The organism is Gimesia sp. (genome assembly GCF_040219335.1).
Lineage (GTDB): Bacteria > Planctomycetota > Planctomycetia > Planctomycetales > Planctomycetaceae > Gimesia.
The window spans coordinates 115,343-173,013 of sequence record NZ_JAVJSQ010000012.1 but is presented as its reverse complement, the minus strand read 5'-3'; the positions used below and the strand labels follow the sequence as shown (position 1 = coordinate 173,013).

Below are 57,671 nucleotides of genomic sequence, written 5' to 3'. Positions count from 1 at the left end.
CAACAGTTCGCTCCGCTGATCGCAGAAGCAGGTAAGAAACAGGCTGACCTGATCTGTCTTCCGGAGTGTCTCACCATGTGCGGCACAGGCCTGGATTACGCAGATGTGGCTGAACCGGTCCCCGGCCCTTCAACCGAATATTTCGGCAAACTCGCGAAGGAATTTAATCTGTATATTGTGGCAGGCCTGCTGGAACAATCGGGAGACCTCGTTTATAACACAGCAGCTTTGATCGGCCCTGATGGGAAGCTGGTGGGTAAATATCGGAAAGTCTGTCTTCCCCGTGAAGAAATTGAGCACGGTATCTCGCCGGGGAAAGAATATCCAGTCTTTGACACCCGCTTCGGGAAACTGGGAATGATGATCTGCTGGGATGTTCATTTTCCTGAAGTGGCCCGAAACCTGGCCAACAATGGGGCTGAAGTCATTGCCATGCCGATCTGGGGCGGGAACCCGACACTCGCCAAGGCACGTGCCATCGAAAATCAGGTCTTTCTCGTCACCAGCACCTATACAGATCCCGACCGAGACTGGATGAAAACAACGATCATCAACAAGGAAGGCAAGATGCTTTCGATCGGCAAAGACTGGGGGACACTGGTGATGGCAGAGGTGAACCTGTCCCAGCCGAAGCTCTGGCGTTTCCTGGGGAACTTCCGCGAGCGGATCTATCGGGAGCGTCCCGTGGAAGGTTTTGTTGAACCGACGGAAACACGCTAGTTAAAACCTTTAGTCAACGGGTATTTCCCGGACCACTCTGAATGCACCGCGCGAAGGTGTCTCTGGTGGTCCATGACCGCGGATATAAGAAGTCATTTGACCGGCGGGCTGTTGAAAGCCGCCCCCACGACGTACCCGTTCGGTGCCTTCTGCGGGACCGGTCGGGTTTTCGGAGGGAGAGTTACGGTAATAGTCGGCGGCGTAGAAGTCCTGGCACCATTCCCACTCATTACCATAGATGTCATAGAGTCCGAATGCGTTAGGCTGCTTCTGTTTCGCAGGATATACCTTGCCTTCGGCATTCCCCTGGAACCACGCATACTGTGCCATATCCTCGGGGCTATCTCCAAAAAACCAGGGGTATTGCGTTCCAGCCCGGCAGGCATACTCCCATTCCGCCTCAGTGGGAAGCCGATAAATAGCCCCCGTCTTTCGAGTGAGCCATTCACAAAACGCGACAGCATCATTCCAGCTGATATTGACGGCCGGCGCAGTTTTCTGCACAGGTAGCTCACCGAGATTATTCCAGTAATAATTTCCCGACCGATTCCAGCTACCACCAGTCATTCCGTACCCGCCAGCCCGTTCTGCATCGGTGCGATAGCTGGTTTCATCAACGAAACTCTGGAACAACTGATTCGACACTTCAGTCGTCCCGATATAAAACGGGCGTGTCAGTTTCACAGGATGTGTTGGCGCGTCATAGGCAACGGGATCTGTCTCTTCCGTCCCCATGACGAACTCGCCGGGAGGAATTAAAGTCAGGTTGAGCATCACCGGCTCAGGACCATCAGAGATTCTCTCACTGGTCTTCGCAGGCATTTGAACCTGCTTTGCATACTCTGCCTGTATTGTTCCGGCATCGAGTTGACCGGACTGACCTGGAGTCGTCTCCAGAGCACCAGCAGTCGAATCTTCTGTCAACTGACGTTGCGGATTCCTGAACAGGAACATAAGCAGTACCGCTGCTGCGACCGCAGCGCCCCCCCAGATCAATCCACGCCGTCTGACTGCAGGAGGGGCCTGGTGTTGCACAGTGGTTCCAGCCATCACCGTATAATCGGATACCGCGGGCTGCTCCCTGGTCGTCTGACTGGCCCAGAATTCTGCTGCATTCGTTGCCTCTGTCTGGAAATCAGTAGTCTCAGAAGCACGGTGCATTGCTGTCTGCTCTGCATCGTAGCTGCGATTGAAATTTTGCAGATCCTGCAATAAATCGCTCACGCCCGAATACCGTTCGTCAGGTTCCTTGGCCAGCATCTTTGAAAAAATCGTGTCAAAGTCAGTTGGGACCTGGTTGCAGACGCTCGACAGACGAGGTATCGGCTGTTCCTTGTGAGCGAGTATCCGCTCGACTGTGGTCTCCCCGGAGTAGACAGGTTTCCCTGTCAGCAGGAAATAGAATGTGCAACCCAGGCTGTAAATATCAGAGCGATGGTCGGCTAATCTGGTATTCCGTGCCTGTTCCGGGGCCATGTAATCGATGGTCCCCATGAAAATCTGGCTGGAGGTGAGTTCGGTCTGCTCTCCGTTGGTGAGAATGTCCGCTGATGATTCCTGCAGGCGGGCCAGCCCCATATCCAGGATTTTCAGGTCTCCCTGATCATCGACTAAAATATTCGCCGGCTTTATATCCCGATGAATCACCCCCTGGGAATGGGCATAATCCAAGCCTTCCGCGATCTGTTGCAGACAATGCAACGCGTCTGCAAAATCAAGTGGTCCCGAATCCCGTACCAGTTGAGTAAGACTTTCACCATCGATGTATTCGCAGATCAGATAATGGATTCCCTGTGATTCCCCGGCATCGTAAGCGGTTACAATATGGGGATGAGAGAGGCGAGCGGCGGTCTGCACTTCTCGCTCGAATCGCTTCAGCCGTTCCGGATTCTGATCCAGGTCGGCGCGAATGACTTTCAGGGCTACAAGCCGTTTCATCCGCCGATGAATGGCTTTATAAACCGTCCCCATGCCCCCTGAGCCGATCGGTTCCTGGATCAAATATTCGCCAATCAGCAACGGACGGCATTCCGGTTCGAGCAGCATCTGACTCTGATATGTCGTAAGTCGACCGGACTGGGTCAGCAACTCTGCCATTTCATCTGCAGACGAAAGTGATTCAGCCGTTTCGAGAATTTCAGTGAGTTCAGAGGCTGCCAGGACCCCGGACTGAATAATCCGCTCCCTGTAGGACTCTATGGAATTTCCCTGAGAGCCTGATGACAGATCGTTCGCTTTTGCAGGTTTCAGTTCAGCTCTGGCCGTTCCAATCGTTTCCAATAACCAGTCCTGGTCCAGCAGGGGAAACGGCTGCAGATAGTCGCTGACCTGCGGAATGTCACCAGTCTGAATCCGGTGCTCGATTTCCAGCGGTATCAGTTCTTTTAGAATTACTTCGCGATATTCGACGGCAACATGATCCAGCCAATCTGTAATTGACGGTAGATCTCCCTGCCTGAGCTCTGTTTCAAACTGATCACACAACTGATTGATTTTGAGCATCAGATCTGAAGGGAGCTGTTCGAAATCTGTTCCATTTCGCGACTTCACAAATTGCAATCCTCTTGCCAAAGACGGGTAATCAGCTGAAGCTTCCGTTCAATCGTACGACGGGCACAACCCAGCTGTTCGGCAATTTCAGTTGTAGTTTCCCCTTCCATTTTGGCTAACGCAACCTGTCTTAATGTCGAATCGCCGGTTTTGTCCAATAAATCGAGCAGGCGTTCCAGTTCCTCGGCCAGTTGGACAGTGAATTCAGGGGAAGGTTGACTCTGAATAATCTGCTCAAAATCAACGGGAGAACTTTGTTTGTTGCGTTCTGATTCAGTGCCGCTGGAACCACTGCCTCCCCGTTTTTTCCGATTCTCATGGCGTATCAGGTCAACGGACTTATGCGAGGTAATTGCCACCAGGAGCGGCCACAGGTTTTCTCGATCGGTGACTTGTGAAAAGCGGCCATTCTGCGCTCCCAGACAAAAACTTTTAAAAGCACTGAGCGCGACATCTTCTTCATCAGCTACAGCGCGAGGTGCCCCCTGCAGCTTTCTGCGGGCCACTTCCACCATTTCCAGAAAGTAGGATTCCCACAGCCGTTGCGCAGCGCGCGCATCGCCCGTTTTTAACTGATCAATCCACTGTGTGACAGTCTCTTCGATTAAAGACATTCGCGACTGTTTTCCTGAAAAACGAAACTCTGTCCTGGGACACTGAATTATATCGTATGCTGAGACGGTGCAACAGCTTAGACCGCTTTTCCGTGAAACAGAAGTATTTTCACAAATTTTGTCGCAACTTCATATTTGCTGTCGAATCTCCTGCAGAGACTTGAACGACAAAGCGAGAACAAAGGGATGTTTTCTGCGTCGGTATATCGTGTCCCCTTAGCTAGAGAGAATGAACATGCGAAAATCGCAAACTGGAAATGCCCGCCCGCTTTACTGGATGCTCATCCTCCTCCTGATGGTAACGAATTTCATTGCCAACACTCGGGCCCAGTCCCGAAACAACACTAAAGCTGATCTGCAGTCGCTCAGCGATGACTTTGATGATCCTTCCACACTCAAAGACTGGATGCGCATCTTTGAAACCGAACAGACAAACGCCGATCAACTGGAACGGTTCGATATTTCGCAAACCTGTAAGGGCTGGATGGTCATGATGCCTTACAGTAGCACCTGGTATATGGATTACCGGGGAATCCTGGTCTACAAACAGATCAAGGGAGACTTTGTCGTCACATCTCAGATTCGCGTCGCCCGGCGGGGAGGAGATGGTGCACCGCGCAGCAATTATTCGCTGGCAGGACTCATGATCCGGACCCCGCGACAGGTCACTCCGCAAACCTGGAAACCGGGTGGGGAAAACTACATCTTTCTTTCTTTAGGTGCAGCCAATCGTCCAGGAAGCTATCAGTTCGAAGTCAAGACGACCGTCAACAGTCGCTCGAAACTCGCTGTTACGAACGCAGGCACACCGATGGCTCAGATTCAGATTGCCCGGATCGGCGATGATTTCATACTGCTGAAAAAGACTCCTGATGGAAACTGGAATATCCATCAGCGGTATCGTCGAACTGACATGCCCGCAGAACTACAGGTGGGACTGACTGTCTACACCGATTACAGTACCGCTTCCCGCTTACAGCCATTACAGCAAAATACACAGGTCATTAAGAACGGGCGCCCCGATCTGGTCGCGGGTTTTGACTATGTTCAGTTTCGACGTCCTCAAATTCCTGTAGAACTCAGCGGAAAAATACTCAGCGATCCCCGCGCTGTTTCTGATGCAGAACTCCTGCAGTTTCTAGGAGAACACGCCCTTAATAAATAAGGTTATGTAACATTCTGGCACCTAAATTCGCTATACTGTCGGTTTGCAATTGATTCCGTCTGGGACTTATAATCTGCTTTGGTCTATCAATTTACGGAGTTAGTCCGTTCACATAGCTCTGAGTATGCCCTCAGTGAATTTACGACAGGAGTCAGGCAGTATGCGCTTATTACCTCAATCACTTCTGGTCCTTACTGGTTTAGCAATCACATTGCTGCCCGCCATCGGTCGTGCCGAAACGAAACCCACCAATGGCGTGCTGGTAGAAGCCGAAAGTTTTAATCAGCATGGCGGCTGGAAACTCGACACGCAATTCATTCACATCATGGGGTCCCCTTATCTGCTCGCTCACGGGTTAGGACAGCCCGTTGCTGATGCAGAAACCACGGTGAAATTTCCGGAAACGGGAACCTATCGGGTTCTGGTCAGAACCAAAGACTGGGTCGCTCCCTGGAAAGCGACTGGATCTCCCGGCCGATTCCAGTTGAAAATTGATGGACAGCCACTCAAAGAAACTTTCGGTACGAAAGGCGCCAAATGGTTCTGGCATGACGGTGGTACCGTTGAGATCACGAAACCGGAAGTCAAACTCACCTTACATGATCTAACCGGTTTTGAGGGACGCTGCGATGCGATTCTGTTCACAGGAGATCTGAATTACCAGCCCCCCAATGATCTTTCTCCCATGGATCAGTGGCGTAAAAGCATGCTGGGACTGCCTGCGGAACCTGAAGTGACAGAGCCTTATGATCTGGTTGTCGTCGGTGGGGGATACTCTGGCATGGGCGCTGCGATCTCAGCCGCGCGCATGGGATGTAAAGTAGCCTTGATTCAGAATCGTCCGGTTCTGGGCGGCAATGGAAGCTCAGAAGTACGAGTCTGGGCACAGGGACTGGTGCGTCGTGGTAAATATCCGCATATCGGTGAAATCATCGCCGAATTCGCTGATTCCGCCGCCGCTTCTCCAGGGACCTATGAAGAGTATGGAGACAAGAAAAAAGAAGCCATCGTGCGGGCTGAGAAAAATATTGACCTCTTCCTGAACACGCATGCCTTCGCAGTTAAAAAAGAGGGAGACGCGATCCAGAGCGTCACTGCTTTCAATACCAAAACCAGTAAGCGAACTGAGTTCCGCGGCAAACTGTTCGCTGACTGCACCGGTCATGCGGAAATCGGTTATCTCGCGGGCGCTGATTATTACACACACGAAAAAGGCCACATGGGAATGAGTAACATGTGGACCTGGAAAGAAGCAGAACAGCCCCAGTCCTTCCCTGACCTGGAATGGGCACTCAATCTGAATATGGACGATTTCCCCTACCCCAAACGCTTTCATGGCGAGTGGTTCTGGGAAAGTGGTTTTGACAAAGACCCCATTCAGGATCTGGAATCAATGCGGGACTGGAATTTCCGTGCCGTCTATGGTGCCTGGAACGCGATGAAGAATAAAGGGGGCAAGGACAAGCATGAGAACGCCGTGATGACCTGGATGGCCTATATTGGTGGTCCCCGTGAATCCCGTATGCTTCGGGGAGATGTTATTCTGCGTCGGAAAGATATCGTCGCAAAAGTTGATTTTCCCGATGGATGCGTTCCCAGCACCTGGTCTATCGATCTGCATTACCCCAAGAAGCAGTACATGCAGAAGTATCCAGAAGATCCTTTCATCTCACAGGCCGTCTTCGATCGCAGCGTCGATCGTAAGCGAGGCTATCCGATTCCTTACCGCTGTTTCTACTCACGGAACGTACCGAACCTGTTCATGGCGGGACGCTGCATCAGCGTAACGCATGAAGCGTTGGGAACGGTTCGTGTGATGAAGACCGGTGGTATGATGGGGGAAGTCGTCGGGAAAGCAGCTGCAGTCTGTGTTGAGAAAGACTGCCAACCGCGTGCTGTTTACACCGACCATTACAAAGACCTGGAAAAACTGATGGCCCGCAAGGGTATCGAACGGCGTGACACAGTCGACGGTAAGTATTACACACCTGAAAACTCTCAGGAATTACCACCGGTCATTGATCCCTACATTGATCCGGCAACCCTCCCCGGGATGGTTATCGACGATGAAAACGAAAACGTTCAGTTCGTAGGCAAGTGGACCAAGGGGGAAGGCCTCAAGGGTTATATCGGCAACCACTATGTTTATCATGGTAAGGGTAAAAAAGCGGAAATCCACTTCAAATTTGAGGTCGCTAAAACCGGAAAATACGAAGTCCGCCTCGCTTATGGTCACCATGAAAACCGGGCGACGAACACGCCTGTGACAGTTCGCTCAGCCGATGAAACCAAGACCGTGAAGATTAACCAGCGGGTCAAGCCACCCCTGCCTCATGGTTTTATCTCTCTGGGTACCTTCGAGTTAAAACAGGGGCAACCTGTTGAAGTCATCATGTCGAATACGGGTGTCGATGGTAATGTGCACGCTGATGCGATTCAGGTCCTGCCAGTAGACTGATTCACTCTGACTTTGCACAATCTGGCTCCACAGAAGCCGCTTTACGCAACATCAACAGAGAAATGAATCCCACCAGTGTCTGACTGGTGGGATTCTAAGAGAGAAGGATGACCGAGTTACCGCTAGTCTCTCAGCCTGCGCCAGGCCCCCGGCCAGCCAGTCGTCTCAGATCTTTCTCGTTGAAACTCTATCGTCTTACGGTTCTGATTCTGATTGTCTGGCTGATTCGCGATTACTACATCCGGATTCGTGTTCAAGGTAAGGCTCCCGTAGAACTGCATGAAGTGAAAGCTATCCTGCCCCGGGCAGAATCGCTGAGTGTCGATCATTCAGACCGCATGGGGCTCTTTGTCCTGGATGAAAATAACCAAACCATCGGCTACGCCATCCGCACTTCACCTGTTTCTGATGAGATCATTGGTTATTGTGGGCCCTCCGATACCCTGGTCGTCTTTGAACAGAAAACGGGGAAAGTAGCAGGGCTGGTGATTCGCTCAAGTGGTGATACGACCTCGCATGTCAATGATGTTCGCGCAAACCAGTACTTCATGGACCGCTGGAAAGAATATGCCTGGGACCAGATCGCGGGGCTCGATCTGGAACGAGGTGAAATTGAAGGGGTATCTGGAGCAACGATGACCAGCATGGGACTGGCATATGCCATCCGAAATCGCATCCGATACTCGAAGCAGCAGGAGCAGTCTGTCACTCCCTTTCGTTTTGCAGCGAAAGACGCATTTCTCATCTCATTTACTGTAGGGGCCTGCCTGCTGACGTTCACACGACTGAAGCGATTTCACTGGCTGCGAAAACTGTTCAAAATTGCTGCGTTCATTTACCTGGGATTCGTCACAGGAGATCTGCTGGCGGAATCTCTATTCGCCGGCTGGGCTAAATATTCGGTACCATGGCGGCAACTTTCTGGTCTGGTCTTACTGGCCGGAGCTGCGATCCTGGTCCCCTGGAGTTCCCGGCGGAATATTTACTGCCAGACTTTATGCCCACATGGCACAGCCCAGGAATTCCTGGGAAAAATTATCCCTCATCAAAAGAAGTTAAAAATCAGACCTGATGTGAAACGGGCCTTGCGCTGGATTCCTGGTTTGCTGCTTGGCCTGATCCTGGTCATCATCTTTCTCAAACTCCCCGTCGATCTGGCAGAACTGGAGGCTTTCGACGCTTATCTGCTGACGTCCGCGGGAATCGCATCGATTCTCATCGCTATATCTGGACTGGTGGCGGCGATCTTTGTTCCACAGGCCTACTGCCATTATGGATGTCCCACGGGAACAATTTTTGAATTTGTCCGCTCACATGGCCGCGCCGATCATTTCGGAAAGAGTGATTTCGTAGCAGGCCTCTTTTTGATGCTGGCGCTGACCCTCAACCAGTATGCCGAACAGATCCAGCAACTGTTACTGCAATAGACTCAGTCACTAATACTTTCCGGTGGCATCATCTTTAATCTGATGTCGCAGAAGCGCTTTACTCACGATATTGACCAGTTTCTGAGGCTTGTACGGCTTCTTGAGGAAATGCACGATCTCGGAGCCTTCCATCTGGTCAGAGATGTCGTTCTCACTGAGACCACTCGTCAGGATGACGGGAATATTGATCTGGAGTTCCTGGAGCTGCCTGAGAGTTTCGACGCCACTCATTCCGGGCATGGTCATATCCAGCAGGACCACGCTGATGGAGTCACGATTGCGTCCATAAACCTCAAGCCCCTGTGCGCCTGAGTTGGCAAGCAGTACGGAAAACCCAAAGCGTTTGAGCACGTTTGTCACCACATTACAGACCGCTTTATCATCGTCAATCACCAGGACATAACCCACATCGGCAGGCACTACAGGGTCGATCGTGCTATCCGAGTTAACTTCCTCTTCCGCTTCAGTCGAAACAGGAAGAATCACTCTGAAACAGGAACCACTCTCGACTGCAGATTGAACAAACAGTCCCCCATGGTGACCGCGAATGATTCCGGATACCCCCGCCAGACCGAGCCCCCTGCCGGTGAATTTGGTAGTGAAAAAAGGATCGAACATTTTCGACTGACAGTCCGCATCCATTCCACTTCCATTATCCTCGATTTCGAAGAAGACGAATCGTCCGGGGATCACATTCTCGCAGAAATAGTAGTCAGCAAAGTCATCCTGCCCCAGTTCGAGTAATCCCGTCCGAACGTTGATTTTCCCGGCATCTTTCTGATTCTGAATGGCTTCGGAAGCATTGGTTAGCAGGTTTAAAACGACCTGTTCTATCTGACCGGTATCACCGTGAATCAACAGAGACTCTTTTGACAGGTTCAGATCGATATGAGCATTGGGAGAAATGATTGTTTTCAGAATCTCTACCGTTTCCCGAATGATCTGATTCAGGTTAAATGTTGTCGTTACAAATGTACGACGGCCAGAATATGCCAGCAGCCGTTCGCAGATTTTGGTTGCATGTCGGGCTGCGATTTCAATGTTCTTCACATTCTGGCTGATGGGAGAAGTCTCCTGCAGTTCCATGAGCGCGAGATTGGTATTCCCGAGAATCGCCAGCAGCAGATTATTGAAATCATGTGCCATCCCTCCCGCAAGGACCCCCAGGCTTTCCAGTTTTTGTGCATGCAGCATCTGGGCATGCAACTGGTCTTTCTCTTCTTCCATCTGAATCCGATCAGTGATATCACGAATCACCTGAATATATCCGGTGATTTGATTATCTGAGCGGCGCAGGGGAGTGATGATTGTCTCCCCCTGGAATGAAGTGTCATCGGTCCTCAGGTATTCCAGAATAAAAGGTTTCAGCACGTGTGAATTGGGATAAGAAACCCGGTTGAACTGAGCCTGGTAGTCGGCCTCTGACTTGACGAGTTCCCTGATCGGTCTTCCCAGCAGATCCGCCTCTTTGCACCGAAAATGCAGCTGAATTGATTCATTGCACATGACGATATTATGACTGCGGTCAGTGACAATCATCACATCGGTCACTGAGTGAAAAATCGTCTGCAGCAGAATCCGTTGTCGATTTAACTGCTCGATCGTCTTCTTGCGGACGGTAACATCAATCGCCAGCCCGATACAGCCAATGATGTCTTCATGGGAGTTTCGTAATGGCTCGATATGAATATCCAGAATCGTGTTCTGCAACTTTTGTTCAAAACGAACGGACTCTCCTTTCAGAGTTCGCTCATGCATGGCCGTCATGTAATGGGATACTTCTTCCGATTCATGAAATTCATAAATCGGTTTTCCGACCGCTTCATCCGGCTGCAGCCCTAACTGAGTCAATCCTGCACCGACAATTGAGGTATAGTGATTCTCCTTATCCGTGGTCCACAGAATTGCCGGGATCTGCTCCATGATGATCCGCAGACGTGCTTCATTCTGCAAACGAATCTGCTGGGAACGTTTCAAGTCATCGATATCAATATGGGTTCCAATGACCTGAACCGGCTTCTGATGAGGGCTGTAAGCTGCAATTTTTCCGCGGGTCAGAATCCATTTCCAAGCTCCCGCTTTCGTCTTCATGCGAATTTCTGCTTCGTAGCAAGGGCTCTTTCCATCCAGATAATCTTTCAGTGACCGAAGGGTTGGTGGTAGATCCTCCGGATGTACCAGGGATTGCCAGGCAGCAAAGCTGGCAGCAAATTCCCCTGGTGTGTATCCCAGCATGGTAAACCATTTATCATCAAACCGGGCCTGCTTTGTGATCACATCATAGTCCCAGAGGCCAATTTCCGAGCCACGGGCTGCCATGGTGATTCTCAGCTCACTCTCTTTCAGTTTGCGCTCTGCATACTCACGACTCAGTTCTGCTGCAGCACGATAGGTATAACTTTTTATGGCAGGGACTTCACAGAGATCTTCATAGACAGGCCGGTCTCCCAACATCACAAGATGCCCCTGCACTGCACCATGTTTGTCGACCATCGGCAGGCTGAAATAGGATTCGATTTCGTGTTCCTGCAGGAAAATATCTTTTGGGTAGAGACGTGACACATTTTGTGAAACGCAGTAAGGTTCAGTACCAATCGCATCAGCACAGGGAGTTCCTTGTACCTCGTACTCAAAATCAGGAACCAGTTGCCCGTTGAAACAGGCTCCCACTGTCTGACACTTGCCTGTTCTCTGGTTTCCAGGTTCAAAATGAATTGTCTGATGTTTGACCAGCAGCACACATTTCAGTTTCAAAGCCTCTGCAAGTGTTGTCACGAGACGTTTGAAGAACTCGTCCCCGGTTACATCACTGGTTGCGCTGGTCAGCAGGTGGTGCAATCGCTCGTTCTGACGCCTGGAGGTAATTTCATCAATCAACCAGAGACTGGATTCTTCTTGAGCAGGTAAAGTTACCTCACACAGACTCTGATTGCCATCATGACAACTGGACCAGAACTCTACCTGAGCGGGGTGTTCCGCAGATTCAGATAATGGATTGGGCTTCAGTGTAAGCAGCCGTGTAATGTTTTCTTCGAAGACTTCCGGGTGCTCTTCTGAGTTCCCTAACAAAGCATTGGCACGTTCATTGAAATACAGAAAGCCAGTCTGCAATAACACTGCGCCGGAGGGGATACTTTCGAGTATTGATTTAATACAGGTAGTTTCACTCTCAGAAGCGTATGAATCTTTTCGCGGTTCAAGTGTATTCTGCGTCGAATCGATACGAAACTGATTTAGTTTCACTTTGCCGGAACCAAACTTGAACTTCATCCATACTACTCCCGGGTATCCTACTGATGCTCAAACAGTCAGCCCGCATTATACAACTCGTTTGCTCTATATAACATAGGTATGCCTATGCTACAAAATCGGGATTCGGTCCGATATCCCAAAATTCGATTAGCCATCGATTTGAATCATAAAAAACACCTGGTGCTCAAAGGTTCTGATTTGTAGATGTCAGAGAGACCAGAGTTATAGAGAAATCTCGATTTATATTAGAGCGAGTGGCGAATCCAGGAGGCTAAGACGTCTGTCTGGCAGAGATTCAGAAATAGCAGGCGAATGCAGTGTGAAACCGACTTCACACTGCTTGAAAGGAAGGACTAGAGCACCATCCCTGGCTGCTCTCCACTATAAGGTCGGCTTAGGAGCGACAAGCGGTGCGTTGTCGGCTTTCTGCTCTGGAACATAGGGATGCGTTTTCTGCCACTCTTTCCAGAATGGGGCGGCATGTGTATTTCGCCAGAGAGCCAGGGCGTTGCCCACATGGCTGTAGAAGGTGTATTTCTGCAGAATTTCCTCTTCCGTATGTGATGTGGTATTCTGAATGATCCACTTGGCCGCTTTCACAATCTGTTCATGAGGCGGATGCAGTTCTTTGGGGGCGATCGCGAGCCACTCCAGATGATGTCCGGTGGCAATCACGTTTTTATACTCAGGAATCTCTTCGGGATGTGTGAGAGCGGTTTTGCCTTCCATCCAGTTCGCGGGCCAGTGTCCATCCTCAAACTGGCAGACACTGATCAGATCACGGACTTTTTCCAGGTAAGCATAACCTTCCGCGCGAACCGAGTCCGAGAGAATATCATACTCGTCATCCAGACGAATCAGTAACATCACAGAGTACACGCGATGTGTACCGACGCAGACACCAAATCGCTTATCGCCGCGAATCAGTCGCTGGACAATCTGGTCAAATGAAATCGTGCGTCCATCGCTTGTTTTCCACTGTTTTACTGGCGGAATCCAGAGACCAAAGGCCATCGCTGACCACTCTACTTCGGGTTCATCCAGATGAAAATCACGTAATGACTGCTGAATGACATCGTTGACGGTCATATCACGCTGTGCCGGTGCAAACACGTGCTCGTCACGATGAATGCCCGCTTCGGTCAAGGATGCCAGCCAGTGATCGTGATGTACCGAACCGCCGATCTCTGTTCCCCAGCGTATGGAAATCCCCGCAGGTTGATCTACAAGCAGGGGATCAGCTTCGTCTCCCCAGGACGCGAGGAAACGAGCGTGATCGATCAGGAAGTCCCGCATTTCGACTCCGGAGACGATACTTGGATCTTCAAAAGTCGATTGAATACTCCAGGTGCGCAGGGCATGTTCCACATGGTTGGGTTTCATATGCTTGCGCGGAAATTTAGGGCGTACCTGCTTCAATACCGCCGCCAGTTCCTCGTCTGTCACCACTGTCGGATCGTTGTAGAAGGGTTTTACCCGAAGTGGCAGTTCGCGTTCAATTTTCACTTCCGGATAGAAGGTTTCCTGCAGAAACACCTTATCGAATGACTGACGTGACTCGCGTGATCCCAGGGAGTAAGCAGCACCAAAGGCGATTACAACCACAACCTGAACAGCAATCAAAGTTTTTGAGGACAACTTGCGTGACTTCATGATAGATCTCAAAATAGATGACTAAACTACGAAATAAATTCTGAAACGGAGCGTTAATCGAAGACTATTTAATTGGGTCTGCTCTCAATAAAACAACCGACCGACCGTCTTTATACCCCACGCGCCAGACGCCTTCTTTAGTCAGACTCTTCATCAGTGATTCTCGGCGTGGCAGGTCCAGCACGATTGTGTTCACGCCGTAACGATCCAGCAATTCTTCTGTATCGCCTGCGCGATTACTGATCCGCAGATAATGATTCCAGACTTCACGGGGCAGCAGATGCACGTGTGAATTGGCAAATATGTTTAGATTCTCGGGGCCCGCCCAGAGCAGGTAGTCTCCCAGTTCCATGGAATTAAAGATCTGTCCCTGAATCTGCTTTTCTTTCAGATATTCGACTGCCCCAATCGGGGTATACTCGGAGACACTCCGCTTGAAATCAACCAGTTTCCCGTGCAGCATGAAAGAGCCCATGGGAGTGATCGCAAAACAGATCCAGACCATACCGATCGACACAATCGTCCATTTCCCTGCACAGAACACTTTGCCCCCCGAGGGATCCGCGAGTCGTTTTAATTTCCATCTGCAGATGGCAGCGCCGTGAATCGCCAGGTAATAAGCGGCTACGGGAGCCCACCAGATAATCATCCGGGAACTCCACATGGCGGAGACACCAAGTCCCACCAGGAGCAGCACTTCAGTTGTAGAAATACGCCGAGGTGTAAAGCGGCTGGCGATAACAAGAAGTAAAGCAATGAGCGCCGCAGTCTTGCCCTGATACATCTGCAATGTCAGCGGATTCCATTCGATCAGGTCGGCCAGATTCGGATTCGATGAGAACGAAAAGACTTCGCTGTATAACTGCAATCCATAAGGGTTGAGTAGTACTGCGACTGCAGACACTTCCAGCAAAATCAGATAGTGCCGAGTCACATCGTCACCCAGCATTGCCTTCCAGTTCCGCGCTTTCCAACTGACATCGACAGCACGCCCGACCAGAAAACAGCCGATCAGTCCCAGACCGACGGGAAACGAGCCATGCAGATTTGCCCAGAATACAAACAGGATTGGAATCAGAACCCAGTTCGCCTTTTTCCAGGTTCGCGAGGTCATGAAGAAAAACAGCGTCACAAAACAGAGTAATCCGGCCAGTTGAGGGCGCACGATCCCCAGTTGTTTCCAGTCACAAAACAGAAATCCTGCTACACAGAGCATGCTCCAGACAAAGCTCCCGGTTCGCTGTTGAACACGATACAGCAGGAGCGTCATACAAGCTGTAATGGCGGCTGCGTACAGAAACTTAATTCCCGCGACTCCCGCTATGTCGAACATTTTAAAAGCAGTAATCTGGCTGAGCCAGGCGGTATCGATGAATGACATCCCCGACGCCAGAGGCATAAAGGGTGCGAAATCGGGAATACTCCCCGTCTCCCAGATCAATCTGCCATAGGCCAGATGTCCCCAGATATCGGTATGCCAGAGCGGCATCGAACTGAACAAGACAAAGGCCAGCGAAAGTACACAGACCGAGAAGAACGTGAACCGGGAAACGCGGACTGCTTCCGGAAAGCGATCGACGAGGACGGCATCCTCTTCATGCTCTTCAGGAGAATTCTCGTTGGTGGACTCGTTTTGATTTTTCAAAGCAGTGGCCATAATCAATTGATCGTGATACGAGGTTTCTATTTACATCATAAGCGACACCGGTTCAGCAGACGAGGTTGTTCCGTCAATTGCCTGATTCATCTCAAACCAGTGCGGGGAACGCATTATCAGAACCTGTAGCGCAGCATGACAGGAATTATGTGTACTGATAGCCTAGTTCAAACAGTCCTGCCACGGAAAAACCAGTTTGGTGATTTGAGACCGTCGCGAAAAATCAACATGTGACGCTGTCGATTCTGACGTTTCTGTGCAATATATCGATTCTGACGGTTTCGGCACTGAATCAAAGGGTGACGCCTTCTACGGCACTCTGGGGAGAACCGGGATCCACGGGTGGCGCGGTCAAGTCCTGGGGCTTAAGAGTTCTGGTTTGCGGCCCCTGCTCTTTCAAGAAAAGCAGTTCCTCCGCAGGATCTTTACCACCAGGCTCGGGAGCGAGATCGGTCTGTACCATTTCCACCTGTGCCAGTTGCAGACGATCTGACCAGGCCTCAGACTCATCGCCAAAGATCTCGTCCACCATGGCCCGAGCCTGAGCTTTCTGGTCTTCGGAATGGAACTGTTTCCAGATCAACCTCGCCAGCTCTACACCTTTCTCATAGCTTCGATTCCGTTTGAGAGACTTGAGAATGGTCTCCCAGGAACCAAAGGGGACCGACTCGGTACGATACAGGCTCAGAGCGAGTTCTGCTCCAATTTTTGGTTCGCCCGGTGACAGATCGACCCCTTGTTGTAAATAGGTGATCCGCTGCCCCAGGTCCTCGGTATGACGCGCCAGGTACCAGTAATACTTTCCATTCCAGTAAGGATGACAGACCAGCCAGGTCGCCGGGATTAAAGCCAGATGTAACGCGACAAAGGCAAACCGGAACAGGTTCTTCCAACGCGAGTGATTGATCACCACCACTCCCGCCAGAAGTCCATACAGGAACCCGGTCACATGGGCAGCATTCGCGATATTCAGGATCCCCAGATAGGTCAGTACAAAGCAGAGCAAGAGCCAGCCCAGGCCCCAGTGAATTTCTCGATCGGTAAACACTTCAGCAATGTGCTCGTCGGTCTTACGCAACAGAATCAGCATGGCAAACATCGCAAACGCGGCTCCCGACAACCCCACGGGATAGTGCTCCCAGTAGTACTCAGGCAGCAGGGAAACGAACGTTGCAACGACCAGAAACAGCGCATAAACCCAGTTACGCATCACCGGTTCAATCAGATGTCCCAGGAAACCAATCGCAATGCAGTTCATCACCAGATGCAGCAAATCTCCATGATGAAAACCGCTGACCAGAATCCGCCACCATTCTCCCGCCCAAAGATCGAAGGGTCCCCCCGTTGGATAATCCTTCTCTTCAATCAGCGGATGATCGTGTACAAAGACCAGTGGCTGAACGGCTCCCAGTTTCCAGAGCGCGTCATCAAAATCACTCTGACCAGCCGAATTGTGGTTGATACGATAACCCTGGACGGCGATGAATAACCCGACTGCAATCGCGATAAAGGCTGCAGTGACAGGAAAGCGAGAACAGAAACTTCTGAGAGAATGCAACATTGACTCTTAATTAATAATCCGATGGAAATTGACGCCTCTTCTGCTCAAGAATAGCTGATTTTCGCGGATTTGACACCTGAAAAGAAATCTCAGCCCGGGAACTTCATAAAAAAGATCGCTCTTCCCCCAATTCTCGATTTCCGCTACAAAATGCCACCCTAATCAAGAGATTTTTGAACCTGAAGAACATGCATTACTCCGGCTTAAATCGCATTCCCTGGTCCCTGCTCTGCTGCATCCTGATTCTGATGGGTTGTGGTCTGGCAGGAATTGCGCGCGGCGACGAACTGGCCGGACAGGGACATTATTTCCAGAAACAGTGTGTCTGGATCCTGATCTCACTTGCGGCACTGACCGGCACAATCCTGTTTCCCTACCGCAATCTGCGGAGCATCAGCTATCCCCTGTTTCTAATGACGCTGATCCTGCTGATTGCCGTCTTTTTTATTCCCGCTGTGAACGGTTCCCGACGCTGGATTCCGCTCGGTTTCTTTAAATTCCAACCTTCGGAACTGGCGAAGATCACGTACATCCTGGCTCTGGCTCATTATCTGATGTACCGCAAGAATTACCGACGGATCCCGGGTTTAATTGTCCCATTCATTCTGACATGTGTCCCCGTTATTCTGATTCTACGTGAACCAGACCTGGGGACCTCGCTGCTGTTCTTCCCGATCCTGTTCGCCATGCTGTTTTCCGCAGGAGCCCGCCCACGGCATCTGATCACCATCGTGTTCCTGGGAATCTGCATGCTGCCACTCCTCTGGCTCCAGATGAATCCCGAGCAGAAATCTCGTATCGTGGCGCTGTTCACGCAGCGTGATGGGGGCGAGATGCCTCGTGGAGACGGCTACCACCTCTACCAGTCGAAGCAGATGCTGGCACTGGGGGGAGTCTGGGGGAGCGAGATTGCCGGAATGCCCGTTGATGATCCTGCGGCCTACCACCTGCCCGCGGGTCGTACCGACTTCATTTTCTGCCTGGTTGGCGAACGGTTTGGCATCATGGGCTGCCTGTTTGCGCTGGCGGTCTTCAGCTTTCTCTTTATCCGGGGATTGCAGATCGCGACAGCCACCCGCGAGCCTTTTGGGCGACTGGTCGCGGTGGGTATTGTCACCCTGCTGGCGTCGCAGACGATCATCAATACGGGAATGACCGTCGGCCTCATGCCCATTACCGGGATGACTCTTCCTCTGATGAGTTACGGCGGGACCAGTATGCTCAGCACCTGCCTGGCTCTGGGATTGCTGATCAATATCTGCATGAGACCCGGCTACGAAATTCACGCTGAACCCTTTCGGTTCTAAGCCTCTCCCATCCCCCGGAAGTGCTCTCAAATCAGTAACTGCTGCCATGAGATTTCAAAATTACGCTTTTTGTCCAGCCGTACACATTTCCGGCCATTTCAGAACGGATACAATAGAGAATTAGCTCAACACAGAAGCCTGTTGAGAAATGATTCCAGCGCCTGATAAAGTTGCAACCAGAATGACCGAAGATAAAGAACTCAATTCTGCGCGATCCCGAATTGAAGCTGCCTTTGACCCGGAATTACTCTCCGCTGCCAGCCAGACGTTAGCGGAACTACTGACGACACATGCCCGTTCTCTGACCGACCCGGACACGCCGGTGTTAAACTGGCAGGATCCAGCAGAAAACCTGAAACAGGCCCTGGAGCAATTATTACAGGCGCCGACTGAAGATATTGTCGACTCCGATATTACAAATCGGATTCAGAATTTTCGCCTGCTGGCTCAAACACTGCTGGATCGGGGGCACAACCTGCAAAACCCCCGCTATATTGGTCACCAGGTACCAGCTTCCGTGCCCCTGGCTGGCCTGTTTGATGCAATCACAGCTGTGACGAATCAGGTCATGGCGGTCTATGAAATGGGCCCCTGGGCTACTGCCGTTGAACTGGCCCTGATTGAAATGATTGGTACTGAGATTGGTTTCACACCTGGTGAATTCACCGGTCTGGTAACTCATGGTGGCTCACTGGCCAACCTCACCGGCCTCCTGGCAGCCCGTAATCAGAGTTGTCCGGAAATCGGAACTCTGGGCCCTCAGGCACAGCTGAATGCCGCTCCCGTCCTGCTCGTTTCCGCGGATGCGCATTACAGTGTCACTCGCTCAGCTAATATACTGGGTGTCGGAACTGAACATATTTTGAAGATACCACTTGATGAACAACGCCGAATTCAGCCTCAGGACCTGGAAGAATTGATTCTGCAATGCAGATCAGAACAGCGGAGGATCATCGCCGTGGTAGCCTGTGCCTGTGCGACGCCCATTGGCGCATTCGATCCGCTGGAACAGATCGCTGACCTGTGTGAAAAGTATAAGGTCTGGCTGCACGTCGATGCTGCCCATGGGGGCCCCACCTGTTTTTCAGAGTGTCACCGACACCTGACACGTGGTCTGCACCGGGCCGACAGTGTCGTATTTGACGCTCACAAAATGATGTTCATCCCCGCATTAAGCGCCTTTCTCTTCTTTAAGAACAAAGCGCATCGGTTCACCGCGTTTCAACAGCAGGCCCCTTATTTGTTTGATCCATCTGCCCCTGAAATCGCCGATTATGATCTGGGTTTGCGAACGATTGAGTGCACCAAACGGGCCAACAGCTACGCACTCTGGGGAACCTGGGCCCTGTTCGGAAAGCAGCTCTTTGCCGATCTGGTTGACGTCACCTTCGAAACCGCACGCACGTTTCACAACCTGCTCAAAGAGATGCCGGATTTCGAAGCGGTGCATGATCCGCAGTGTAATATTGTTGTCTTTCGGTATCTGCCTGACTGGCTGGCAGCCCTGCCTCTGGAACAGCAGAATATGATTCACTTCCGAGTGCGACGCCAGATCATCGAATCCGGGGAATTCTACATTGTTCATTCCGTACTGGATGGTCAGGCAGCGTTTCGAATTACAGTGATGAATCCTCTCACGAAAGAATCGCACCTCAGACAACTGCTGAACTCGATTCAAACAAAAGTCGAAAAGTTCAGGGACACCATTCCTGCTTCTGTCCAGACCGATCATTGTGAACAGACTTGACAATTTGGGATCAGATCGAAAGAATCGTCGCTCGGAAAAGACAAGAACATTGTCACAGGTTATAATACAACCTGTTTTAAACGTTTCGATTGATATTACCAGTTTGTGAATTCGAATTCCAAACGGAGAGATGAGACCATGAGCGGCCCCATTGTTCGTACCGGCACAACTCCCAAGTTCTGGGAAAACTATGATAAAATCTTTGGTGAATCCGACAAAAAGGGAACCAAAAAGAAAGCAGCAAAGAAAAATGGAAGTGCCAAGAAAAAAACAGCTTCCAAATCCGCTGCCAGCAGTAAGAAAGCCCCAGCGAAGAAATCTCCTGCCAAAAAAGTAACCGCGAAAAAAACTCCAGCTAAAAAAGCTGCGAAGAAAAAAGCAAAGAAGAAATAACACGGCCAGGCGACTTGCGCAGTCCCTGTACCGGTTAAACCCGATGGCTTAATAAGGTGCTCAAGTTCAGTGACCTCTGAATCCACAGCGACTAAAACATCACCTCCAGCCATCCTGCTCATCCTGTTGATTGCCGGTTCCTTCGCCGTCGATTCCTTTCTCCGGTTTCCGATCCCCGGCACTAATGAGCCGCATTACCTCTGCAAGGCGAAACATTACTGGAATCCCCAATGGTGCGAAGGAGATTTCTTTCTCGAATCATCCAACGCGCACCGGTTCTTTTATCAGGTTGTGGGATTTTTCACGCAGTGGCTCACACTGACACAGACAGTCGTCATTGCACGACTGACGGGTTGTCTGCTCCTGGCGATCGGCTGGTTTCGGCTGCTGCGGGTGTTGACTCCAGGAACCTGGTCTCCCCTGATCGCCGCTGCGCTCTATCTTGGCATCGCCGCCTTCGGCAACTTTTCAGGGGAATGGATTATTGGCGGTATCGAATCCAAGGTATTCGCTTATGGCTTTCTGTTTTTAGCTCTGGCCAATGCCTGTGAACAACGTTGGAATCGTGCCGGAGTTTATCTGGGACTGACGATCTGCTGGCATCCCATTGTGGGAGTCTGGGGGCTGCTTTGTGCTCTCTTTGCGTTATTATGCTACGCGGTCGTACAGCGAAAGTCACTCAATCGAACCTCGCTGGAGCTGACCATCAGTCAGGCCATTCCGGCCATCGGCTGGCTCATTCTATGTTCTCTGCCGGGCTTGATCCCTGCATTGAGTCTGCTCCAGGGAGGAACTCCCCGGGAAGAATTTTCGGCGAACTTCATCCAGGTCTTTTACCGGCTCAAACACCACCTGGATCCCATGGATTTCGACACCTTCAGTTATCTTCTGTATGGATTGCTGCTCGTGGTCTGGCTGATATTACGTCGAAAGGAAAGCTCAGACTTTCAGTTGCGTTTCTTCCAGTATTTTATCGCGGGGACTCTCGGTCTGGCCTGTGTTGGACTTCTACTGGGAGCAGGACCACGCCCAGCGACTGACATGCCTTATTACGCTTTCCGAATGTCGCTATTGAAGTTCTATCCCTTTCGCCTGTTTGATTCACTGCTGCCCCTGGCGGTGACGGTTACAGTTATTAATGTGATCTACCAGCGTTGTTTCGCTCCCACTGAGAATGCTGCTGGAAGTCAACAGCGAAGTTCCCGACTTGCTGTCGTGACAGTCAGCCTGCTGAGCCTGGTTCTGTTTGGAGGAGTTTTCTATTCCGCATGGGCCAAACCCCCGGTCCACAAGATGACGGCGCAACAACGTTCAGACTGGCTGGATGCCTGCCGCTGGATCGAAGAAAATACCCCCGAATCAGCTCTGTTTCTGACTCCAATCCACCAGTCTGATTTTAAGTGGTACGCGCAACGCCCCGAATATGTAACCTATAAAGACTGTCCCCAGGACGCGCCAGGCATCGTGGAATGGAATCGAAGGCTGAAATACCTTCGAAAATGGGGACAGGATTACTATAATGAAGGCTTTGACGATGAAGCCCTCCAGGTGCTGAAACGGGAAACCGGAATCACACATTTGCTGGTGAAACGCCTGGGCCCATTTAAAACCATCGAACCTGTTTATCAGAACCCAACCTATAAGATCTACCAACTTCCCTGAATCCTTCCACTTAATGGTTTCACTAATGCACACACAAGATCCCGCTGTCCTACACCGCTCCTGGAAAATGACACTGTGCTCAACCGTCCTGTTGTTCGTCCTGTCTCCCGCTCTCAGCACCGGTCTAAAACCATTTGACTCGACGCTGCAAGCCCAGCCTCCGTCGGTCAAAACGGGAGACTGGCCCTATTTTCTTGGACCAGAGGAAACAGGCATCTCGGCGGAAACCGGTCTGATCGACGACTTCCCCCGACAAGGACCTCCCCTGCTCTGGGAGAAAAAAATCGGAACGGGTTACAGTGCACCTTCGGTTCTGGGAAATCGACTCGTGATTCATCATCGGCCAGACGATGATGGGCCCGGCAAGGAAGTCATCGAATGCGTCGATGCCGATTCAGGAGAGCCGCTCTGGAAGTACGAGTACCCCTCTGACTTCCGTGATCCATATGGTTACAATAACGGCCCTCGCTGCTCTCCCCTGTTGACATCGAAGTACTGCTACACCTTTGGGGCACAAGGCAAACTTTATTGCCTGACGCTCGATAAGGGCAAAGAAGTCTGGCATCGTGACTGCCTGAAAGATTTCGACGTACCTCCCGGCTTCTTCGGTGTTGGTGCCACCCCCATTCTGGAAGGTGATAAACTGATTGTAATGGTTGGTGGCAAACCGAATTCCGGAATGGTCGCCTTCGATCCTGAAACGGGAAAAACACTCTGGCAGAACGTCGGCAAGGATGTGTGGGATGGAACTTCCACCGGCTGGGAACGACTTCCCGTATATAAGTGGCGGGGAAATGAAAAGCTTTCCAGCTACTCCTCACCAATTGCAGCGACGATTCACGGCAAGCGACACCTGCTGTGTCTGATGCGTCAGGGGCTGGTCTCGCTCAACCCTGACGATGGCTCCGTCAATTTCAAATACTGGTTCCGTTCGCTGCTGCGAGACTCTGTGAATGCTGCCCGGCCCGTGGTCGTTGATGACAAGATCTTTTTGTCAGCAGCCTACCAGGTGGGATCGGCGCTGCTCGAAGTGAACCCGAATGGGAAGAGCTACAAAGAACTATGGCGTGATCCCACCAACATGATGACGCACTGGTCGACCAGTATTTTTCATGATGGATATTTCTACGGCTTCAGTGGTCGTCACGAACGCGGGGCAACCATGCGGTGTGTGAAGCTCTCAGACGGAAAAGTCATGTGGGAAACCGATGGGACCTCACCGGTCGCAGATAAGGTCAAACCGAATCAGATCACCGGAAAATTTCAATGGATCGATACCGGTAAGCCGGCCCCCTGGCCTTTTTACGGACGTGGCTCAGCAATCCTGGCGGATAACAAATTTATTGTGCTGGGAGAACGCGGCACTCTGGCCATCGTAAAGGTAGACCCGGAGAAATTCAGTGAAGTCTGCCGGACCTCGTTCCCTCAGATCACATACCCTGCATGGGCAGCACCGGTGCTGGCTCACAAGAAACTTTACCTGAGAAGTGAATCACACCTGATCTGTCTGGACTTTGCGAAAAAGTAAAATAGCTCTCCCGGACAACACAGGTGATTCAGAGGCTCAGATCAACCTTCAGCGGATGGGGTCGGTTTCTCACTGGAATTCAGGTTCCAGTGCGGCCCTGTCAGAGCATCTAACAGCTCGGAATAGGTGGGGCGTTCTTCCCCGTCGGTCAGTTTCAGGCTCTCGGGCATGTTTTCGGGTTCGTCTTTAACCCGTTGTACGTTCGCGCCCAGTGCTATCAGCTTCTCTTCGAGGCATTCATAGCCCCGATCGAGATGATAAATCCGGCGAATGACTGTCTCGCCTTCAGCCGCCAGTCCTGCCAGGACCAGGGCCGCACTCGCTCTTAAATCGGATGCCATCACACAGGCACCACTCAGACGGGAAACACCATTCAGAATCGCACTGGCCGACTCCCGTCGGATTTTCGCTCCCATGCGGGCCAGCTCCGAAGCATGCATAAAACGATCGGGAAAAACTTTATCAGTCACAATACTGATCCCCGGCACACAGGCCAAAAGTGACATCAGCTGTGCCTGGACGTCCGTGGGAATTCCCGGGTAGGGCAAGGCGATACAATCCACCGATTTCAGGGGTTGAGTAACCTTCACCCAGACGGACTGTCTGCGTTCCGGCTGCTGGGGGTACTCCAGTTGAATCGTCACTCCAATTTCACGCAGTTTTTCCATGACTGCGGTAATATGATCCGGGCGAACTTCGTTTAACTGCACATCACCGCCGGTCATCGCAGCTGCAATCATCAGCGTGGCAGCTTCAATACGGTCCGGTATGACTTCGTGCTCGACTGCCTGCAGACGCTCCACTCCCTCGATCTTCAGGAAGGGAGTACCCAACCCCTCGATACGCGCCCCGGCAGCATTGAGGAAGTTACCCACATCGACAACTTCCGGCTCACAGGCAGCCGACTCAATGGTTGTCGTTCCCTCAGCCAGGGTAGCGGCGATCATCACGTTACAGGTACCGGTAACGGTGCTCCCGAATGCTCCCCCCAGAAAGATATTCGCGCCGCGTAAGCGGTCGGCACGGGCGATCACGTATCCGCGATCGACACGAATTTGTGCTCCCAGAGCAGCCAGCCCTTTGAGATGCAAGTCAATCGGGCGATCACCGATGTTACAGCCTCCCGGCAGAGAGACACAGGCCATCCGCCGTTTCGCGAGTAAAGGGCCGAGTACGCAGACACTGGCCCGCATACGCCGGACCAGATCATAGTCGGCAATGCAGGCACTTTCATCGACGGTCTTCAGATGCAGCAGACCGGACTCATCACGCTGCACGTCCATCCCCAGAGAGCCTAATACCCGGGACTGTGTCGTCACATCAACCAGATTGGGAATAGAGCTTAAAGTCGTTTCCCCCTCGCAGGCCAGTGCAGCCGCCATTAATGGCAATGCTGAGTTTTTCGCACCGCTGACTGTAACACTGCCGGAAAGCCGTTCGCCTCCGCGAACGATAAACATATCCATCCCTGGATCTCCTGGAGTTGACTGGATGAAATTGGGGTCAGGACAGTATAGGCAAAGACTTTAGTTTAAGATAGGCATTTTTGAGCAACGATCACCCGGGATCGATTTGCCAGATCTGCTTTCACTCTGATATTCCGGTAATTTCCGGATGTCGTAAGTATTTCTCTCAAAGAGGTTTCCTGCTCCGGCGAAAATTCCAGCAGCAGATGCCCGCCTTCTTTCAAATATGGAATCGCTGATTGAATAATCTTCCGATAAAAGTCGAGGCCGTCCGCTCCTCCCGCGAGAGCGAGTCGCGGTTCGTGTTGACGCACATCGGCATCCAGCGTTTCGATTTCGGCATCGGGAATATAGGGGGGGTTGCTGGCAATCAGATCAAACTGCCCCTCAGTGGGAAGCTGCTCAAAACAGTCGCTTAACAGAAACTGAATCTGTTCCAGCAGACCATTACTCTCAGCATTCTTCTGTGCGATAGCCAGAGCCGCCTCGCTGACGTCCGTCGCCAGAAAGGAAGCGGCAGGACAGTTTGCTGCAGCTGCGATCGCGACACACCCACTTCCAGTACATAAATCGAGGATCCGGGGAGAAGCCAGCTGCTGCGCTTCTTCGACCAGTTCCATGACCAGGGTTTCGGTGTCCGGACGCGGGATCAGCACATTCTGATCGACATAAAAATCGAGCCCGAAGAATTCCCGCTTGCCTACCAGGTATGCCACCGGTTCGGCATGAGAGCGACGTTGAACCAGCGAACGCATTGTTGCCCGCTGCTCTTCGGTTACGATATCTTCGTAATTGGTGTAAAGCCGAATCCGCTCACAATTACGCGCAAACGCCAGCAGGACCTCCGCATCCAGACGGGGAGAATCACTGCCATGCTTTGCCAGATGGCTTGTGGTCCAGTCCAGGATGCGACGCACGGTCCACGGTTCTGCAGATGCATTCGAACCGACTTCCTGAGATGGGGAGTTATCTGTCACGTCACGATCCATCGAACTACCTGTCAGTCAGAAACTGAAGCAGCCACGCTTTAATTATTTTTTGGCGCTGTCACCCAGCAGACGCTCTTCGCGGTCAAACTGTAACAGTGCATTGATCAGCTCATCCAGATCACCCTGCATGATCTGATCCAGCTTGTACAGAGAAAGGTTGATCCGGTGATCCGTCACTCGTCCCTGCGGAAAGTTGTAAGTCCGGATACGCTGGCTGCGGTCACCTGAACCAATCAACGTCCGTCGCTGATCAGCACGCTCTGCAGCGGCCTGCTGCTGCATCTGTTCGAGCACCCGGCTGCGGAGCACGCGCATCGCTTTGGCTTTGTTCTTGTGCTGACTTTTTTCATCCTGACACTGCACCACGGTACCTGTCGGCAAGTGAGTGATGCGGACGGCACTTTCAGTCTTATTGACCTTCTGTCCCCCCGGGCCACTGGCGTGGAATGTATCCAGGCGAATATCGTCCGGTTTAATTTCCACTTCCACTTCACTGGCTTCGGGCAGCACCGCGACAGTCGCGGCACTCGTGTGGACACGCCCCTGTGTTTCTGTTTCCGGAACGCGCTGCACCCGATGGCCGCCACTCTCAAATTGCAGGCGGTGGTAAGCCCCTTCACCGGAAATGGAGAATGTGACTTCCTTGACGCCCCCAAGTTCGGTCGCACTCAGGTTCAGCACTTCCGTCTTCCACCCCTTCTGGGCTTCGACGAAGTGCTGGTACATCTGGAACAGCTCACTGGCAAACAGTGCCGCTTCATCCCCGCCGGCACCAGCGCGGATTTCCATAATCAGACCGCCACGCGTAATCGAATCGCCGGCGACAACCAGATCTTCCAGATCTTTGGTGTGCTTTTCATGCTCTTCGCACAGTTGATCCAGTTCTTTCTGTGCGTAGGCTTTGGCGTCCGGGTCGGTTTCTTCCTCGAGCATTTCCTGTGCGACTTCAATATCCTCTTCACGGGTATTGAACGCACGGACTTCCTGAGCGACTTTGGCCAGACCGCCATACTCACGTTGAACTTCGACCAGCTTGGTGGTGTTTGTCAGTACCTCTGGATCCTGCAGCTGTTTTTCCAGCTCTTCGAAACGTTCCAGTTTGGCCTGCAGAGTGGGAAACTTCATGACCCCGAATCCACGATTAAGACCGCCTGATTATAAGTGACCTGGTCATCCATGTGACCACAGTCGTGAGTGAATCAGACTAAAAGAAGTATTTGAGACGACCATGTATTAAACGAGGCTCATACGGAAAATCCGCAGAGCCTCAGTTCGAAATCGATGATTCAGGCCGCTACTCGGCTTCTTTCTTGTCTTCCCCTTCGGATGCGTTGCGCTTGTCCCAGTTGTATTTTTTCTGGAACTTTTCGACCCGACCGGCACTGTCGACGAACTTCATCTTACCGGTGTAGAAAGGGTGCGACTTGGAGCTGATTTCAACTGCAACGACCGGGTAAGTATTGCCATCTTCCCATTCGATGGTGGTCTTTGAGGTCGCGGTAGACTGAATCATAAATGCATCACCAGTTGAAGTATCCTTAAATACAACCGGATGATAATCGGGGTGAATGTCTTTTTTCATTTTCTCAGTTTCTTTGTTACCTAATAACCTGTTCAATCTTACGGACTGACTGCTGACAATCCGACGTGGGGGCACTTTGAATCCACAACTGTCCCGGCCTGTCTACTCCTTCATCAGGACCGGACATGACCTCGTTTTGTTTCACAAGTCTGTTCCGGTAGACTTCACGTCTGCAGACTCGGATCCCTAAAATCTGGAAACAAAACGGCTTATAGAATTCTCGCTTTACGAAACAACACAGTTTACGTTCCGCCTGTCTAATGAGCAAGCGCAAAGGCCCCATCAGCCAAATTCACATAATCTGTTACGTAACATGATGTTATATCATATCCAACCTGTAATTCTCGACTGATTCCGGTCATTTTTTCAGATTTTTAACCTATGAGTCGAGATTCAACTGATAAGCAGTTAACCCAGCACGCTCAATCACCTCTCAGCATATCCTGGCTGTTCAATTCTGTTCACGGGGGTTTCCTGAAGTGAGATAACTCTCTATCTGTTTTGAAATTCAAATGTTAAGTAACTTGGCCTGCTGCAGCTGAGCGTTTAGAGTTAAGGAAGTTTTCGAGCGACAGCTCCTCTTTCTTATTTCTCCTGCAGGAACACCAAAGATGACACAGGCGTTGAACTGGAACAGTCAGAATCTGACACACGGCTGGCAGCGGGGCGTCACCGCATTCTATTACGGACTTGGCTTCTCTGATGCAGATTTTGACAAGGCACAGATCGGGATCGGTGTTCCCCTGCTGGATGGCAACCTCTGTAATGTTCACGCTTATTCACTGGCAAAAACAATCGCCGAAGGATGTCAGTCCGCAGATATGATCGGGCTCCCTTTCGGAACGCCGGCTGTCAGTGACAATATCACACAGGGACAGGAAGGGGGCAATGCGAGTCTGCCTTCGCGGAATATGATTGCCAATGCAGCCGAATGCGTTGTCAGTGCCCACTCCTATGACGCCCTGATCGGCCTGCATAACTGCGATAAGAACGGCCCTGGTTTCGCGATGGCTCTGGCCCGGATGAACTACCCCGGCCTGATCGTCAGTGGCGGAAGTATTATGCCTGGCTGCCACAAAGGACAGGATATTTCCATTCTCGACGTCTACGACTCCCAGGCAGCCGCTTCCGTCGGGGCCATCGAGAAATCAGAAGCTGACGAAATCCTGCGGACAGCTTGCCCCGGACCGGGAGGCTGTGGTATCGCTGCCTCTTTCAATACCTGGGGAATCGCATTGGAAGCCATCGGCCTGATGCTCCCCTTCAGCAGTTCGACTCCCGCCATTGACAACACTAAAAAAGACGAATGTCTGAATGTGGCATCTGCTGTCAAGCACCTGCTGTCAGAAAACATTCGGCCGCGTGACATTCTGACTCGTAAAGCTTTTGAGAACGCAGCTGCCACCATTGCGGCCATTGGTGGATCAACCAACGGTATTCTTCACCTGCTGGCGCTGGCCCGTGAAGCAGGAGTGGACTTCCAGCTGCAGGACATTCAGCAGATCCTCAAAAAGACCCCCGTCTACTGCAGCTTCGCCCCCCGCGGCAAAAAAACGATGGTCGACCTGCATCACCTGGGGGGAACTCCACTGCTGCTCAAACACCTTTTAAAAGCTGGCATCATCGATGGTAGTTGCCTGACCGTTACCGGTAAAACACTCGCCGAAAACCTGGCAGAGATCGGCGATGTCCCCGCAGATCAGGATCTGATTGCCCCCCTCGATCAGCCTTACAAAGAGTACGCTGACATGCAGATCTGCTTCGGCAATCTGGCGCCGGGGGGGATCGTGTTTAAGGTCTCGAGCATGCAGGAATCGCATTTTACCGGCGTTGCCTGCTGTTTTGACGAAGCCAAAGGCGTTGTTGATGCTGTTGAAGCCGGCCAGATTAAACCGGGGAGCGTGATCGTGCTTCGGAACCTGGGTCCGGTGGCCTCAGGGATGCCTGAAGTGCTGGTAGCGACTGCCGCCCTGACCGTACCTGAACTCGATGGAAAAGTTGCCTTCATCTCAGATACGCGTGTCTCGGGTGTTTCGCATGGTGCCATCGGCGTACACTGTTCCCCCGAAGCTGCGGTTGGCGGTCCGATCGGACTGGTACAGGATGGCGATGAAATCTCATTTGATCTGCTTGCAGGAACGATTCAACTGGGAATCAGCGATGAAGAATTCCAAAAACGAGAGGCTGCACTAAAAATTAAACCAGTTCAGCATACCCGAGGATATCTGGCCGATTTCTCTGCCACTACTTCTCAGGCACACCACGGTTGTGTGAGCAAGGCGCTGCTCCCTGACTGCGAATGAACGGAACTCTGAGACGAAATCAAAACTGGAGGAAAACCTGACAATATGAATAATTCCGCAGCTTTCCCTGAAGACCTGCTCCAGACACTGGAAGAATACCAACAAACACATCTGCTGACCTGGTGGAGCGAACTTGAACCCGCACAACAGTCGGAACTGGTTGCGCAGATCCGTGAAATCAACTTCGCGCAAATCCAGCGGCTCTATTCTCCGGGCAGCGCCAGTTCAGAAGAGTCTGCTGCAGAGAAAGCCGAACGGGCGACTCGCCCTGCCACGGTCGTCCGGCTGGTAGACCGTGAAACCAATTCATCGGAATCAGCAGAGGCAACTGAAGTCGGCAAACAGTGTCTGTCTGAGGGAAGAGTGGGGGCCATCCTGGTGGCTGGTGGACAGGGCTCTCGTCTCGGTTTTCCCCATCCCAAAGGTATGTATCCGGTTGGTCCCGTCCGACAGACATCGCTGTTTCAGATTCTGGTCGAGCAATTACGTGCCCGCGCGAAGCAGGCAGGTCAGCCAATCAGCTATTTCATCATGACCAGCGATGCGACTCACGACGATACCGTTGCCTACTTTCAGCAGAATCAGAATTTTGGTCTTGCAGATGAGAACCTGTATTTCTTCAAGCAGGGCACGATGCCAGCCGTTGATGCCGAGACCGGAAAAATCCTGCTGGAAAGTAAACACCACATTGCAGTCAGTCCGGACGGACATGGTGGAATGCTGGCCGCACTCAAGAACTCAGGCATGTTCGATGTGATGCGGGAACAGGGAATCGATACCTTGTACTATCATCAGGTGGATAACCCGACTGCCATCGTCTGCGATCCTGCATTTCTGGGTTATCATCTCCAGCGGAATGCGGAAGTTTCGGTGAAGGTGGTTTCGAAACGCTCAGCTGATGAAAAGATGGGCGTCGTCTGTGATGTGGACCAGAAGACTCAGATCATTGAATACAGTGACCTGCCAGCCCACATCGCGGAACGAACAGATAAAGAGGGACAACTACTTCACTGGGCCGGGAGCACCGCGATCCATGTCTTCAATCGTGATTTTCTGGAACAAATTGCGGACAACGACGATCAGTTCCCGTTCCACCGGGCCAATAAGAAAGTTCCGCATATTGATGCTTCCGGTTCACAGATTACACCTGAGGAGCCGAATGCCATCAAATTTGAACGATTCATTTTCGATGTGCTTCCGGTCGCGGATACCGTTCTGGTCTATGAAATCGATCGCGAACGTGAATTCAATCCTCTGAAAAACGCCGAAGGCCAGGATTCGCCCGCAACGGTCCATGCCGCCCTGAATCGGATCGCCGGGGAATGGCTCACAGCCTGCGGAGTTGAAGTTCCCGGGGACTGTCCGGTTGAAATCAGCCCGCTGCTCGCCCTTGATGCTGAGGATCTCAAATCGAAAGTTTCCGCGGACCTGACAATCAATGGTCCACTCTACCTCGGAGAATAACAGCCCAGAGCCAGCCTGAGCTGGCAGGGACTCGTATCTGGAGAAACGAATATGCTGCATACGGTAGTCATGGCGGGGGGAAGTGGTACGCGTTTCTGGCCCCAGAGTCGCAAAGCGATGCCCAAGCAACTGCTCAGACTGATCGGCGAGGAGACGATGATTCAGGAGACCGTAGGTCGCTGTCGTCCGCTGTCGGAAGCTGAGCAGACCTGGATCGCCACCAATGCGACACTGGCACCAGAAATCCAGCAACAGCTTCCTCAGTTGACGGCGGATCATATTCTGGTCGAGCCAGCCCCCCGAAACACAGCCCCCTGTATCGGGCTGGCTGCCATTCATCTGCTGAAACAGGATCCCGAAGCGATCATGCTGGTGGTTTCCTCGGATCATGTGATTCAGCCCGCGTCCGGCTTTCAACAGACAATCCAGCATGCAGTCAATCTGGTGAATGCGAAGCCTGAGCGCCTGGTTCTGATTGGAGTCTCCCCGAATGCAGCTGCAACCGGGTACGGATATATTCAGACGGGTACGAGGATCAACGAGGAAGCAGGACCGGCGATGCAGGTCGCCGCTTTCAAAGAAAAACCAGATCTGGAAACCGCACAGCAGTATCTCGACAGTGGTGAATATCTCTGGAACTGTGGCATCTTCGTCTGGAAAGCACAGACGATTCTGGAATCCCTGAAACAGCGGGAACCGGAAATGTACGCGGCATTGAATCGTATTGCCGACACCATTGGTTCTGCTGAATATGACTCGGTTCTCACAGCCGAGTTTAGTGCGATGAACTCCATATCGATCGACTATGCCGTCCTGGAACACTCGAAAACAGCACTGGCAGTCGTGCCGGCTGAATTTGAATGGGACGATGTCGGCAACTGGAGTACGCTGCAGAAGTATTTCCCCTCAGATGAGCAGGGAAATACGGTAGTGGGTCTGCACTGCGGGATTGAAACATCGGACTGCATCATTCGCACGACAGACGATCATCTGGTGACGACTTTCGGTGTGAGCAATTTTCTGATTGTGCATACGCCAGACGCGACACTAATCGCACCACGAGATGATGAAGCAGCCATCAAAGATCTGGTGAACGCCGTGAAGGAGCGAGGTTATGAACAATACCTCTGAGACAGAGGGAACGGTCGAATCTGAGTTCCCCACGGAGGGCCGATTGCTGGGCCTGGATTACGGTACCAAACGGGTTGGCATTGCCATCTCGACGGCAGAACAGAATATTTCGAGTCCTCTGGATAATTATACGCGGCAGTCTGTCGAGCAGGACCAGAAGCACCTGCAGAAAATCATTACGGAGTACCAGTGCAAGGGACTGGTAGTCGGGCTTCCCGTACACATGAGTGGAGATGAGGGCCAGAAAGCGAAAGAGGCCCGCCAATTTGGCGACTGGATCAGTCAGTTTGCCGGGATTCCGGTACGCTACTGGGACGAGCGTTATTCATCTGCTACTGCCGAGGAATTCCTGATGAATATGAGCATCAGTCGGAACAAACGAAAAGCCTACCTCGATAAACTGGCCGCTCAGATCATCTTGCAGTCGTTCCTGGACAGTCCGAATCGCGATCAAAAACCGGAATCTTTTTGACCCCCAGCGACGCTGTTTCCCTATAATGGACGAAACCTGTTTGGGTACAGAAGCATGTCAGATCAGAAACAAGAACGGTCATTAATGAAACATCAGCCACTGGATCGTGAAGAATACATCGAACAGGTCTACTTCTTCCGTAACTATCGCGAGCGGCTGGAAGACGCGGTCCCTTCACAAGTAATCCTGGCGACGATCTACGAAGAAATTCTGGCAACCACGAAATTGCCGATGGCGATTGATTTTCTGAAAGGGGAATTGCTGCTCACCGGTCGTATCTCCGACGGAATGCAGAAGCTTTCGCATTACTTCACTCCTTTTCAGGCGTTCATTCTCAAAAGTGCCGAGGAAGAGAAATCCAAGTTTGATCAGAAGACGGCACTGATGGTTCTGGAACGTGAGGCCGAGTATCGATCAGAAAACTCCAGCAGTGCCGGTCTGTTTATCTATCAGTTTGAATGCATCTCGCGCAACCGTCTGGGCTATCACCTCGGACTGGAAGCAATCTCCCAGGACACACAGTACAACGCCGACTGGGCGGAATGGATTCGCAAACTCAAGATCCAGCTGGGCTCGGTCGATTTTGCAGATCTACTCTATTTAAGATCTCAGCATTTTGTCGATGAACAGAAACGCATCCCGGGTAACGCGGACTTTGAGCCTTCGTACCCAATTCTGTTCAGCGTACAGGACGGACGGATTGCCAAGGCTAACCACAACCGGGATCCCCTGTATATGTTTGCGGCTTTGCAGCGCCAGCTGGGTTACCCCAAGGTTCCCCGCAGCTTGGCCAAACCGGATAAACCTGTATTTCATCCCGCTTTAGAAGCGAGGCTGCACAAAATTGAAATGCGACTGCAACTGATCGACGCAGAGCTCAAAGGGAAATTCGATTTGAAACAGTTCATGGTCAAAGACAAGAAATTTGATGATCTCGACCTGAACAAAAACCTGTAAACATCAGACCAGATATTTGCCCGGTTTTCTGATTATCACTTGTCAAAGACCAGCCTGATTACCTAATATAATCATATCGAAGCTGTACTTATCGCATGATCAGGCGCAACTGATCGGTAAACTGGAAAGTTTCTTGAGAATTTAACGCATCGATTTTGTCTCATTAACATTCAGGAGGTACCATCCGCCCAGCTTTGTTACACGTTCCCGCCTAAAACCACTTGAGAAATGCCTTTGATTTCCCACCTTTAACCTACACCCACCTTATGTAGGACAGTTAGAAAGGCTCACGAAAATGTCTACGATCACTATTGATGCGCCTGAAGCGCGCCCACTGTATCCATCCACAACTGCTCACCACCAGACACAATTTCAGTCGATTTTTAAAACCATTATCTGGTCTGCTGGTGTGATTTTATTCTGTCTGGCGATGTTTGATTTTTATGCCCAGACTTACGCACATGAGACCGAGATAGCTTTGCAGAAAGCCCAGGCTGCTAAGCTCGATCTCAACAAAGACCTGAGAATGTCTGACATCACTCCGTTCATCTCAGGTTCTCCCAGCATCAGCACTCTGCCTGCTGACCGCTACACTCACATGTGCAAGGAAATGAAGCAATATACCTGGAACGGGTTCTTCAAAACCTACACTCTGTCTCTCTATGTTGGTCTGGGTGAAAACCCATCGATCGACTTCGTGCATGGCCCCGGCGATGTGGTCGAAGAGAGACAGAGACCCCGTGCCCCTCAGATTAAAAAATTAAAAATCTGATTTAAACCGGCACTGGTTGAACATCAGCCTTGAGCAGACTATAACGACTGCTCAAGGCTTTTTTTATTGATCAAATTATGCAGACACTGCGATTGCTCACACACCGGCTACGACACAGAACAGCAAGAAAGAATCATGGAACGCATCGAAGGCCATCTCTATGACTATCCGAAATACTACGATCTGATCTTTGGTGATGACTGGAAAGCGGAATTTGACTTTCTGCAGAACTGTTTTAAAAAACATGCCACACGAAAAGTCAAAAGCCTGTTCGAGCCTGCCTGCGGGACCGGGCGACTGTTGATTAAACTGGCCCAGGCTGGTTATAAAGTCGCCGGCAATGATCTCAACCAGCATGCGATCAAATACTGCAATGATCGCCTGGAACGCGGCGGCTTTCCCCGTTCTGCAGAACTGGGTGACATGTCTGACTTCAAACTCAAACGCCCCGTGGATGCTGCTTTCAACACGATTAACAGCTTCCGTCATCTGCCCAGTGAAGCCGCAGCTGAAAATCATCTGAAATGCGTGGCCGAGGCCCTGAAACCCGGAGGCCTGTATATTCTGGGACTGCATCTGACCCCCACCAAAGGGGAACCCATGCAGAGCGAGAGCTGGTCAGCGCGGAGAGGCAATCTGCAGATCAACTCACACATGCAGTCGATCTGGACGGATCTGAAAAAGCGGAACGAACACCTCGAAATGACGTTCGACGTTTACACGCCGTCGCGCCAGTTTCAGTTGTTTGATACGATGGACTACCGCACCTATACCGCACCGCAGTTCAAAAAGCTGCTGTCCAAAGTTCCGGAGCTGGAAGTGGTCGAACTCTACGACTTTATGTATGAGATGGATTTCACCATCGAAATCGATGCTCGCACCGAAGATGTCGTTTTTATTCTGCGAAAGAAATAGTCGACAATAACAGCTCAGCACAACCAGCGATTAACCTTCGCTGGCTTCTGCGTTCGGAATGACGCGGGTACCGATATTCTCACCCGCGACAGCCTTCTCGATGTTCCCGGTCTTACGGAAGTTAAATACCAGAATCGGAATGCCGTGCTCCATGCAGTGATGCAGAGCCTGAGCATCCATGACCTGCAGGTTTTTGTGCAGCACGTCCTGGTAACTGATTTCCGAGAAGCGAACGGCATGTGGGTTCTTTTCAGGATCGTCTGAATAGATGCCATCAACCTTGGTGGCTTTGAGCAGGATATCAGCGTCGATTTCACGCGATCGCAGAGCAGCAGCCGTGTCGGTGGTCACAAAGGGACTTCCTGTTCCTGCAGCCAGAATCACGACGCGCCCTTTTTCCAGATGACGGATGCAACGTCTTCGGATGAACGGTTCCGCGACCCCTTCCATGCGGATAGCGGTCTGCAAACGAGTTGCCACTCCAGCCATCTCCAAAGCATCCTGCAAAGCCAGACCATTGATAACGGTTGCCAGCATCCCCATGTAATGAGCGGTGGCCGGGTTAATCGAACCGCTGGAAGAGGAGAACTGCTTACCCCGCAGGATATTTCCCCCACCACAGACAATCGCCAGTTGCACTCCGGAGTCAACAAGCCGCTTGATCTGTGCGGAAATGGACTCCAGCTCCGACATGCTGATGCCCCCTTCCCCATCGCGGCAGAAAACTTCACCGCTCAATTTAAGCAGAACACGCTGGTAGGCAGGTTTCAACAGGGGAGCAGGAGAATCATTCATCCTTGGATTCCTCGATGTCAGAGGGGTTGCTGAAAAGTAGGTATTGAGTGCAGTCAGTGTAGAAAAAGACGCACGCGCGCCCGGGGCACGCATGCGTCTTTCAATTTATATTCTTAGCCGCCAATCGCCCAACGGGTGAATGAAACAGCTTCCAGTCCTTTTTCTGCCAGAGCCTGGCTGACGGTCTTGGAATCATCAACGGCAAACGGCTGATAAACCAGTACGCCCTGTTCAACAAAGAAAGTCTTCATCCGGCCATCAACGATTTTCTCGATGATGTTATCCGGCTTGCCAGTTGCTTTTGCTTCTTCAACCAGGCGGTTCCGCTCTTCTGCAACGACAGCAGAATCCAGTTCATCTTCTTTAACAACAGTCGGCTTCAAAGCCGCGATGTGCATTGCAACGCCACGCAGCAGCTCTGCGTCTGCAGACTCACCAGCAGCCTGGAACAGTACGCCGGTCTTGCCGTCATGGTGCACATAGCTGCCACTGGGAGCTTTGGCCCGTGCGATTTTAGAAACGACGATCTTTTCGCGGATCTTATTCAGCATGTCCATGAAGTCATCGTTGAGAGTTTTTCCAGCTGCCTTTTCGGAGTCGAGTTTCAGCAGGTCTTCAACGGTGTTGACTTCCGGGTTAGCCAGCAGCTGTGCGGCACAGGCGTTGGCGAAGTTGGTCAGGTCTTCTCCACCGGCAACCGGCGCTGATTCACAGACGATTTCCAGCATGACAGTGTTAGAACCATCATCGCTGGAGAGGACTGTAATCCGGCCTTCGCTGGTGGCATTATCACTTCGCTTCAGCTGAATTTTACCGGCTTCTTCACGCAGAATTTCGATGGCTTTATCCTGATCGCCACCAGCTTCCTGCAGTGCTTTTTTGCATGCCATCATTGGCAGGTCGGTCATTTCGCGTAAGGCTTTCACGGCTGCAGCTGTAATTTCAGCCATTGTCAGTCATCTCCTTCGAAAGCAATTCACTGGGAAATTGCTCTTAATACTAATCCGATGTAATTGTTGATATTCACTGTGCTGCTGCCGACCGGTCAACCAACCGGAACAGCAGCAGTCACGCTTACTGTCTCTTAATGACACGAAATTACAGAGAAGGTACCGGCTTCAGTTCTTCTTCGCCGCCTTCATCTTCATCTTTTTTACCGGTATCCGGCAGATTGCCTTTGCCAGAAACCACGGCTGCAGCCAGCTGATTCATGACCAGACGGATGGAACGAATGCTGTCGTCGTTACCTGGAATCGGCAGATCGACTTCATCCGGATCGGAATCGGTATCAATCAGGCCAACAACTTTGATTCCCAGGATGTGGGCTTCGTGTACCGCATTCTTTTCCTTGGTTGGGTCGACAACCACCAGTGCTTCGGGCAGGCGGTTCATGGTGCGGATACCATTCAGGTTACGGTAAACCTTGCGTTTTTCCCGCATCAGGGTCGACTGCATCTTCTTGGAGTAGGAATTGATTTCACCGGTTTCTTCCAGTGATTCCAGTTCTTCCAGACGCTTCAGACGATTACGAACGGTGCGGAAGTTGGTCAGAGCACCACCCAGCCAGCGTTCGGTCACGTAAGGCATGCCACAAGCGTTGGCTGCATCGCGAATCGGGCCCTGTGCCTGCTTCTTGGTTCCGACGAACAGAATCAGGCTGCCCTGTGAAGCGACCCGTTCCAGATACTTTTTACCACGCAGAATGCCGCGGACAGTCTCTTTCAGGTCGATGATATGAATCTGGTTACGACGTCCATAAATGTAAGGACGCATTTTAGGGTTCCACCGGCTGGTCTTGTGACCGTAGTGAACACCCGCTTCGAGAATATCTTTAACGACTAATTCAGACATCTTTGAACTCCTAATGTAAAGGGCACATGACCTGCCAGGGGTCACGTTCTTAAGTGAATACAATCATTAGACTTATCCAATGAAGGCGTCTGTCATGGCATTCCAGATCATTAAGCGCACTCTGAGCTGACAACACCGCTGAGTGCGAGTGAGTGGATCCTATCTGAGTTATTCGCGCCCGTCAAACCATGCGACCGTTAATTCAGTGAATTGAATCGAATTTGAAGCTGACGTTCTAAGAAGTTGGGCTCATCCTGAATGCCTCGAGTCGATATACTCCAGAAAAACCGGTTTAAGTTAAGAATCTGTCAACTGTTGCGAATGCATCTCTACACAGGATTAAGGCATTCCACAGCGACTCGATTGAAAAGCAACCATGTCATCTACCCTGCATACATTTTCCACCACAACCCAGGAGCTCAGGGACTCGCTGCGCGCTCTGGAACAGCAGTCCGCTCAGTTGGAACTCCCCGGCCTGGAAGGCCGTGAATGGTTTGAAATTCTGGAGCGGAAACTGATCCCCCAGCTGTCTGACCAGATTTACCTGGTAGCGGCTGTCGTTGGCGGCACTAATATCGGCAAAAGTGTGATCTTCAACCATCTGGTGAACCAGCAGTCCAGTGCCATCAGCCCCCTGGCCTCTCAGACGAAACACCCGGTCTGCCTGGTCCCCACTGGGTTTGAAGACCGGCATAATCTGTCAAAAGTCTTTCAGGGGTTTGAACTGGTCCCCTGGTCGTCAGCAGAAGACCCGCTGAGAACTGATGAACAGCACCTGCTATTCTGGCAGGAATGCGGGAGCCTGGCCCCCAATCTGCTGGTGCTGGACACACCAGACATCGACAGCGACGCCGAAGTCAACTGGGAACGGGCCGAACGGATCCGCCAGTCAGCCGACGTTCTGGTCGCTGTCCTCACGCAACAGAAATATAATGACGCTGCAGTAAAACAGTTCTTCCGCGAAGCCGCGCGGGAAGAGAAAGTCATCATTACGGTATTCAACCAATGCCAGCTTCCCGAAGACGAAGAATACTGGCCGCTCTGGTTGAACACCTTCTGCCAGGAAACAGGCGTGAATCCTGAGCTTGTTTTCATCGCCCCTAATGACCGACAGGCTGCCAACAATCTGCAGCTCCCCTTTTATCGCCGCGTGTTCGAGCCGACACCAGAAAACAGTGGCGACTCATTAACAGCGGAAACGCCTGATACCGACTCCGCCCTGAACCTGATGCAGGTCCTCTCAGAACTGCATTTCGATGAAATCAAAGTCCGCACTCTCAAAGGGGCTCTGTATTACCTGAGCAACCAGGAGACCGGCGTGCCTGCATATCTGCGGGAAATCAAAACGCGGAGCCAGGAATTTCTGGCGGCTTCCCAGTTGCTCTCAGAACATGAACTGGCCGAGATTGACAACTGGCCGCTGGTTCCCAACACCGTCATCGTGCATTCCATTCGCAAGTGGTGGCAGGAACAGCGGGAAGGCTGGTCCGCTCATGTACACGGCTTCTACAACGCGATTGGCAAAGGGGTTCTCTGGCCTGTCCGCTATCTGCATTCGTTAACTACCGAAGAGAAACGTCCTCCCATGGAACTGTACCGTGAGCAGGAGTGGTCGGTGGTCCTGCAGACAGTGGAGGGCATTTACGACCGACTGACCCTGGTCAGTGAGCTGGGAAATGAACTGCTCACCAGTCGCCTGAAGTCACTGCTCCGAGGAACCTCCCGTGAAGAGCTACTCAAAATTCTGCACCAGGAACACGCGGCCTTTGATTTCAATGGTCAGCTTGAGGAACTCGTCGACCGGGAAATGACGTTCTTCAAAGATGAGAGCCCCCAGTATTACACATTCCTCAAGCAACTGGATCGCGTGGCGGCCGTCGGTCGTCCCGCTCTGAGTGTCGGCCTGTTCTTTGTCGGTTTCGGAGCAGTGGGTGATGTGGGCACACAACTTGTGACCGATACCATGATTCAATCCGTGGTCAACGTCACCGGCGATGTTGCCGGCGGTGCAGCAACAACCACGTTCGGGGAGACCGCAGTCAGCAGTACCGCAGCGACAGGCATGGGCTATCTGGAAGCCAAGTTTCGCAGATTCCATGCGGTCTTTGCTCAGAAACGGACGGAATGGCTGGCGACCGCGATTCGCGAACACTTGCTGAAGACATTACCCGAAGAGTTAAAATCGGCAGTCTCTCTACCTGAGAGTGAAACTTACCAGGCGGTCCAGAAACTGACAGCTCAACTGGAAACGGAACTGAAACAACTGCAGGTCTCTCTCTGACCCTGACCTCGTGAAAGTGAATTTGACACAGGACTTCGTGACTTATGCCTACGTCGGAAATTGCACAGATAGAAATGCTGGCAGCCGTGGATGGATTGATCCAGCAACTCACGAACTGGAGCCAGAAGTCCACCGGCTGGAGGACGGCACAGCAGTGTCAGGCCGTTATCCAGCAGCTACTGCCCCGTCTGGACATGCTGCGGGTCCGACTGGAATCCCCGCTGGTAATTGCCACATTTGGCGGGACCGGAACCGGGAAAAGCAGTCTGGTCAACGCACTGGTCGGCTCTTACTGCACAACCTCTGGCCGACAGCGTCCCACCACCACTCAACCGGTGCTGATTGCACACCCCGACACCGACCTGGACCGGCTGGGGCTCGATCTGAGCCAGTTTCAGGTGGAACAGAAACCCCTGGATCAATTGCGAAACATCATTTTGATTGATTGCCCGGACCCAGACACTTCAGAAGAAAGCGAAGGAGAAAACAATCTCACACGGCTACAGCATATCATTCCGCTCTGCGATATCCTGCTGTATGCATCGACGCAGCAGAAATATCGTTCTGCACGCGTTTCGGACGAGTTGCGCGAGGCAGCTGTCGGACGTCGCCTGATTTTCGTCCAGACCCACGCTGGCCTGGACGAGGATATCCGTGACGACTGGCGCGAGCAGCTCTCGCAACAGTTTGAAGTTCCTGAAATCTACTTTGTCGATTCGGTTCGAGCCCTGGAAGACCAGCTCGCAGACCGGCCCATCGATCCGGAATTTGCCAGCCTGCAGAATATTCTCAGTACACAACTCGGCAAGTCCGAACGCCTGCAGGTTCGTCGCGCCAATCTGCTGGAACTGATTCAACATGCCATCGATCACTGTGCGCAGAAGTTTGAGCAGAGCCTCCCCGAAATCCGCGAACTGGAATCGTTTTTAAAACAGCAGCACGTGACGCTCACAACCCAGATGTCGCAGGAACTTCGCTCGGAGCTCCTGATCAGCCGCAATCTCTGGGAACGCAGACTGCTCTCCAGCATTTCTGATTCCTGGGGGGCGAGTCCCTTTGCAATGATGCTCCGGCTTTATAACGGCTTGGGAAATCTGATCGCATCCGCCAGCCTGTTCCGCGCCCGTAACTCAGCTCAGGTCGCGCTGATTGGCGCTCTGCAGGGAGCACGCTGGCTCGGGGATCGTCACAAAGAACAGGCCGCCGAAGATCGACTGAAACGCATCGGCTCCTTTGGTCTGGATGACAATACTTTACGTGAATCACAATTGCTGATTGACGGCTACACCCAGGCAGCCGGCCTCGAGAACCAGCCGCAGTTGACCGACTCGCTGGAACGACTGCAGACCGAAGCCGCCCATGTCGAAGAAGAATTTCTCAGTGATGCCGGCACGAAGATCGATGGTATCATCGGTAAACTGGCGCGCAAGAATTCGGGATGGTTCACGCGACTGGTTTACGAAAGCCTGTTTCTGACCTTCGTGATTTATGCCCTGGTCCGCATCGGCAGGAACTTCTTCATGGATTCCTTTTTCAATGAGTCCCGGATTCTGCCCATTGATTTCTACGTGACCGCGGGCGTCATTTTCCTGATCTGGACCGGATTCCTGGTGATGATGTTCACGCGCAAACTCAAACGCGGGCTGGAACAGGAAATCAACCAGCTTTCGGATCAGCTCGCCCAGGCGAAACTATCGCACGGTCTGTTTCCACATCTCGAGCAGGAATGCCGCCAGGTTCACAGCCTGCAGCACTCCCTGGTACGCATGGGGGGCGAGGTCCATCACCTGCGGACGGAAATCGCTTCTTCCCGAATCCTGGGTTCCTGGAAAGTAAATGAGCCGACCGGAAAAGCCGGCTCAGGAGCGTCACACCTCAGCTCACAGTGAGCTTATTTGCGATTGTAGAACATCTCAGCGATGCTGTAGGCATTCAGTGAACCGGAGCGGCTGACTTCTTTGCCATCGACAACCAGAATGAGTGTGGGTAGTGACTGCACGTTATACTTATCCGTGAGTCCCGGATGTTGATCCACGTCAATCACGCGAATGTGGCTGGATTGACTTTCGCCGATTTCCCAGTTCTTGTCTCGCAGTGCGGGAAATTCGTTATTCTTCATCTGCACACAGGCTGGACACCAGCTGGCAGTAAACAGAAGAATCTGATGATTGGAAACATCTTCTTCCACTTGAAATAACTTGACTACGTTTTCAGGAATGGCAGGCACTTCCACGGCCTGCATTGGTGCCAGAGAAAGCGACAGCACCATTGTTGCTGGAATAAGCGTATTCATTGTGATCCGTTACAATTTGAAAAGAGTCATTTCGAAACGTCATTTACAATAGTCGACCACAATAGCGGGTCGAACTAACCGGTTCAACCGTTAAAGTCGACTCAAATTGACAAGATTCCGATTCCCGGTTATAGAGTTTTTTTGACTCTTTCTAGAGATTCCTACTTACACTGCCTTCCACTATAACCCCCTAAGATTCACCAGATAAAAGACTTACCCCCTCGCCACTACGGACGATTTCTCGTCGTAGATTGGTCTTGGATAAAACAACGTAAATCGGTTCCAATACGCTGCCTGCACTACCCCAACCTCTTACTCGATGGAAAAGACACCCTCATGACCTGGTTGAAAATGTTCCTGCTGTCGATCATTCAGGGAATCACCGAATTCCTGCCCGTCAGCTCATCTGGACACCTGGTCATCGTTGAAAGCTTTCTGGAAATCCAGTCAGACCAGACCGACGTAAATATCGTCCTGCACGCAGGCACGCTACTGTCGATTCTGATTTTCTACCGACGGACGATCTTTCGACTGCTCAGCCAGGACATGCGCGTCATCCCACTGCTGATCGTTGGCACGCTGCCGGTCGTGGTAATTGGCCTGGCCGCGAAAAAATTCGCCGAGCATTATCTGGAAAGCTCACTGCTCGCGGGCTGCATGCTGCCCATCACTGGCCTGTTTCTATTGATGATTCCCCGCATCCCACAGACCGATAAGAGCTACACCGAGATCACCTACAAACAGGCGCTGCTGATCGGTTTCGCACAGGCGTTTGCGATACTTCCCGGGATCTCACGCAGCGGCAGCACCATTGTGGCTGGGCTGCTGATGGGACTGTCGCGACAGTCGGCGGCAACCTTTTCTTTCCTGCTGGCGATCCCGGCCATTTCGGGAGCAACTATCCTGGAAACTGCAGAGATTATCTCCAAAAAGGACCTGACCACTCCCCTGAGCCTGCTGGCTGCAGGGGCCGTCATTTCAGCAGTGGTCGGAATCGTCGCTCTCTGGCTGCTCGTACGCTGGCTGGAGAAAGGCAAGCTGCACTACTTCGCCTACTGGTGCATCCCGCTGGGAATCATCATTGTGATTATCCAGCTCATGCAACAGTAGTCAGGCGGAGCTTGAGATTCTTACCTGCGTCCCACTTTACGCGTATAGCACTTCAGCGAGCGAGGCGGCAGTACGGCCACTCGCGGGAAGAGCGTTGTTCCGTCCCGCTTCGGGAAGATATCCAGTGGAGACCGGGCCGAAGTGTCGATGACCAGACTCCAGGCCTTTGGCTTGATACCATCCGGCAGCTCAAATGCCTGAGGATCGGGCGATGTATTGACCATGATCATCAGATCCGAGCCATCCTTGATGCGTCGTGAGGAGTGCTTAGCCCCCAGAATACACATCAGGCAATTCCTGTCGTGTTCCCAATTGACCGGCTCTCCCATGACGTTGTACCAGCTGACATCCGGCAGCTTCTCTACACCATCGGATTGACCGGTCAGGAAGTTCCGCTGGCGGAGCGTAGGCTCATTCAGACGGAAGTGGATCAACTCCTTACAGAAACGATACAGGCCACGATGCTTGTCGACCAGTGACCAGTCGAACCAGGAAATTTCGTTATCCTGGCAGTAAGTGTTGTTATTCCCCCGCTGTGTTCGACGACATTCATCGCCGGAAAGCAGCATGGGCACGCCCTGACTCAGAAAGAGAGTCGCGAGGAAGTTTTTGATCTGACGTTCCCGCATCGCATTGATCGCAGGATCATCCGTGGGACCTTCCACGCCGAAATTCATGCTGATGTTGTTGTTTTCACCATCACGATTATCTTCGCGGTTCGCATAGTTGTGCTTATGCTCGTAGCTCACCAGGTCATTCAGTGTGAAACCGTCGTGCGCTGTGATGAAGTTCACGCCATGGAACGGCTCGCGTCCTGTTTTCTGATACAGATCGCTCGATCCGGAGATACGGGTCGCATAGTCGCCCAGTGAAGGCACATCGCCCCGCCAGAAGCGTCGGATGTCATCACGATAACGGCCATTCCACTCCGCCCAGCGGATATGCGAGAACGATCCGACCTGGTAGGCGCCAGCGGCGTCCCAGGCTTCTGCGATCAGCTTGGTATCTGCCAGTAGCGGATCTTCGGCAATCGCCTCAACCAACGGGGGATTCGGAACCAGATGCCCGCTGCGGTCACGGCTTAGAATGGAAGCGAGGTCGAATCGGAAGCCATCAATGTGATAATTACAGGTCCAGTGACGCAGGCAGTGGAAGATCATCTCGCGGACAACCGGGTGATTCCCGTTGATCGCGTTTCCACAACCGGAGTAGTTAGAGTAGTACTTTCCGCCCTGCTCCAGATGGTAATACACCTGGTTTTCCAGTCCGCGGAAAGACAGAGTCGGGCCGTTCTCATTTCCTTCCGCAGTATGATTAAATACCACGTCCAGAATGACCTCGATCCCCGCCTCGTGCAGTGCCCGCACCATCTCCTTGAACTCACGCACCTGCGCGCCCGGTTCTCGACTGGTGGCGTACCCTCGGTGCGGTGCAAAGAAGGCCAGTGTCTCGTAGCCCCAGTAGTTCTGATGATCGGTGAAAGTGCCGTCAGCTTCATTCATCGGGAATTCGTGGATCGGCATCAGTTCGACGGCCGTCACGCCAAGATCAATCAGGTAAGGAATTTTCTCAATCACACCCAGGTATGTCCCGGGATGGTCGACTTCACTGCTGTCTGAATTGGTGAAGCCGCGAACGTGCATTTCATACACGACCGTGTCCGCCAGATGGTGCCGTACATGACGGTCTCCCTGCCAGTCGAACTGATCATCGACGACCACACATTTCGGAGGTCGCACAATACCGTCGGGTGAAGGCTGGAAATTACCGGCCAGCGCCTTAGCGTAAGGATCAATCAGACGAGCCCGCTTATCAAAGCGCTGTCCGATTTCCGGCTGATAAGGACCGTCGGCCTGGAAGTGATACAGCTGACCCGGACCGATTCCGGAAATGAACGCAGTCCAGATATCTCCCAGTCGCCCATATTCCTGATTGAAGCGGATGACTTCGGAGGGCTCCGTGTCATCGACATGATTGTACAACAGCAGCCACATGGCAGTGGCTGAACGGCTATAGACAGAAAACAGAACCCCGTTATCCTGCGGAATTGCTCCGTAGGAAAATGTATGCATCGAATGTATTGGGGAACTGAGTGAGTGTACCAATTCGCGACCCATTTATTACCTGATCCTCACTTGCACTGTGTTGATTCCGATGTCTGAAAACTTTGAATTGCTTTCCCAAGCGCCAGAACAGCAATTGTTGCTCTCAGTCCAACACAGTTATTTATCTCTATCTTAACAGCAGAAACCAGATTGTGAATACGAGTCCCTGCTGAAATACCTAACCAGAATATCTTCACTTAATATACTTTCGACGTCATTCCGGAGAATGATCATCCCTTTTTGCAATTCCTGCGGTGAACCGTGGAATCCATCACATCTGCAGATTAACTTCGAAATAACAGATGTTTTATCTCCTGTTCCATTAATACTCAGTTTACATATAAATTGTTTGTCAGTTGCAGTCATTTTAACAGTCAAAACAGGTTTCCCCAGAATATTTTCAGCGAAACCTGTTTCACAAAAGAGAACTGAGCTGCGGGAATACCCCGCAGCTCAGTTTTTACTTAACCACATTGTCTATCCTGTAGTTAGGAACCTGGTTTGTATCAATCACGCCGGCCGCTTAAGGGAAAAACGGATCATTTCGGATGGAATTGGTCGACACAGGTACCGCACTACGATAGACGGGCTGAGCTACCGGACGGTAGGTCTGGTACTGAGGACGGGTATTCCAGCTGGGGGTGTTGTAGCTGGGGTAACTCTGCACAGGATAACGATACTGTGAAATCCCACAGTTTCCACCGGGGCAGTTGCTAAAACCAGTTCCACAGTTCCCAGTCGCACAGCTTCCGGTAGGACAGTTACCGGTCGTACAGGAGCTGCTGTAACCTGAGCCTGTGTAGCAGCGGCCGTTAGTACAGTTGGTGCTACCATAGTTGGCGGAACCGTAGTAGGGCTGATACGCCACCCCGCGCGACTGTGACTGGAACGGTGCTGACAGAGCTCGGAACGGAAAAGTCAGAACATCGACCACACCACTGCCCGGCTGAGAAGGATTGTAAGCGGTCTGGACCGGCTGAGTCAGACTGGTGTTGCTGAACTCGGCTGCTTCAGATTTTTCAGAGACCATAACCATGGCTGCCAGGCAAACTGCAAGCGTTGGAAATAAACGTTTCATTGCGATTTCTCCACATTCGTGAAAGTCATTAAACTGATGTCATTTAAACCACCTCGTGGTAACTTTTCACTAATGCATTCGCCGTGCCATTCAGATAAACACAACAGAGCATTACACACATATCAACAATAAAAACAGACACTTACAACTTTTAACCACGAAAGTAAAATATCATTTCCGCAACACATGGCCATCCCATAATGTAACATTTACGATACCACATCTACAAATCAGACTGATACACCAGATCCATTCTTCAACTGCGCAAACTTTAACGGCATCAGATGCAATCTAATCTACCTGACCAGTATATATTCGAACTGAAACTTGAATCGAATGTTATCATTTTGATTTTGCACTTCAAATCAGGATGAGGCCTGTTCGGATTATTCTGAATAGGCGCTTCTGCCGATATCCAATATAAAGCCGCTTCCCCTCACGAAATTCACCAGCCATTGTTCTATCTGTCAGAGCGATTTACACGATGAACCGGTACACCAAAAAAGTCGATCAGTTTGCAACCGCTCCCATGTTTACGGTTTCAATTCTGTTCCTGGCCTTTTTCGCCGGCTTTCTACACCTGAAGAATCTCGAATCAGAGGGAATCCCACTCTTAATCTGCGAGTGGAGCCTGTTCCTGCTCTATCCCTGCTTCGTGATTGAAGCCATGGTGCATCTCGCACTGGGAAGTCCCCGCTGGAAACTGAATCTGCTCTACTGCCTGATTCCTCCTCTCCGCATTACAGCCCGCGACCAGATGAGCGGACGTGCGATCTGGTTTCCGCTTCTCGCCTGGAGCGAAGTCGATAAACAGTTCTGCAAACGGGTTCGCAAAACGTTTTCCGCCCCCATGCTGTTGATCGCGCTGCTCGTCTTACCTCTGTTTGCCGCCGAACACTACTGGTCGGAACAGATCCAGGCCAACCCCATGCTGGCCGACCTGACCGCGATCGCCACCGGTTTCATCTGGTTCGCCTTCACGCTGGAATTCATTATCATGATTTCCATCGAGCAGAAAAGACTGGAATATTGCCGTAAACACTGGATCGACTTGGCAGTCATCTGCCTGCCCATGGTCGCGTTTCTGCGATTTTTCACGACCACCAGTAAACTGCTGCGACTTCAGCAACTTGCACGCTCTGCACGGATCTTCCGCCTGAAAAGCCTGGTGATGAAGCTCTACCGGGCACTGCTGATACTGGAAATCGTGAACCGGTTCCTGCATCGCAACCCGGAAAAGCGGATCGCCCGGCTGGAAGAACTGCTCATCGAAAAAGAGCACGAAATGGAAGCGATTCGAGCCGAGATGGCACTGCTCTCAGAGCGAATCGCACTCAGCTCACTGGACGAAGATTCGGAAACAGAGAAATCAGACGTCCTTGCAATCCCACAAAAAAAGGCTGCCTGAATACAGGCAGCCTGGGAATATCTTTATCTGGCTGAACCAGAAATTAAGGTCGGAGATTTCGTCTTCGACCTGCATTTCTGCTCAAGCTCTACTCATCGCGGTCATACCGGGGACGACGATCTGACCAGTCACCGGGAAGCTTCTTCAGATGGGCATCCAGGAACTTGAGGATATCGACTTCAAGCCCCAGTCGTCGCCCCAGCATATCAGTACCCCTCAACTTTCCGGGGTAAGATTCCTTGTACATTCTACCCTTGGAATTCGCAGCCGAGGTCAGTTGCGAAAAGAGCTTCTCTGTATAATTGCGATCATAAGAATCCCCTGCACTGCTGCAGACAAAGAAACTGATACCGAAAATGGGTTCTTTCAAACTCACGGAAGGCTGTGAAGAAGTCAGCCCTTTGACGCGGGATTCAGGAGAAATCAACACCAGCGCCCGTACGGTCTGACCTTTGGGAGTCTTAGCTGCCAGCACGGGGGCGTCATCATAGGGTACTTTGCCCCAGTCCAGTAACGCGTAGTTCAAAGCAATCGGTACACTCATATCAGAAGCAATGATGGCTGTTTTCTGCATATTGAGGTGCTTTTTCTGGTGTTCGTCGAACAGAAATTTCCAGATGGTTTCCATGTCGAACACAACCATCGCTTTGTAATCCAGTGCAGAGAGATTATCTCCTCTGCCCCCCTTCTGATTCTGGTTTCCACCACCGGGAGCATTCGGCTGGCTCTTTCCATGTTTACGCAGATCGACAGATACAACCGCGTAGCCGTTCTTCTGCAGGACCGGAGCAAACCCGTTGTCCCAGGCCCGCTTGCTGCCCCCCTTACCGTGCAACAGAACAACGACCGGTGAATCCGCTGCGTTACTCGATTCATAATAAGTAATCGCAATCGGCCAGCCTCCCTGCGAAGACAGGGTCAACTCCTGCGGCTTCGGGGGGCCTTTAACATCCTTACTCTGCGCGAATACCGCGCCGGAAGTCAGGAGTACCATTGAGAGAAACGTAAAGAGCGAACGCTTCCATTGACCATGTTGCATACTGATGAATGACATTCTCACAGGACCCCCTCGGCGTTGGAATTATCTTGTTGTAACTGTAAACTGAACGTAAACAGTTGTTCTCGCGATTCAAAAGACAGGTTCTTATTCAATTCATTCTATGGATAACGGGAGATCAGGTCAAATAGAAGTCGGCAGTTCTGTGCAGAGATTGTACTGACACATAATATTCGCCCACAAAGACTTACAACGGATGTGTGTACCGACATTTTTTCCCGCTGATTCCCCCATGAACTAACTACCAGTCCCAACAGCATCCTAGATTCAGGCAGCCTGCGGATGGAAAACCAGTCCCCGGATGAATCAACACCACAGACTTTTCTGGGTCTGCACCGGAGCGATCAGTATTTTTTAGGTGTACTGCTGATTGTAATTCTCTGCCTCTCACTCCTGCATCTGGCGCGTCTGTCCCGCTGGGGAACTGAGCCACTCGAAATTGAGAAACAGACGCCGCTGCCTTACGAGTATCAGCTCGATATCAATCAGGCGAACTGGGTAGAGTTTGCCCAGCTCAAGCAGATCGGTCCTGTTTTAGCCAGACGCATCATTGACTACCGAGAGGCACACGGCCCTTTTCGCTCAATCGATGATCTGCTGCAGGTCAAAGGTATTGGCCCTAAAAAACTGGCAGCGAATCGAAAACATTTTCTGCCCCTTCCCCCAGACGTCAATCCCTGAAACAGACGGACAGACCCCGTCGACAATCCCCCCGGAAATTAACAGTAGATTCTCATTTCTTTGCCGCTCGTCTCCGATGACAGTTGATTCCACGCTCGATTCCGGGTTGAATAGGCTTTCCTTATTATAACATCTGATCTGACACTTCTGACTGATCAACCCCGATTATAGCGTTCAACTCAAAGGGTTTACTTCTTATGGCAGGTTTTGATCACGGCCCGAATGAGCCGGGCGAACAGGAAAACCACGAGACGATCTCTCGTAATACGCGACTGGGCTTAATTCTGTTCACCGTATATCTGTTGCTGTATGGCGGTTTCGTTTTTCTAAATACGTTCTCACCAGCCAAAATGGAAATCGTGGTCTTCGCCGGACTCAACCTGGCCATCGTCTATGGCTTCACGCTGATCATCGCTGCTTTTGTGCTCGCCATCATCTACGGCTGGATGTGTCGCAATGATGTCGCCTCCTCTGGTTCCAGCAATCAGGAGGACGCATAATGCTTTACGAACCCTCTCTGATGGCGGTCCTCATCTTTGGTGTGATCGTTGCCATTACCCTCGGACTCAGCTTCTGGCTCGGCGCGAAAGCGAAATCGGCCAAGGGATACTTCGCTGCCTCGGGCGGCATTCACTGGTTTATTAACGGCGTCGCCTTCGCTGGTGACTACCTCTCCGCGGCTTCCTTCCTGGGAATCTGCGGGATGATCGCCTTCTACGGTTACGATGGCTTCCTCTATTCCATCGGTTACCTGGCCGGCTGGATCGTCGCCTTGTTCGTAATCGCGGAACCGCTCAAACGCATGGGGCGTTTCACCTTTGCCGATGCCCTCGACAGCCGTTTCCAGTCGCGGGGTATTAAATTGGCCGCTGCCATCAGTACCCTGGCTGTCAGTATCTTCTATCTGATTCCTCAGATGGTCGGCGCCGGTGCACTGATCACTCCCCTGCTCGGCTTTCCGCACTACGTCGGCGTGCTCCTTGTCGGGACGATCGTGATCATCATCGTCGTCACCGCCGGCATGGTCAGCACCACCTACGTGCAGTTCCTCAAAGGCTCGCTGCTCGTTATCTTCAGTACCCTGCTCACAGTTTTGATTCTGCAGCGCGGTTTCTCAACCGATCCGGTGAATAACGGGAAATCAACGCACCAGTTCCAGATCCTCGGACCTGCGGCCAGCGATGACATTGAACTCTGGAACAATGAACTCGGCCTGACCGAACAGGACTCCCTGACCCCGCTCAACGAAGGCCCCTGGAAAGACAAAGGCTACCTGCAGCTCACCCGCGCCGACAAAACGTCCTACTGGAAACTGACCCAAAACGCGGAGCAGCAGTACTTCCTCTCGGAAACACAGTACAAGGAAAAAACAGCGGACGGTAAAATCATCATCAACGGGCTCCCTCAGGGAACCGGCGAAGGAGAAACCGATTTCTACCCCGTCGGCCGCATCAGCAAGCTGCCGGATGACAAGAAAGAAACCGGTCCGCTGGGGCTCACCGAGTTCTTCAGCACGCTCAGCAAAAGTGAAGTGATCCTCTGGGGCTCCGATACCGTCAAACTGAAAGACGGCGCAGACCTGACGATCTACTTCCCCAAGCCAACCTCAGGCGAGAAGGTCCTCAGCCCGGGCAACCATCCCAAGTTCGCCGGGATCCGGGGTTCCGATCTGAAAGGCAAGCTCAACTTCTTATCCCTGATGCTGGCCCTGTTCTGCGGAACCGCTTCCCTGCCGCACATTCTCATTCGTTACTACACCGTGAAAGACCAGGCCAGCGCCCGCAAGAGTACCATCGTCGGTATCGGGAGCATCGGCTATTTCTACATCCTCACGCTCTTCATGGGGCTCGGAGCCATGACCAGCGGTGCCATGGATGTCACCAACTCCAACATGGCCGCTCCCCTGCTCGCCAAGAGCATCAGTGACTGGCTCTTCGCGATCATCTCCGCGATCGCTTTCACCACCGTGCTGGGAACCGTCAGTGGACTGATCATCGCGTCCAGCGGTGCGGTCGTGCACGACCTGATGTCGAGCTTCATGAAAATTGAAATGAACGACTTCGCCAAAGTGCGGATCGCCAAAATGGCTTCCGTCGTCGTCGGTCTGATCGCGATTATCCTCGGGATTCTCTTCAAGGAATTCAACGTGAATTACCTTGTCGGCTGGGCCTTCAGCGTCGCTGCTTCCGCGAACCTGCCCGCCCTGGTAATGCTGCTCTTCTGGCCCAAAACCACCAAACAGGGCATTACCGTCGCGATCTTTGTCGGTATGATCTCTTCGCTCGCCTGGATTCTGCTCAGTGCCGATTCCTATAAAGGCATCTATGGACTCAAACCCGAAGACGCCATCGTCCCCTTCAGCCAGCCTGGCCTGGTGACGATTCCGCTCGGCTTCCTGACACTGATCCTCGTCTCCCTGCTGACTCAGCCCAAAAAAGAGGAGGCAGCCAGTTGAACCAGCAGCCGACCGATCAGGAATGGCTTACAGCGACCGCAGTCGAAGAGGGCGTGACCGTTTTGTTTCGTCTGCTCCCCCACATCCCGCTGGGCATCAAAACCAGCGATTATCCGGACCGCGTGGAGATCGTCTGGCCTTACCAGTCAGAGAACGAAAGCAAGCTCCCCGGTCCCCTCGATCGGGAGCAGATGAGCCACTTCGAAGAACTGCTCGTCAACCTCTGGGGGGAAAACGGTCTGGGTCACCTCACGATGCTCATCACGGGCAACCAGGTCTGTCACTGGCAGTGGTACGTTCGGAACGAGGAAGAGGCTCTCACCGTCTTCAACAAAGCGGTGGAAGAACTCCCCACGCTGCCGATCCAGATTCACTCCCAGCACGACCCCGACTGGCACGCCTATTCTGATTTCATGCAGCAAGTCAGGAAAAGCAACTAAAACAGGCTGACACGGTCAAACCGCACCAGCCTGTATTTTTCAAAGTTCATTTGTGAACAATCGGTAGTTCTGAACTACGCTTGAGTCTGCTCCTGCGAACCGAACCGATCCAGAATTTCATTCACCGTCGACCGGATCGTAATACATAGACCATCCAGATCCAGGTCGTCTTCATCCAGGCCGAACGGCTCTTCCACAGAGTGTGCGATGACTTCGATCCCGATCATGAAGTAAGCCATAATCACGGTCATCGGCACCGTCCACAATTCAAACTCTTTTACCAGTCCCCAGGGGAGCGTTAACAGGTAAAGCGTAATACAGTGCCTGACGAAGGTCCGGTACGAAGGCGACAGTCGCGTACGTCGAATTCGCTCACACGCTCCACAGATCTCCATCAGCTCGCGGGTCTCCGAATCGATGATTCGCAGCTCGTCACCATCAATCATCCCCGAACGCTTCCAGCCAATCACTCTGCGGTAAATCAGGTCCGCGATGTACGCCGGAATGTGACGCGGAGGCGGATCGATCTGTTCCAGTTCCGGGAACATCGAGAAGTCGTCATCCTCACGCAGGTGATCCCGTAACGCTTCCGGAAACGCGACAAGCAGATCTGCTAGTTCTCTTAGTTCCTGCTTGGTGAAGTTCGTCAGCTCGCGAAATTTGATCGCCATATTGCGGCTGATGTTAACCAGCTTGCCCCACAGCTTACGGGCCTCCCACCAGCGGGCATAGGAGCTGTTCGTCCGAAAAACCAGCAGCAAACCCAGTACCAGGCCGATGATCCCGTGCAGGCTGGAAGAAAAGTCACCAAACTCTTCAATCTCAACAATTCGCTCAGGATGTACGCCAAGACCTTCTAAAAAACCCCCGGCGATTGCACCTAAATCATTCTTGATCAGCGGGATCAGGCTATACAGCCCCACGAGACCTGCATAGTAAGCAATACGCCCGACGGTCCCCAGCTTTTTCTCGATAAACGAAAGATTCAGCTCTGCATCAGCTGCCATTGATATACGTTCCCTGTACCTGTCAATTTACGGTGATCGATTCAGTTGCGCGAGACGGATATCAGAACTCTAGTTTTTTCGCCCCAATAACACAACAGATGTGTCGTCATGTCTTCCTGAACCATCCGTAAATGCATTCGAATCCCGAAACAGATTCTCCAGCGCCGACTCCAGGCAGCTCGAGCGTGATTCCTGCAGAGACTGCATGATTCCCGGAATGCCGAATTCGCCGAACTGCTCCTTCTCGCCGGGAAACGCTTCCGCCAGACCGTCGGTAAAAATCAGCAGCCGACTGTCAGGCGGAATTTTTGACGTATGCACGTCGTAGTCCACATCCGGAACGATTCCCAGAGGCAACCCGCCATCGTCCAGTGTGCCGAGCTCATAAATGTTGTTCGTTTCCAGTTCGTGCACAATCGGAATCGGCGCCCCTGCTGACGTCCATTGAAATTCGTTCGTACGGGAATTCAGAATCCCGTACAGCAGCGTGATAAAGCCACCGTCATCATTCACGACTGCCTGTTCGCACAACCGGTTATTCACATCCTTCACAAACGCCGCGGTATCCAGGTAACGGTTCGAACGGATCATCCCCACCAGCGTATGCATCGTCATGATCGACATGCAGGCTTTCATCCCATGCCCCGAAGCATCCCCCACCAGCAGCACCAGATTCTCATCGTCCAGCATGAAAACATCGTAATAGTCGCCACCAGCCAGCGTCACAGGCTGTCCGCCAAACACGCGGATCTGCGAAGATTCATACCGCGCAGTCACATCAAATCGATCCGGGGATAGAATGTTCGTCGGTATGATCGATTCCTGCAGCTTCCGCACCGACTCCACCTCTTCGCGCAGTCGCTCCGCCACAAACCGCTCGCGTTCCGCCTTGACTGAATTCACCACGCTCTCCAGCGTCACTTCCATCAGGAACATGAAATCACCGCCGTCATCGCGAATGATATAAGCCCGCATCCCCGCCGTCAGAAAACGGGCCAGGTGAAACGTATCCTGACCGGGACACGCACCCACAATTGGCGTATCCAGATGCTGTTGTCGCACCTGCTCAAAGTTTTCATACGCCGTCTGAGGATCAGGGCTCGTAATCGACATCAGAATGATGTCCCATTCATCCTGTGTCGCTGCCTGCTGGAGGAACTCCTCCGGCGTCGCACAGATCCGGACTTCGTTCTCACTCACCCCCAGATACATGGAGATCAGCTCACACTCCTGGGGATTATCCCACCCTACAAGAATTCGCATGACTGGCCCGCCTTCATTATTTCGAATTCGTATTCTGATTCATAATTTATTAACACGGCCATCATAACTGGTTCACACATTTTTCGCGAATAAAATTTTCATAAACTCTTCCCCTGAAAACACATCCTTCATTTCAATCAGCTGACAGATCCACAGTATGAACAGGTTTGAACTTCGTCGTTTGCACGCGTGAATTCACTGCTCAGACTGACCTTGATCCGCACTTCCCGAACCATATTCTTGTGCAATTGTGCTTCGCGCGCGAGGCGGATGATGCGTGCACCGGCACACACCGCACAAGTCACTCACATTCACCTGAATCGTCGTCGATTTTTCCCGATCTTCACCGGAACAAAATGAACCGGTTCGATCTATGCCCCACAATTTCAAATCATCTCGCAGCACTTTCAGAGCAATTGAAAGCGATCTCGTCCACATCTCATCACCCACTCCCTTGAACTCAGAGCACAATCCCCTCTTGACCCCCGCGCGCCCTTCCACAAGATGAGCAGCACAGACAGTCAAGAGTAGATACAAGGGGCGGACCCATGTGTCCGCCCGCCTGGCGAGCCCCAATACCATTAAGAGCGAACTCAGGAAGAACCAGAACAAAATCAATCCCTTAGCCCCACTATCAAACAAAGGAACACACTTATGCATCAGGAATCCCCACAATCCACTACCACACCCCGCCGATATCTCACGCAGGACGAACAGACCGTCATCGTCCGACTCATCAAGAAAATGATCGGCCTGGGGCGGTTCACCTCCGAAATCAAAACCGCCATCTCCGCCGAATACGGTCTCAGCCGCCACTCCGTCACGCGCTACGTGAATCGCGCCCGCCGCGAAATGCGGGAATTCCTCGAACAGGATCTGGATCAGCACCGCGCCGATTCCTATTTCTTCTACCGCTCCATCATCGAACATCCCGACGCATCCAACCACGAACGCATCCGCGCCCGAGAACGCATCGATAAGATCATGGGCCTCGAAATCCCCAGCAAATATCAACTGGACCAGGAGTTCAATAAATCCATCCAGGAGATCGAAAATATGTCGGACGAAGAACTCGACACCTACTACAACAAGCTCAAGAAAAAATACAGTTGAACCGCGCATCCTCCGCAAAGGCACCACTCAGGCGAGCTGCACCTTCCGCATCGGTGCTCACACAGAATCGATTTATCCCGTGCTTCCGAGAACATTCACCAGGCAAGCATCGATACACGCCGATACGGTGACCCTATCCTCATTTATGGGCCAGAGACCGCAGAATCGACCAATTAGCCGCAGGGCCTTAGCCCCGGTTGAAACGAGATAAGTATGGACCGTGCGAATTATGAAACACGTCCTGACCAGCCTGCCTCCCTGCCCATAGGTGGAGTAGATCAACACCGTTGCTACGCAGCACTAACGCAATGAAACCCGTATCTTTACGGAGTTTTTACTTTACATTCACCTCGCTGCTCTATAATGGAAAGAGCAGCGGTCAGGCACTGAGATCTTCCATCTTTCTGTTTAAGAATACTGTCCGTATAACGGCACATCACTTCGACACGCAGCGAGAGTACCTCAATGTGCAACTTCGATCTCAATTCCACGCTGGTCCAGCGCTTGTCTGCTTTCACAACTGACAAGTGGCTCCATCAGACCACCACCGCTCTCTCTATCTCCCCGATCTACATGACAGCTACCAGCTGTCCTAATTCTCAGCAACCAAGGATACTGCAATGAGACTTCAAATGTGCCAGTTACACTCCCTGATTCTGTCGGCACTGGCAGCCACCATAAGCCTGACGATCGCCGCCCCGGCACACGCACAGCAGAAAAAACCCAACATCCTGCTCATCGTCTCTGACGACACCGGCTACGGTGACCTGGGGCCCTACGGCGGTGGTGTCGGCCGCGGCATGCCCACCCCCAATATCGACAAAATGGCCCGTGCAGGCATGACCTTCTTCTCTTTCTACGCACAGCCCAGTTGTACTCCCGGACGCGCCGCCATGCAGACCGGTCGCATCCCCAATCGCAGCGGGATGACGACCGTCTCCTTCCCGGGACAGGGGGGCGGACTCCCCAAAGCAGAATGGACGCTTGCT

45 protein-coding genes (2 of these 45 running past the window's edge) are annotated in these 57,671 nt (G+C 51.9%); 26 read left to right on the top strand and 19 right to left on the bottom strand.

The annotated features are described in order from the left end of the window. Positions 1-720 carry the 3' portion of a carbon-nitrogen hydrolase family protein gene (locus RID21_RS11180; RefSeq protein WP_350188928.1) on the top strand. 648 nt of this gene lie to the left of the window's left edge, so the window shows 720 of its 1,368 coding nt (coding positions 649-1,368); its start codon lies beyond the left edge, outside the window; the stop codon is at positions 718-720. A gap of 9 nt (positions 721-729) precedes the next feature. On the opposite strand, the gene RID21_RS11175 is transcribed toward RID21_RS11180, so the two are convergent. Together RID21_RS11175 and RID21_RS11170 are read right to left on the bottom strand one after the other, a co-directional pair. Then, a complete protein-coding gene (locus RID21_RS11175; protein ID WP_350188926.1) occupies positions 730-3,270 on the bottom strand; it encodes a protein kinase domain-containing protein in 2,541 nt (846 codons plus the stop codon). Further along, positions 3,267-3,884: an ECF-type sigma factor gene (locus tag RID21_RS11170; protein ID WP_155366890.1), complete on the bottom strand. Its 618-nt coding sequence runs from the start codon at positions 3,882-3,884 to the stop codon at positions 3,267-3,269. The genes RID21_RS11175 and RID21_RS11170 overlap by 4 nt, the downstream gene beginning before the upstream one ends. A 235-nt stretch (positions 3,885-4,119) precedes the next feature. On the opposite strand from RID21_RS11170, the gene RID21_RS11165 reads away from it, so the two are divergent. The 3 genes from RID21_RS11165 (at position 4,120) to RID21_RS11155 (ending at position 8,934) form a co-directional block, all read left to right on the top strand. Then, positions 4,120-5,049: a hypothetical protein gene (locus tag RID21_RS11165; protein ID WP_350188924.1), complete on the top strand. Its 930-nt coding sequence runs from the start codon at positions 4,120-4,122 to the stop codon at positions 5,047-5,049. 160 nt (positions 5,050-5,209) lie between these two features. Continuing rightward, a complete protein-coding gene (locus tag RID21_RS11160; protein ID WP_350188922.1) occupies positions 5,210-7,507 on the top strand; it encodes an FAD-dependent oxidoreductase in 2,298 nt (765 codons plus the stop codon). A 179-nt stretch (positions 7,508-7,686) separates the two neighbouring features. Further along, positions 7,687-8,934, top strand: coding sequence for an FMN-binding protein (locus tag RID21_RS11155; RefSeq protein ID WP_350188920.1), 1,248 nt, complete (start codon positions 7,687-7,689; stop codon positions 8,932-8,934). 9 nt (positions 8,935-8,943) lie between these two features. On the opposite strand, the gene RID21_RS11150 is transcribed toward RID21_RS11155, so the two are convergent. The 4 genes from RID21_RS11150 to RID21_RS11135 form a co-directional block, all read right to left on the bottom strand. Next, positions 8,944-12,204, bottom strand: coding sequence for a PAS domain-containing hybrid sensor histidine kinase/response regulator (locus RID21_RS11150; RefSeq protein WP_350188918.1), 3,261 nt, complete (start codon positions 12,202-12,204; stop codon positions 8,944-8,946). A 363-nt stretch (positions 12,205-12,567) separates the two neighbouring features. Then, the gene (locus tag RID21_RS11145; RefSeq protein WP_350188916.1) at positions 12,568-13,839 is read right to left on the bottom strand and encodes a hypothetical protein; all 1,272 of its coding nucleotides are present in this window, start codon (positions 13,837-13,839) and stop codon (positions 12,568-12,570) included. Between the two features lie 64 nt (positions 13,840-13,903). Beyond that, a complete protein-coding gene (locus RID21_RS11140) occupies positions 13,904-15,496 on the bottom strand; it encodes a hypothetical protein (protein ID WP_350188914.1) in 1,593 nt (530 codons plus the stop codon). Between the two features lie 292 nt (positions 15,497-15,788). Further along, a complete protein-coding gene (locus RID21_RS11135) occupies positions 15,789-17,057 on the bottom strand; it encodes a rhomboid family intramembrane serine protease (protein ID WP_350188912.1) in 1,269 nt (422 codons plus the stop codon). 173 nt (positions 17,058-17,230) lie between these two features. Here RID21_RS11135 and RID21_RS11130 point away from each other — a divergent pair, with 173 nt between their 5' ends. From RID21_RS11130 to RID21_RS11110, 5 genes are all read left to right on the top strand, one after another. Next, positions 17,231-18,364, top strand: coding sequence for an FtsW/RodA/SpoVE family cell cycle protein (locus RID21_RS11130; protein ID WP_350188910.1), 1,134 nt, complete (start codon positions 17,231-17,233; stop codon positions 18,362-18,364). A gap of 148 nt (positions 18,365-18,512) precedes the next feature. Then, the gene (locus RID21_RS11125; RefSeq protein WP_350188908.1) at positions 18,513-20,111 is read left to right on the top strand and encodes a pyridoxal phosphate-dependent decarboxylase family protein; all 1,599 of its coding nucleotides are present in this window, start codon (positions 18,513-18,515) and stop codon (positions 20,109-20,111) included. A gap of 138 nt (positions 20,112-20,249) precedes the next feature. Then, complete coding sequence (locus RID21_RS30700) at positions 20,250-20,504, top strand: RNA polymerase subunit sigma (protein ID WP_502892610.1); 255 nt, start codon at positions 20,250-20,252, stop codon at positions 20,502-20,504. Between the two features lie 69 nt (positions 20,505-20,573). Further along, positions 20,574-22,166 (top strand): DUF6798 domain-containing protein, encoded by a 1,593-nt coding sequence (locus RID21_RS11115; protein WP_350188906.1) that lies wholly within the window; start codon positions 20,574-20,576, stop codon positions 22,164-22,166. A 25-nt stretch (positions 22,167-22,191) separates the two neighbouring features. Then, positions 22,192-23,694, top strand: a complete 1,503-nt coding sequence (locus RID21_RS11110) for an outer membrane protein assembly factor BamB family protein (RefSeq protein WP_350188904.1) — start codon at positions 22,192-22,194, stop codon at positions 23,692-23,694. A 41-nt stretch (positions 23,695-23,735) separates the two neighbouring features. On the opposite strand, the gene murA is transcribed toward RID21_RS11110, so the two are convergent. The 4 genes from murA to RID21_RS11090 form a co-directional block, all read right to left on the bottom strand. Continuing rightward, positions 23,736-25,160: a UDP-N-acetylglucosamine 1-carboxyvinyltransferase gene (gene murA / locus RID21_RS11105; protein WP_350188902.1), complete on the bottom strand. Its 1,425-nt coding sequence runs from the start codon at positions 25,158-25,160 to the stop codon at positions 23,736-23,738. Positions 25,161-25,225: 65 nt separating this feature from the next. Further along, entirely contained in the window at positions 25,226-26,149 is a 924-nt protein-coding gene (gene prmC, locus RID21_RS11100; protein ID WP_350188900.1) for a peptide chain release factor N(5)-glutamine methyltransferase, read from the bottom strand. A gap of 42 nt (positions 26,150-26,191) precedes the next feature. Further along, on the bottom strand, positions 26,192-27,274 hold the full coding sequence (gene prfA / locus RID21_RS11095) for a peptide chain release factor 1 (RefSeq protein WP_145041680.1): 1,083 nt from the start codon (positions 27,272-27,274) through the stop codon (positions 26,192-26,194). Positions 27,275-27,443: 169 nt separating this feature from the next. Continuing rightward, on the bottom strand, positions 27,444-27,731 hold the full coding sequence (locus RID21_RS11090) for a type B 50S ribosomal protein L31 (protein WP_350188898.1): 288 nt from the start codon (positions 27,729-27,731) through the stop codon (positions 27,444-27,446). A 611-nt stretch (positions 27,732-28,342) separates the two neighbouring features. On the opposite strand from RID21_RS11090, the gene ilvD reads away from it, so the two are divergent. The 7 genes from ilvD (at position 28,343) to RID21_RS11055 (ending at position 35,745) form a co-directional block, all read left to right on the top strand. Beyond that, positions 28,343-30,034, top strand: a complete 1,692-nt coding sequence (gene ilvD / locus RID21_RS11085; protein WP_350188896.1) for a dihydroxy-acid dehydratase — start codon at positions 28,343-28,345, stop codon at positions 30,032-30,034. A gap of 45 nt (positions 30,035-30,079) precedes the next feature. Next, positions 30,080-31,498 (top strand): UTP--glucose-1-phosphate uridylyltransferase, encoded by a 1,419-nt coding sequence (locus tag RID21_RS11080; RefSeq protein WP_350188894.1) that lies wholly within the window; start codon positions 30,080-30,082, stop codon positions 31,496-31,498. Between the two features lie 51 nt (positions 31,499-31,549). Next, positions 31,550-32,629: a mannose-1-phosphate guanylyltransferase gene (locus tag RID21_RS11075; protein ID WP_350188892.1), complete on the top strand. Its 1,080-nt coding sequence runs from the start codon at positions 31,550-31,552 to the stop codon at positions 32,627-32,629. Continuing rightward, positions 32,613-33,101: a Holliday junction resolvase RuvX gene (gene ruvX / locus RID21_RS11070; RefSeq protein WP_350188890.1), complete on the top strand. Its 489-nt coding sequence runs from the start codon at positions 32,613-32,615 to the stop codon at positions 33,099-33,101. The genes RID21_RS11075 and ruvX overlap by 17 nt, the downstream gene beginning before the upstream one ends. Positions 33,102-33,185: 84 nt before the next feature. Continuing rightward, positions 33,186-34,058 (top strand): hypothetical protein, encoded by an 873-nt coding sequence (locus tag RID21_RS11065; RefSeq protein ID WP_145193818.1) that lies wholly within the window; start codon positions 33,186-33,188, stop codon positions 34,056-34,058. Between the two features lie 295 nt (positions 34,059-34,353). After that, positions 34,354-34,830: a hypothetical protein gene (locus RID21_RS11060; RefSeq protein WP_350188888.1), complete on the top strand. Its 477-nt coding sequence runs from the start codon at positions 34,354-34,356 to the stop codon at positions 34,828-34,830. Between the two features lie 135 nt (positions 34,831-34,965). Next, the gene (locus RID21_RS11055) at positions 34,966-35,745 is read left to right on the top strand and encodes a class I SAM-dependent methyltransferase (protein ID WP_350188886.1); all 780 of its coding nucleotides are present in this window, start codon (positions 34,966-34,968) and stop codon (positions 35,743-35,745) included. 30 nt (positions 35,746-35,775) lie between these two features. Here RID21_RS11055 and pyrH read toward each other — a convergent pair whose 3' ends face one another. From pyrH to rpsB, 3 genes are all read right to left on the bottom strand, one after another. After that, the gene (gene pyrH, locus RID21_RS11050; RefSeq protein ID WP_145041688.1) at positions 35,776-36,540 is read right to left on the bottom strand and encodes a UMP kinase; all 765 of its coding nucleotides are present in this window, start codon (positions 36,538-36,540) and stop codon (positions 35,776-35,778) included. Between the two features lie 113 nt (positions 36,541-36,653). Then, on the bottom strand, positions 36,654-37,490 hold the full coding sequence (gene tsf, locus RID21_RS11045; RefSeq protein ID WP_350188884.1) for a translation elongation factor Ts: 837 nt from the start codon (positions 37,488-37,490) through the stop codon (positions 36,654-36,656). 148 nt (positions 37,491-37,638) lie between these two features. Beyond that, positions 37,639-38,391 carry a 30S ribosomal protein S2 gene (gene rpsB, locus RID21_RS11040; protein ID WP_145041690.1) on the bottom strand — a complete coding sequence of 251 codons (753 nt, stop codon included), beginning with the start codon at positions 38,389-38,391 and terminating at the stop codon, positions 37,639-37,641. Positions 38,392-38,767: 376 nt separating this feature from the next. On the opposite strand from rpsB, the gene RID21_RS11035 reads away from it, so the two are divergent. Next, a complete protein-coding gene (locus RID21_RS11035; protein ID WP_350188882.1) occupies positions 38,768-40,672 on the top strand; it encodes a GTPase in 1,905 nt (634 codons plus the stop codon). 44 nt (positions 40,673-40,716) lie between these two features. Next, on the top strand, positions 40,717-42,561 hold the full coding sequence (locus RID21_RS11030) for a GTPase (RefSeq protein WP_350188879.1): 1,845 nt from the start codon (positions 40,717-40,719) through the stop codon (positions 42,559-42,561). Positions 42,562-42,563: 2 nt separating this feature from the next. On the opposite strand, the gene RID21_RS11025 is transcribed toward RID21_RS11030, so the two are convergent. Next, positions 42,564-42,965, bottom strand: a complete 402-nt coding sequence (locus RID21_RS11025) for a thioredoxin family protein (RefSeq protein ID WP_145186590.1) — start codon at positions 42,963-42,965, stop codon at positions 42,564-42,566. A 336-nt stretch (positions 42,966-43,301) separates the two neighbouring features. On the opposite strand from RID21_RS11025, the gene RID21_RS11020 reads away from it, so the two are divergent. Continuing rightward, a complete protein-coding gene (locus RID21_RS11020; RefSeq protein ID WP_350188877.1) occupies positions 43,302-44,075 on the top strand; it encodes an undecaprenyl-diphosphate phosphatase in 774 nt (257 codons plus the stop codon). Positions 44,076-44,095: 20 nt separating this feature from the next. Here the strand turns inward: RID21_RS11020 and glgX are convergent, their stop codons facing one another. Further along, positions 44,096-46,147 carry a glycogen debranching protein GlgX gene (gene glgX / locus RID21_RS11015; protein ID WP_232106599.1) on the bottom strand — a complete coding sequence of 684 codons (2,052 nt, stop codon included), beginning with the start codon at positions 46,145-46,147 and terminating at the stop codon, positions 44,096-44,098. Between the two features lie 556 nt (positions 46,148-46,703). Continuing rightward, positions 46,704-47,258, bottom strand: a complete 555-nt coding sequence (locus RID21_RS11010) for a hypothetical protein (protein ID WP_350188875.1) — start codon at positions 47,256-47,258, stop codon at positions 46,704-46,706. A gap of 484 nt (positions 47,259-47,742) precedes the next feature. Here RID21_RS11010 and RID21_RS11005 point away from each other — a divergent pair, with 484 nt between their 5' ends. Next, complete coding sequence (locus RID21_RS11005) at positions 47,743-48,666, top strand: hypothetical protein (protein ID WP_350188873.1); 924 nt, start codon at positions 47,743-47,745, stop codon at positions 48,664-48,666. Positions 48,667-48,754: 88 nt separating this feature from the next. On the opposite strand, the gene RID21_RS11000 is transcribed toward RID21_RS11005, so the two are convergent. Further along, a complete protein-coding gene (locus RID21_RS11000) occupies positions 48,755-49,720 on the bottom strand; it encodes an alpha/beta hydrolase (RefSeq protein ID WP_350188871.1) in 966 nt (321 codons plus the stop codon). Between the two features lie 285 nt (positions 49,721-50,005). On the opposite strand from RID21_RS11000, the gene RID21_RS10995 reads away from it, so the two are divergent. From RID21_RS10995 to RID21_RS10980, 4 genes are all read left to right on the top strand, one after another. Beyond that, positions 50,006-50,404, top strand: a complete 399-nt coding sequence (locus tag RID21_RS10995; protein WP_350188869.1) for a ComEA family DNA-binding protein — start codon at positions 50,006-50,008, stop codon at positions 50,402-50,404. Positions 50,405-50,601: 197 nt separating this feature from the next. Beyond that, complete coding sequence (locus RID21_RS10990) at positions 50,602-50,904, top strand: DUF485 domain-containing protein (RefSeq protein ID WP_350188867.1); 303 nt, start codon at positions 50,602-50,604, stop codon at positions 50,902-50,904. Then, positions 50,904-52,859, top strand: coding sequence for a sodium/solute symporter (locus RID21_RS10985; protein WP_350188865.1), 1,956 nt, complete (start codon positions 50,904-50,906; stop codon positions 52,857-52,859). The genes RID21_RS10990 and RID21_RS10985 overlap by 1 nt, the downstream gene beginning before the upstream one ends. Continuing rightward, a complete protein-coding gene (locus RID21_RS10980) occupies positions 52,856-53,299 on the top strand; it encodes a DUF695 domain-containing protein (RefSeq protein WP_350188863.1) in 444 nt (147 codons plus the stop codon). Before RID21_RS10985 ends, RID21_RS10980 begins: the two co-directional genes overlap by 4 nt. Positions 53,300-53,373: 74 nt before the next feature. Here RID21_RS10980 and RID21_RS10975 read toward each other — a convergent pair whose 3' ends face one another. Both RID21_RS10975 and RID21_RS10970 read right to left on the bottom strand, forming a co-directional pair. Next, entirely contained in the window at positions 53,374-54,306 is a 933-nt protein-coding gene (locus tag RID21_RS10975; protein WP_350188861.1) for a bestrophin family protein, read from the bottom strand. 69 nt (positions 54,307-54,375) lie between these two features. Beyond that, positions 54,376-55,569: a PP2C family protein-serine/threonine phosphatase gene (locus RID21_RS10970; RefSeq protein WP_350188859.1), complete on the bottom strand. Its 1,194-nt coding sequence runs from the start codon at positions 55,567-55,569 to the stop codon at positions 54,376-54,378. A 654-nt stretch (positions 55,570-56,223) separates the two neighbouring features. Between RID21_RS10970 and RID21_RS10965 the strand changes: the two genes are divergently transcribed. Both RID21_RS10965 and RID21_RS10960 read left to right on the top strand, forming a co-directional pair. Further along, positions 56,224-56,682 carry a hypothetical protein gene (locus RID21_RS10965; RefSeq protein WP_350188857.1) on the top strand — a complete coding sequence of 153 codons (459 nt, stop codon included), beginning with the start codon at positions 56,224-56,226 and terminating at the stop codon, positions 56,680-56,682. A gap of 620 nt (positions 56,683-57,302) precedes the next feature. Next, a protein-coding gene (locus RID21_RS10960; RefSeq protein ID WP_350188855.1) for an arylsulfatase crosses the window boundary here: on the top strand, positions 57,303-57,671 show its 5' end (the start). Its footprint extends 1,290 nt past the window's final position; only the first 369 of its 1,659 coding nucleotides appear in the window; its start codon is at positions 57,303-57,305; its stop codon lies beyond the right edge, outside the window.

Coding starts and splice junctions, on each gene's coding strand:
- RID21_RS11170 (WP_155366890.1), bottom strand. CDS start 3,884: ATGTCTTTAATCGAAGAGACTGTCACACAGTGGATTGATCAGTTAAAA.
- RID21_RS11165 (WP_350188924.1), top strand. CDS start 4,120: ATGCGAAAATCGCAAACTGGAAATGCCCGCCCGCTTTACTGGATGCTC.
- RID21_RS11160 (WP_350188922.1), top strand. CDS start 5,210: ATGCGCTTATTACCTCAATCACTTCTGGTCCTTACTGGTTTAGCAATC.
- RID21_RS11150 (WP_350188918.1), bottom strand. CDS start 12,204: ATGAAGTTCAAGTTTGGTTCCGGCAAAGTGAAACTAAATCAGTTTCGT.
- RID21_RS11145 (WP_350188916.1), bottom strand. CDS start 13,839: ATGAAGTCACGCAAGTTGTCCTCAAAAACTTTGATTGCTGTTCAGGTT.
- RID21_RS11140 (WP_350188914.1), bottom strand. CDS start 15,496: ATGGCCACTGCTTTGAAAAATCAAAACGAGTCCACCAACGAGAATTCT.
- RID21_RS11135 (WP_350188912.1), bottom strand. CDS start 17,057: ATGTTGCATTCTCTCAGAAGTTTCTGTTCTCGCTTTCCTGTCACTGCA.
- RID21_RS11125 (WP_350188908.1), top strand. CDS start 18,513: ATGATTCCAGCGCCTGATAAAGTTGCAACCAGAATGACCGAAGATAAA.
- RID21_RS30700 (WP_502892610.1), top strand. CDS start 20,250: ATGAGCGGCCCCATTGTTCGTACCGGCACAACTCCCAAGTTCTGGGAA.
- RID21_RS11110 (WP_350188904.1), top strand. CDS start 22,192: ATGCACACACAAGATCCCGCTGTCCTACACCGCTCCTGGAAAATGACA.
- murA (WP_350188902.1), bottom strand. CDS start 25,160: ATGGATATGTTTATCGTTCGCGGAGGCGAACGGCTTTCCGGCAGTGTT.
- prmC (WP_350188900.1), bottom strand. CDS start 26,149: ATGGATCGTGACGTGACAGATAACTCCCCATCTCAGGAAGTCGGTTCG.
- prfA (WP_145041680.1), bottom strand. CDS start 27,274: ATGAAGTTTCCCACTCTGCAGGCCAAACTGGAACGTTTCGAAGAGCTG.
- RID21_RS11090 (WP_350188898.1), bottom strand. CDS start 27,731: ATGAAAAAAGACATTCACCCCGATTATCATCCGGTTGTATTTAAGGAT.
- ilvD (WP_350188896.1), top strand. CDS start 28,343: ATGACACAGGCGTTGAACTGGAACAGTCAGAATCTGACACACGGCTGG.
- RID21_RS11080 (WP_350188894.1), top strand. CDS start 30,080: ATGAATAATTCCGCAGCTTTCCCTGAAGACCTGCTCCAGACACTGGAA.
- RID21_RS11075 (WP_350188892.1), top strand. CDS start 31,550: ATGCTGCATACGGTAGTCATGGCGGGGGGAAGTGGTACGCGTTTCTGG.
- ruvX (WP_350188890.1), top strand. CDS start 32,613: ATGAACAATACCTCTGAGACAGAGGGAACGGTCGAATCTGAGTTCCCC.
- RID21_RS11065 (WP_145193818.1), top strand. CDS start 33,186: ATGAAACATCAGCCACTGGATCGTGAAGAATACATCGAACAGGTCTAC.
- RID21_RS11060 (WP_350188888.1), top strand. CDS start 34,354: ATGTCTACGATCACTATTGATGCGCCTGAAGCGCGCCCACTGTATCCA.
- RID21_RS11055 (WP_350188886.1), top strand. CDS start 34,966: ATGGAACGCATCGAAGGCCATCTCTATGACTATCCGAAATACTACGAT.
- pyrH (WP_145041688.1), bottom strand. CDS start 36,540: ATGAATGATTCTCCTGCTCCCCTGTTGAAACCTGCCTACCAGCGTGTT.
- tsf (WP_350188884.1), bottom strand. CDS start 37,490: ATGGCTGAAATTACAGCTGCAGCCGTGAAAGCCTTACGCGAAATGACC.
- rpsB (WP_145041690.1), bottom strand. CDS start 38,391: ATGTCTGAATTAGTCGTTAAAGATATTCTCGAAGCGGGTGTTCACTAC.
- RID21_RS11035 (WP_350188882.1), top strand. CDS start 38,768: ATGTCATCTACCCTGCATACATTTTCCACCACAACCCAGGAGCTCAGG.
- RID21_RS11030 (WP_350188879.1), top strand. CDS start 40,717: ATGCCTACGTCGGAAATTGCACAGATAGAAATGCTGGCAGCCGTGGAT.
- RID21_RS11025 (WP_145186590.1), bottom strand. CDS start 42,965: ATGAATACGCTTATTCCAGCAACAATGGTGCTGTCGCTTTCTCTGGCA.
- RID21_RS11020 (WP_350188877.1), top strand. CDS start 43,302: ATGACCTGGTTGAAAATGTTCCTGCTGTCGATCATTCAGGGAATCACC.
- glgX (WP_232106599.1), bottom strand. CDS start 46,147: ATGCATACATTTTCCTACGGAGCAATTCCGCAGGATAACGGGGTTCTG.
- RID21_RS11010 (WP_350188875.1), bottom strand. CDS start 47,258: ATGAAACGTTTATTTCCAACGCTTGCAGTTTGCCTGGCAGCCATGGTT.
- RID21_RS11005 (WP_350188873.1), top strand. CDS start 47,743: ATGAACCGGTACACCAAAAAAGTCGATCAGTTTGCAACCGCTCCCATG.
- RID21_RS11000 (WP_350188871.1), bottom strand. CDS start 49,720: ATGTCATTCATCAGTATGCAACATGGTCAATGGAAGCGTTCGCTCTTT.
- RID21_RS10995 (WP_350188869.1), top strand. CDS start 50,006: ATGGAAAACCAGTCCCCGGATGAATCAACACCACAGACTTTTCTGGGT.
- RID21_RS10990 (WP_350188867.1), top strand. CDS start 50,602: ATGGCAGGTTTTGATCACGGCCCGAATGAGCCGGGCGAACAGGAAAAC.
- RID21_RS10985 (WP_350188865.1), top strand. CDS start 50,904: ATGCTTTACGAACCCTCTCTGATGGCGGTCCTCATCTTTGGTGTGATC.
- RID21_RS10975 (WP_350188861.1), bottom strand. CDS start 54,306: ATGGCAGCTGATGCAGAGCTGAATCTTTCGTTTATCGAGAAAAAGCTG.
- RID21_RS10970 (WP_350188859.1), bottom strand. CDS start 55,569: ATGCGAATTCTTGTAGGGTGGGATAATCCCCAGGAGTGTGAGCTGATC.
- RID21_RS10965 (WP_350188857.1), top strand. CDS start 56,224: ATGCATCAGGAATCCCCACAATCCACTACCACACCCCGCCGATATCTC.